We start from the raw sequence: 56,996 nt of genomic DNA on the forward strand, positions 1-56,996 counted from the left end.
ACAATGGATTCCACCCGACTACTACGACCGGCACCGCCGCCCCCGCACCAACCAGTTCCACCACCCAGGTGAATACCTGACACCGAACGAGCCGCCGGGCTCGGCCTCGGATACGCCGCCATGACGAGTGGTCGCGACTCACGTGTGCGCCGCCGCAGACGAACTCCCCGACCAGCCAGGCCTCATCACGCCCCAGACGGCCAACGAACGCTCACTGGGACTCGCGATCCGCCTAGGATTCCAGCCGGTCAGCAACTTCGAATGGTTCGACGCCCAGCAGACCCTGTGCCTGGCTGGCCTGCATTCGTTCAACACCTGAACGACAGGTGATGCGGTCACCGAGACCCTGGATGGCGCCTTCGCCCGCGAGTTCGGCTCCGCAGGAGAATAATCGCCCTGTGGGACAGGCCCCTCGTGAACTCGATCCACGAACGTCCGCCGCAGCGGCCTTCGGTGCCGAATTGCGCGATCGGCGCGTTCAGTCGAATCGATCATTGCGAGAACTCGGACAGCTTGTCCTTGTCAGCGGCGATCTGCTCGGAAAGATCGAGAAGGGGCAACGTCGACCTCACTCGGACCTGGTGGAACGTCTCGACGCCGTTCTCGAGACTCGGGGCGAATTGAAACGCCTCGCGGCGTTGTTCGTCGACTTCCGAGTCACCAAAAGTCTGGTGGCGGTACCCCTCTCGCCAGACGCAGCTGTGGAGCAGATACGGAATCTGATCATGGAGGTCCGCGCTGCTGACCACGGCATGACAGCGGATCGCCTACGTGAAGTTGTCGGTCATGCCGAAGCCGCCGAGGCGGTCGTATCGAAAGTAGCTCCGGCTCAACGGAAACCGCTATTGCGGATTGTGGCGGAGGCGTATCAGCTCGCGGGTTGGATGCTGTTCGACCAGGGTCACGTGGCCGGTGCAGAGCGCACGTTCAGTAGGGCAAAGTCCGCCGCCGAACGCGCGGGCGCTCTGGATCTTGTTGCCTATATCGGAGGCCCGAACGCGGGGTTCATGAGCACCTGGGGCGGTGATCCCACATTGGGCGCGGAGCGGGCGTATGGCTCGCTGGCCTGGGCGAAGCGCAGTAGCAACCGACGCCTGACGGCTTTTGTCGCGACTATCGCTGCCCGCGCACATGCGCGGATGGGCGAGGCAGAGCTGTGTGTGCAGATGCTAGCCGACGCGGAGACCGAGCTCGAACGCCATCGGGCCGAGGAGCCGGACCCGAATTGGCTGGCGGTATTCGACGAGGCGGCCTTGGCCGGGCATCGGGGTTCGTGTTGGCTCGATCTGGGAAACCCCCGCCAGGCTGCGGAGTTATTGCGGGAACAGGAGTCCACAAGCCCAATCATGTTCGTACGCAACAAGATTATCTGGCAGCTCGAGTACGCAGAAGCGAAATTCCGACTGGGCGACATCGAAGCTGCGGTCGTCAGCCTCGAGCAAACGCTCGATTATGCGGAACCGGGGCCGATCACTCCTCGGGTGATTCGGATGTTCCGTTCAATCGATATGAAGATGCGGGCGGAGGCTCGCGACGTCGCTGTCACGGCCACTCGAGAGCGGCTCCACGAGTTCATCGCGGGGCGCGCGTGAGTGGGTAAGTTGCCCACCGCAATTCGATGCCGTCCGTGGAGCTGGTGAGAATCAGCGACTCTCCCTGCAGACGGCCAGCGACCGCCCGGAAGCGTCCAGGTGCTTCCACGCTGAACCGTGTATCGCTGGTCGCGGGATTGGAGGCGAGGCAGGCGTGCAGACCATCACGGCGCCACTGGAGCACTGTTTCGTCGGATTCGGACCACCAGCTGCCAAGGATCGCTCGCACGTCATCCGGGCACGGCAGCGCGGGCTCCCAGGCTGGCTCGGTGGGCACGGATCGAGCAGCGATCGCTTCCACGGCTATCCGAGTGGTGAGCTCATTGAGCGCGATGCCACGTGTCGCGTTGGTGAGGGCGACCACAGCGGTACCGCTGTCTCTGTCGATGCTCAGGGCGGATTGGAAGCCCGGCATAGCGCCGGTGTGACCAGCTAGGACACGGTCGGCGCGCTGTTCGAGGATCAGCCCCAAGCCCCAGCCTCGTTTCCATGTGCGGGTATCGACCATGACCTGCAAGGTATGCATTGCGTTGATCACCTCGGGCGGCACAATGTCCGGTTCGCCACCGCACAGAGTGTGCCCCCAGCGCAGTAAATCTCCTGGCGTGGACCATAATTGGCCACCCATACCGACTGCGCCTTGATCCATGACGGGCTCGCGATGGACAGCGTCAGCGTACGGATCGAGGCGATACCCGACGACGGCATTTCGGGGTGTACCCCAGCTCGTGCGGGTCAATTCCAAAGGCGCGAGCAGCATCTGGTCGATCGCGGTTTCGCAGGGTTGTCCGGTGACATGTTCGATGATCTGTCCGATGACGGCATAACCCAGGTTGGAGTAGTGCCATCTCTGCCCCGGTGCGGCGACTGTTTCCACACGATCGAAAGCGTCCAGAAGCTCGGTGACCGACGGTCCCTGCATGCTCTCCCACATGTCGACGGGGGCTTCCCGTTGCAGACCGCTGGTGTGCGAGAGCAACATTCGGAGCGGGAGGTGTCCGAATGATGTGCCGGTCAGGTATCGGCCGATCGGGGCTTCGAGATCCAGATCGCCACGTGCGCACAACAACAAAGTCAGCGCTGCGGTAAAGGTCTTGGTAATCGAGCCGATCCGGTAGCTGTTCTCGCCGCTGGCGTGCACACGGTTCTCGATATCAGCGAAGCCCGCCGACGCCTCCGCGAGCAGTACGCCACCCACACCGACCGCGACAGTCAGACTGGGCAATCGCCCGACGCCCTGTTCACGGGCTACATAAGCCGCCACCGTCGACTGGAGGTCGGTGTCCATAGGCCCCTCTCCGTCCCTGATCTCAGCATCCCATACAGCGTTGATCGGCCTGATGCAGACAAATTCTTTGTCCGCATCATTCCCCTTCCCGCGAATGTCCCTCCCGGACACGCTGGACACAACGCCCGATGAGATTCCGGGGACTGGCTGTGTAGCAGCGAGAGGAAACATCAACATGACGAGACCGCGCGCGGTCGGATATCTGCGCCGCGACATCTCCGGTGTTCGTAAGGACTGGGATGAGAATCAAGTGCGCAGCCTTGCAGCCAAGTTCGGATATGACCTGTGCAAGATTTTCGTGTTCGGATCGAACACCGACCAACCGCTACATCGACTGCGGATCGCCGTAGAGCGCACACATGCCGACGCGGTGGTCGTGCCCAGCGTGGACCACTTCGCCGGCGGCCAGATCCCGACAGAGCTGCAAGCCGTCGCCACCATCATCACTGTTTCGCCGGAGCAGTCACTTCCCCGCAGCACCGCGCGTTGGGAGCTGAAACCTTGAACAGCTACATCAGTCACGATGCGCCCTGCTACCCGGTGAAAAACCTAGAGCAAGCGAGGCGGGGCAGATACCTGCACGAGGAGTGTCCCGACGCCTGCGACGCGAAGCACTACTACACAGCCCTGGTTCCGCAGCTGGAACGCCGCTCGGACAGAGCTGGATGGAATATTTGGACCACTCGGCAATGAATAAACTTCCTCTCGGACCTCGCGATCGGGCTAGATCAAGTTCGGGTAGTTGAGTTATCGACGCCGCGACCATGCTAACGCCGGCATCAGTCCATCTTCGTTCCCTGGATCACCCGCCTCGCCGAGCCTGCGTCGTCCTGGGTTACCGGCGAGATAATCGTCATCGACGGCGGCAGCGTGCTGATTCTGATACGCACCGCGCGTCGCCCCCGGCCTTCTTCGGTAGAGCTACAGATGCAGTCGTAGGTGCGGAGGGCGATCTTCGTCCGGCCGAGCTTATGGCCTTGTCACGTACGGTGTGATGTTGTGACGGAGGACGAGTCCGGTGAGCGGTGACCGTTTCACGTCGCGGGGTGGGTTCATCCGGCGAGTGCTGTTGCCACCAGACGGCCTGTCCGACCACTACCCGTTCACCCTGCCCGCTGTGCGGTACCTGGCCGACTCTGGTGGCATGGTGCTTCCGCCCGGAGTCACATTCCTGGTGGGAGAGAACGGCTCCGGTAAGTCGACCCTGCTCGAGGCGATCGCGGTCGCGGCGGGATTCAATCCGGAGGGCGGCAGCCGCAATTTCCGATTCGCCACCCGCGCCAGCGAGTCGTCACTGGGTGATCATCTGGTCCTGCACCGGAGTACCAGCAAGCCGCGCTCCGGATTCTTCCTGCGCGCCGAGTCGTACTACAACGTGGCGTCGGAGATCGAACGACTCGACCGGGCGGGCGGTCCGCCGCTATTACCCGCCTACGGCGGCGTCTCGCCGCACGAACGCTCCCACGGTGAATCATTCGTCGACCTGCTGACCCATCGCTTCGGGCCGCGGGGCCTGTATCTGCTGGACGAGCCGGAGGCAGCGCTGTCGGTTCGTGGATGCATGGCCGTGCTCGCGCGCTTGGCCGAACTCACCGACCAGGGATGCCAGATCATTGTGGCCACCCATTCCCCGATCCTGCTCGCGCTGCCGGGTGCGGCCATCCTCGAGATCGCCGACGACGGCAGCATCGGCGCGGTGAACTACGACCAGGCACTGCCGGTCCGGCTCACTCGCGACTTCCTCGCCGCCCCCGACAAGTTCCTGCGGTACCTGTTGAGCGACGATGATGACGAGCCCGGCGCGCGCTGACACGCACATCCGACCGCACAGCACCGACGGGGCTATCGGCTATCTGCCGGGCCGACGGCCCAGGTAGGCGGCCAGCCGGATGTAGGCGTCGGCGTCGGCGGACACCGCGATGGCCGGACCGAATGGCCCCTGTCCGCTGCGTGTTTCCGGCGGGGCGAACTTCGGGAACGCATCCAACGCCCGTACGGCAAGGTCCGGGTCCAGTTCGCTGAGCCGTCCGGTGGCATGGGCGAGGTCCCAGGCATGCGCCGTGAACTCATGGGTGTACGCGTCCAGGGCGACGCGGCCGGGCAGGGTTGCCCACGGCAGGGTGACCATGCGGTCGAGCATCTCGTCGGCGGCCCAGACTCGCTCGACGTCGCTGCGCGCCTTGGTGAATGCGTCGGCCCAGTCGGTGTCGGCGATGCCGTCGATCACGTCGGCGATCTCCCGTGCGTCCCCTCCGGCCCCGACCCTGGCAATCTTGTACAGCACCGAGATCATGTGTCCGAGCAGCGCGCGTACGTCGTAGTCGGCGCAGGGTGTGCTGTTGCCGAGTTCGTCGGGACGCACCGCTTCGACCTGCTTCTCGGCTTGATCCACCGCCCGGGCGAAGACTGGGCGCGGATCGTCAACTGGCGGTGTGGTCGTCATGATGGCGACCTTAGAAGGGTGCACCGACACCGGAACCACCCGCGAGCACGGCTGGGGAGCATGGAGCCCTACCTCGATTCGGCGTACCCGCTCGGGCGTCATGGTTTGCCTGTTCGTGTCTGTAAAATGTACGCAGCCAAGCATTTTCGGGGGTGAATAATGCACGCAGGCTTTCAGGCCATCCTTGCGATCGCCGTCGGACTGGTGATACTCACAGGGGTGGTGCGCGAGGTGACCGCCTGGTTGCGGATGCGGCGACGGCTGCGTCGCACCACGGCGGTGGTAGTCGGGACACAGCAGTGGGGAGCGGCGGATCCCGGAGTGACGGCCCGGTCGGGTGTTTTCGAGTTCGTCACCGACCGTGGTGAGCGGGTGCGGGCGAGCAGTTCGTTCTACGCGGGACGCGGGCCGCGGGTAGGCCGGACGCTCGGGATCGTTTACGACCCGGAGAATCCGTGGGGATACGCCGAACGCACCGGCGTGCACGGCGCGAAACTCGCTCTCGCACCAGCACTTACGGTGCTCGGAGTTTTCATTCTGACCGAGGGAGTACGCTACCTACTCTGAATTGCGAACCGGCTATGGCCACCGGCAGCTTCAACGCCTCGCGTTGTGGGATCGGCGATTTCAGCCTGAGCTGCATGATGGGCTGGTCCGAATCGTCACCAGGGCAGTGGGCCGTCCTCGCTGAAGAATCCACCGGTCGGTCCGTCCGCGCCGACAGTCGCCAGCCGCACCAGGACCGCGGCGCCCTGCGCGATCGTCAGGAATCCGGTGTGATTGTTGCTGTCGGTGTCGACGTAGCCGGGGGCTACGGCATTGACAAGGATGCTCTCCTTGCGTAATTCGTTGGCGTACTGCACGGTCAGCGCGGTGAGCGCGGCTTTGGACGGGGTGTATGCAGCCGAGGGCAGCAGCCCGGCGAAGGGGCCGTTCGGATCGCTGACGAGGGTCACCGACGCGGCGTGGCTGGCGACATTGACGATGCGCGGCGACGGTGACCGCACCAGCAGCGGTAGCAGGGCATTGGATGGAAGTTGAACGATCGCTAGACGCCTCGAGCGCCCCCCCTGTGACAGCACGGCACTGTGACACATGCCACTGATCAGCGGCGTCGCAAGACGGTCGGACAGCGCGCCCAGCCCTGAGCAGATACCGCGTGCGGTAGCAAGCCCGGCAGTGCCGAATCGGATACAGTGACACTAGGAGCATCGAAATCAGCTGTGGCACAATCGATCCAGACTTTTCTAGCCGGGGGATCGCCGCTTTGACCGGCGCGCTATGCTGCGGTCGTGGGAATGGTTCCGAATACCGACGGCTGGCTGGAAGACACGCGGGCGTCGTACAACACCGTCGCGGCCAGTTACGCAGAACTGACGCGTCACCTCCTGGATGAATCGCCCGAAGAGCGTGCTGCCCTATCGCTATTCGCCGATCTGGTGCGTGTCCAGGGCGGCGGGCCGGTCGCGGACGTGGGATGTGGGACGGGCAGGATCACGGCTCACCTGAGTCGACTGGGCGTGGACGTGTTCGGAATCGACCTGTCGCCCAGCATGATCGAGGTAGCTCGGCGTGATTTCCCCGATCTCCGATTCGACCTCGGATCCATGACGAACCTCGCGCTAGCGGACGCCTCGATGTCGGGACTGGTCGCGTGGTACTCGCTGATCCACATCCCGGATGATGAGATCGGTTCGGTGCTCGCGCATTTCCAGCGAGTGCTTCGCCCCGGCGGGCCACTGTTGGTCGGCTTCCACGTCGGAGACGAGTCGCACTTGATGACGCGGGGCTACGGCGGGCATGCAATGAACCTCTACGTCCATCGTCGCCAGCTCAGCCATATGTGTGCGTGGCTCGAGGCATCCGGCTTCGCCATCGAGGCATCCAGAACTCTCACCTCAGCCGAAAGCCAGCTGGGGGGAATCATTCTCGCGCGCCGTCAGGTCGGCGATCCCGAAAGCTGATCTCGCCGTACACGACACTCATGCCCGGCTGTTCAGTTCCCGTAGGTCTCGCATGGCTCGGGCCCTCAGCACGTCGACCTCACAGCCCGGCGAGGTCGGGTCGAAGCCGTGCTCGACCAACCAGCGGACCCCCAGCAGGCTGCGCAGTGACCACCAGGCGCGGATCACGTCGAGGTCGACGTCGGTGCCGTAGCCCGCGATAACGTCGCCGAGACGCTCCTGATGTCCGAGCGTCAAGGTGGCGAGGTCGAACAGGGCATCGCCCGGGGCCGCCTCGGACCAGTCGATCACGCCGGTGATCTCGTCACCGTCGACGAACACATGGGAGAGTTGCAGGTCACCGTGCGTGAACACCGGTTGCCACGGCCGGAGCGCGGCCTCGGCAACCCGGCGGTTGTGCATGACCACCTCGGGAGGAAGCACGCCGTTCGTGACGAGCCACGCGCATTCGCTGTCGAGCTGGGATGTCGTCTCGTCAAGGCTGCGGCCAGACCACGGCGGCAGTGGCGCGTCGTGCAGCACCCGTAGGGCGGCACCCGCCGCGACCCACGCCCCCGCCGATGCGGTCGACGGTTCGCCGAGGCGGCCGAGTGCCGTCCCGGGTAGCGCGGCGAGCGCGACCACGGGCGGCTTGCGCCACAGCACCTCCGGAGTCGGGATCGGCGCCCTGGCCATCGCCTCGACCTCGATGTCGGTGCGCGCCTGATCAGCGTCGATCTTTAGAAATACGTCACCGACGCGCAAGGTCGCGCGCTCGTGATGGGCGACGACAACCTCGACTTCCTCCACGTCGGTCATTATCGCGAGGATGAGCGCCAACGTCGCCGGGATTGATCGCGGGCAAATGTCCGGTGGGGCTCCGCGAATCCGCGAGTTCTTGCGCGATCCAGGCCGGACGGTGTCGACCGCCACGACCTCACCGCGAACTCTGCTGGCCGACCGACACCGCGACCGAGTGACACGCGGATGGTGCGGGTGCGGTAATCAGTGATTCGCGGCTACGTTGGCCGTTGTGTCCGAGCGAGAAGGTGTGGCCGAGCAAGAGGATCGTGAATCCGAGCGGGAAGACCGGTCCGATCGAGGTTCCGGCTCGGCCATGGTGCCGAGCTGGTTGCCGCGTGCCTATTTACTGGCGGCGGTGACGGTTGGCGGGTTGTTCCTCGCCTTCTGGACGCTGACGGAGCTGAAGGGGCTGCTAACAATACTGGTGGTCTCGCTGTTTCTGGCGTTCGCCATCGAACCGGCGGTGAACTGGCTGGCGGCGCGGGGGTGGCGGCGCGGGCCCGCTACCGGGGTGGTGTTTCTGGGCATTGTCGTAGTGGCGGTCAGCTTCATCTGGACGCTCGGTGAGCTGGTGGTGGATCAGGTTTCGGCGCTGGTGGACAATGCGCCGCGGTATGCCGATGATGTTGTGAGCTGGATCAATTCGACGTTCGACACCGACTATTCGGGCACCGATATCCAGAACAAGGCCGCCGAGATGAGCTCCTCGTTGGAGGGGTACGTCGTTGGGCTCGCGGGTGATGTGTGGGGTATCGGCACCACCGCGCTCGGGGTGCTCTTCCAGGCGCTGGGTGTGCTGCTGTTCACCTACTACTTCGCCGCCGACGGTCCGCGTTTCCGTCATGCGGTCTGCTCACTGCTGCCGCCGCACCGTCAGAAGCATGTATTGCGGGCCTGGGATATCGCCGTCGAGAAGACCGGCGGATACCTGTATTCCCGTGCACTGCTTGCCCTCTGCGCGACAATCGCGCACTACGCGGCCATGCGGGTGCTCGATCTGCCGTCGGCGTTCGCGTTGGCACTGTTCGTGGGTGTGGTGTCGCAGTTCATTCCGACGGTCGGCACCTATATCGCGGGCGCGCTGCCGGTGATCGTGGCGCTCGGCCAGAGCCCGCGCACCGCGCTGTGGATACTGCTGTTCATCGTGCTCTACCAGCAGTTCGAAAACTATGTGCTGCAACCACGTATCACCGCCTCGACGCTGGATATGCATCCCGCCGTGGCCTTCGGTGCGGTACTGGCGGGCGCGGCGCTATTCGGCGCGACCGGTGCGCTCTTGGCAATACCGGTGACGGCGACAGGGCAGGCATTCATCGGGGCCTACATCCGCCGCTACGAGGTGCACGAGCCAACCATATCCACGAACCCCGCTCGTCCACAGCGCAAGCCGTTGCGCGAGCTCTTCATGAAGAAGCGGCAAAAGTAGCAATACCCGGTCCAGAAGTGTCGGCGCGGATACACAACGGCTGTGCACGCGCCGACAGACCGGAGCGCCCCGAGACCGGAACATTGTGTGCACCGACGGAGCCACCACCGGAACCGTCACCGAAGAGATCGGAGCACCAATGTCCCTCCTCGCCAAACGAATCACCATTGCTCTCGCCGCGGCCGCCCTCACCTCCGGGATGGGTGTCGCCACCGCCGGTGTCGCCGCCGCCGACAATGGCCGCGGCTACGAGTACTACTGCGACAAGAACAGCCACGGCTACGACTGGAACTACTGCTGGAAGCACTACAGCGACCGCTGGAACCGGGATCACAAGAACAACAACCGGAACCATGACAACAACCGCAGCGGCAAACACGGCAGCAATAGCCACGGCGGCAGCAAGCACGGCGGCGGAAAACACGGCGGCAACCACGGCAGCGGTAACCACGGCAACCGCGGCTGGTAGCCCGCCCAGCAGACCACGGCCGTGACCCCACGGACGGCCGAGCCTATGAATCCGAAGCCGGCTCAGCCGAGAACCATAGAGACGTCCCCGCCGACGAACCTGACGACGGCCGCGTCAACCGTGTCGACCAGGGGCCGAACCGGTGCCGTCACCGCCGACGGCACCACGAACAGCGGTGTGGCAGTAGCGAAGCCGACGGCAGCGTAGCCGTCGGTCGCCCAATGATTGTGCCTCGACGCTACTGCCTACCCGACTCGCGCAAGGCTTTCTTGGCCGCATCCTGCACCTTGTCGACATGTTCGGCGTACTTACCCGCCGTCTTCTGGTCGACCATATCCCCGACCTTGTCCACCGCCGGCTCCAACTTGTCGGCATGCTGCGCCGCCAGATCAGCAGCCTTCCCCGCCGCATTCTTCACATTGTCGAACAAACCCACAGCCGACCTCCTGAACTCGAATCACTTGCGCGGTCAGGCTAACCCGGCAGCCCCAGCACACTGCGGACCACCCACGGCCCGTCGACCTGTGACAAGATCGACTTGACCTCGAGTTACATCGAGGTTCTAGATTCGCGATATGACCGCCGAACCCCTGCACCTGTTGGCACAGTACGAAAACGCGTTCAACACCAATGACGCCGACGCCATGAACGCTCTCTTCTGGGACGACTGCACCTTCGTCAACTTCAGCGGCGCACTGGTCACCGACCGCTCCGAACTACTTGCCAAGCAGCGCTTCGTCTTCGCCGCAGGCGGGCCCCTGCACAACATCAGCGTCCGATACGGCCATGAGGCGACCGTCCCACTCGCCCCCACGGTGGTACAGATAGTGGCGCGGCAGCGCACCCGAGACGGCATCGATCCGATGCACGGAGTCCTCATCCTGACCGCCGAGAAACGCAATACCGAATGGCGAATCCGCCTCGGCCAAAACACCCCGGTCAGCACCGGCTAACGAGTTTCTCCACGCGATGTCGCCTGCCGCCCCCGCCATGACGAGAGAGTGGGCGACAGCACGGGCTCGAGCTCAGTAGGACCGAACAAAGCAAGCGGCGCACGGACTCGAAAGTCCGTGCGCCGACCAGCTTTACGCGCGACGGGCTACGTACTCTTCTCCGCGGCTTCCGCGCGACGACGCACGCGGCGGGCCGCGGCGACCATATTGCGCAGCGACGGGTCGAGCTGCCAGTGGTGGCGGGTCTTCAAACCACCGTCCGGGTTGGCCCAAAGGCGCTGTGGCGTAACGGCTTCCGCCGCTGCGGTCAGCAGTTTATCCAGTTCGTCGATATCCGGGATGCGGGCGGAACGACTTTCGTACACGCCGGGGCCGACACCGTGTGAGAGGCCGACGCCTTCGGCGCAGTCGTCCTTGAGGGAGTTGAGCACCCATTCGATGGAACGGGTGGCGACGATGGCGGTGACGTCGGCGTCGAGTTCCTCGATGGCCTTCACCACGTCCTCGCGGCTGGAATAGCCGATGTGCGTGTGGATTTGAGTGTCGGCCTTGACTCCGGAGGTGGCCAGCTTGAAGGCGCCGACCGCCCAGCGCAGGTATTCGGGGCGGCCCTTCGGGCGCAGGGGCAGCAGTTCGCGGATGGACGGCTCGTCCACCTGGATGATGGCGATGCCCGCCTTCTCCAGATCCACCACTTCGTCCCGAATGGCGAGCGCCACTTGGTCGGCCGTATCGAACAGCGGCTGGTCCTGGCGCACGAACGAACGCGCCAGCATGGTGACGGGGCCGGTGACAATGCCCTTGACCGGCTTATCGGTCAGTGACTGCGCGTAGGTGGCCCACTCCACCGACATCGCCTTCGGCCGCTCCACATCGCCGTACAGGATCGGCGGTCGCACGCAACGGGATCCGTACACCTGCACCCAACCGAAGTGGGTGGTCGCGAAGCCATCGAGGAGCTCCGCGAAGTACTGGATCATGTCGTTGCGCTCGTGCTCACCGTGCACCAGCACATCGAGGCCGATGTCCTCCTGCAGGCGGATGGTGGACTCGATCTCGGCTTCGATGCGCTTGCGGTACTCCTCGTAGGACAGTCGTCCCTGGCTGAGGTCGTAACGCGCCTGGCGAATCGCGGTGGTCTGCGGGAAGGAACCGAGCGTGGTGGCGGGCACCAGCGGCAGATTCAGTCGCTCCTGCTGCGCGACCTTGCGCACCTCGTACGGTTCGCGTTCGCGCATCTGGTCGGTGATGTTGTACACCCGGTGCCGCACGGCGTGCTTCTGCTTGAAGTGCACCGACGTCGGCCGCTTGCGCCACTTCTCCGAGGGACCCTCGGTGAGCGCCTTGGCCAGCGAAACCACCTCCAGGACCTTCTGTTTCGCGAAGGCGAGGCGGTCGGCGACATGCTCTTCGAGGTCGTATTCGACCAGGAGGTCCTGGGGCACGTGCAGCAGCGTGGTGCCGGTGGAGACGACCAGATCGGGGCAGACCTTCGACAGCGCGTTCAGGTAGTCGAGGGTGAAATGGCGGTCCGCGCGCCACACATTGGTGCCGCTGATGACCCCGGCGTAGAGCCGCTTGCGGCCGATGCCCGGAATCTGCGCCAGCTCATCCGGATGGATCCGGTGATTGGCCAGGTCGAGACCGATGGCCTCCACCTTGGTGCGGGCCAGAATCTCCAGCGCCTCACCGAAGTCGCCGTACTGTCCGGTGACGAGCAGTCGCGGACGCATCGCGGAGGTGGACAACCGCTGGTAGGTCTTCTCGAACAGTTCCAGCGTCGACGGCGAGCGCTCACTGGTGAAGCACGGCTCATCCAACTGCACGCAGGTCGCCCCGCGCTTGGCCAGCGCCTCGAACAGTTCCTCGTAGACCGGCAGCAGCTTGTCGAGCAGCACCAGCTTGTCGAATTCGGTCTCACCGGGCACATGTCCGGTCTTCGACAGCAGCAGCAGCGACAGCGGGCCGAGGACGACGGGCCGCAGTTCGATGCCTTCGGCCTTGGCGCGATCGAATTCGTCGAGCAGCGCCTCGGGGTGCAGTGAGAATTCGGTGTCGGCGTCCAGTTCGGGCTGCCGGTAGTGATACGGGGTATTGAACAGCCGCACCAGTTCCAGCGGCGGCAGATCGGGCCGCCCACGCGCCATGAGGAAGTAGAAGTCGAGCGGATGCAGACCCTCGCGCTCCGCCTCGAACCGCTTCGGCACCGCGCCGAACAGCAGCGCGTTGTCGAGAATGTGGTCGTAGAAGGAGAAGGTGTTTCCGGGCACCTGGGTGAGCCCGGTAGCGGCCAACTCGAGGTATTGGGATTCCTGGATCTCCCGGCCGACTGCGATCAGTTCATCGCGAGACAGCGTGCCGTGCCAGTAGGACTCCAAGGCGCGCTTGAGCTCCCGGTGCGGACCGATGCGGGGATAACCAAGGATGCTCGATCCGAAGCCGTCGGCAACGTTGACCATGAGCGGGACACTCCTTCCGAGCTGCGGACTCCCCCGCCTCTCCGCGTATTCAGCGCCCAGCTTAGAGCCGTCGTCAGTTATGCACGCGTGCCGGCGGTCGAGTTCGAACCCTATTTTGGGCGTACCCGGCGAGTTACCCAGCCCTTACGAGATCAGTTGTCGCCTTTTCGCGACCAAGATCCAGACTGCGCGACTGCGCCGAGTTGCCCGGGATGTTTCAAGGACCTCAGCGGTTTACTGGCAGAAATCGGTGCCCGACCCTGTCCGCCGGCACACGTGCACGACGGCTCCAGCCGTGCGCTAATTACGCGGAGCGGCGGAAGAGTACTGGTAGAAGCCCGTTCCGGCCTTCTTGCCCAGCAGACCCGCCTCGACCATGCGCATGAGCAGCGGCGGCGCGCTGTACAGCGGCTCCTTGAACTCGGCGTACATGGAGTCGGCGATGGACTTCACCGTGTCGAGGCCGACCAGGTCGGTCAGGGCGAGCGGGCCCATCGGGTGGGCACAGCCCAGCACCATGGCCTTGTCGACATCTTCCTTGGTGGCGAAACCGGATTCGACCATGCGAATGGCCGAGAGCAGGTACGGCACCAGCAGCGCGTTGACCACGAAGCCGGAGCGGTCGGCGGAGCGCACGACCTGCTTGCCCAGCACATCGGAGGCGAAGGCCTCGGCGCGCTTGGAGACCGATTCGCTGGTCTTCAGGGTGGTGACCAGCTCGACGAGCGGCAGCACCGGCACCGGGTTGAAGAAGTGCATGCCCACGACCCGCTCGGGGTTATTGGTGGCCACCGCGATCTTCATGATCGGAATGGAGGAGGTGTTGGAGGCCAGCACCGCATTCGGGTCGGTGACGACCTTGTCGAGCTCGGAGAAGATGGCGGTCTTCACATCTTCGTTCTCCAGCACGGCCTCGACGACCAGTTGACGGTCGGCGAAGTCGGCGAGGTCGGAGGTGAAGCGCAGTCGCCAGGCGGTCTGTTCACGCTCGCGCTCGGTGATCTTGCCGCTGGACACGGCGCGATCGAGGGACCGCAGGATGCGGGCACGGCCGGCGGCGGCCAATTCCCGGGTCTGTTCGAACACGAGCACATCGACATGCGCCCGGGCGCAAACCTCTGCGATGCCCGCGCCCATCTGTCCGGCGCCGATAATTCCAACGCGCTGAATCTTTTCGCTGCTCACGGTCGCACTCCTGCTGTTGTTGGCCGTCGTGGCTATGGGTGAAGGCGCTGTGCCGCCTCTCCGAGTACTCAGCGCCCGGCTTAGAGCCGTTCACCGTCGTGCACGCGTGGCGGCGGTTGGGTACCGAACCAATTTTGGGCGTACCCGGGGAGTTACCCCGAACCTTCCGAAATCAGTTGCCACTTTCCGATTTAAAACTATATGAAACGGCCCTCCCCGCCGGGGCTGTCGACGGGAAGGGCTGGAGAACGTCCGTCGAGAGTCCTGCAAATCTCGACAGAGTTCCGAGGTCCCGGGGCGGCCGATGCTGTGATGCGACTGCCGCCCCGGGGAGCCCTCAGAATCTGTTGTCACCGAACGCGACAACTGATTTCGTGAGGACGGGGTAACTCCGGGGGTACGCCCAAAGTTGGTTCTGCACCTGACCGCACCACGCGTGCATGACTGAGAACGGATCTCAGCTGCGCGCTGAAGTCGCGGAGAGGCGGACTAGCTCAGTGGAACTGGCCCTCTTCGGTCGAGCCCTTCAGCGCAGCGGTGCTGGTGTTGGGGTCAACGGTGGTGGCGATGGTGTCGAAGTAGCCGGCGCCGACCTCACGCTGGTGCTTGACGGCGGTGAAGCCACGCTCGGCGGCGGCCTTGAACTCGCGCTCCTGCAGGTCGACGAAGGCGGTCATGCCCTCGCGGGCGTAGCCGTGCGCCAGGTCGAACATGCCGTAGTTGAGCGAGTGGAAGCCGGCCAGGGTGATGAACTGGAACTTGAAGCCCATCGCGCCGAGCTCACGCTGGAACTTCGCGATGGTCGCGTCGTCCAGGTGCGCCTTCCAGTTGAACGAAGGCGAGCAGTTGTAGGCCAGCAGCTGGTCCGGGAACTCGCTGCGGACGGCCTCGGCGAACTTGCGCGCGACCTCGAGGTCCGGCACGCCGGTCTCCATCCAGATGAGGTCGGAGTACGGGGCGTAGGCCTTGGCACGCGCGATGCAGGGCTCGATGCCGTTCTTCACGCCGAAGAAGCCCTCGGCGGTACGGGTGCCGTCCAGGAACTCGCGGTCGCGCTCGTCCACATCGGAGGTGATCAGGGTGGCGGCCTCGGCGTCGGTGCGCGCGATGATGACCGACGGGACACCGGCGACGTCGGCCGCGAGGCGAGCCGAGGTCAGGGTGCGGATGTGCTGCTGGGTCGGGATCAGCACCTTGCCACCGAGGTGGCCGCACTTCTTCTCCGAGGCGAGCTGGTCTTCCCAGTGCACGCCCGCGGCGCCGGCCGCGATCATGGCCTTCTGCAGCTCGTAGGCGTTCAGGGCGCCACCGAAACCGGCTTCGGCGTCGGCGACGATCGGGGCCAGCCAGTTGGCGACGGAGGTGTCACCCTCGACCTTGGCGATCTCGTCGGCGCGCAGCAGCGCGTTGTTGATGCGGCGAACCACGGACGGAACCGAGTTGGCCGGGTACAGCGACTGGTCCGGGTAGGTGTGGCCGGAGAGGTTCGCATCACCGGCGACCTGCCAACCGGACAGGTAGATGGCCTTCAGACCCGCGCGGACCTGCTGCACGGCCTGGTTGCCGGTGAGGGCGCCCAGGGAGTTGATGTAGTCCTCGTTGTTGACGAGATCCCACAGGATCTCGGCACCACGACGCGCGAGGGTGTGCTCCTCGACGACGTTGCCCTGCAGCTTCACAACCTGCTCGGCGGTGTAGCTGCGGGTGATGCCCTTCCAGCGCGGGTTGGTGTCCCAGTCGTTCTGGATCTCCGCGGCGGTCTTCGGGGTGCCGACAGTCGACATCTGTGACTCCACTTCCTGATTCGGTCTCGGGTGCCCCGGTGGTTCGAACGCTCGCGATGTTCGAACTCTGCTGGAGCGGCAATTTGCAGGCTTGCAAGGTCTGCTGTGGTTACTTCCACACGATGGCACAGGAAAAAATCGCCGTCTACCTGTTGCTAATGCGAATCTCAGCTAGCTTCCGATCACAGTTTGCTAACTCTGCAAAATTTGCGTGCGAATTGCCCGAGGGGAACCTACTTGCCAGTAGCGCTGACCTCGCGTTTTGCATAACGCTCGTACTGTTTGGGTGATCGCAGCCACCGCGAGCCGACACACCAGACCGGCCGACAGTGTGAGGACCTTCACAGGTGAAAACGATCGTCAGGGCTGTGGGGGCGGCCACCTTTTCGAGCGGCGAGGCCCAGCCCTAGGGTGGTCACACGTCCGACTGCGTGATGGAGGTTCCTGTGCGGAGACAGTGGATTGTCACCATGGTATCGACCGTGACTTCGGTCGCGTGCCTGGTGGGGGCACCAATCGCGATAGCCGCACCCGATCCTGGCGATATCGCCGTCGGCACCGTCACCGCCGTCGAACCGCTCGCGCCGGAAGCCGTCCTGCCGGGCTCGGAAAATTCCCAGCGGATCCTGTACCGCAGCACCACCGCCCGCGACGAGCCGACGATTACCAGTGCGGCCGTGTACTTCCCGCCCGGCGACGCACCCGCGGGCGGCTGGCCGGTGATCGCGTGGGCGCACGGCACCATCGGACTCGGCGACCAGAGCGCGTACAGCATCGCCGGACCCGGTGCCCGTGAACGGGACTGGGCCTACCTCGGGACCTGGCTGAAGCAGGGCTATGCCATTGTGGCCGCCGATTACGCCGGCCTCGGCACTCCGGGCGATCACCCGTATCTGAATGGAAAGGTCGAGGCGCACAATGTGGTGGACGCCGTAAAGGCCGCGACCAGGCAGTATTCCTCGCTGGCCAAGAAGTGGGCGGTGGTCGGCCAGTCCCAGGGCGGCGGGGCGGCGGTCACCACCGCGCGCTACGCCACCGAATTCGGTGGACCGGAACTCGATTATCGCGGTGCGGTCGGCACCGGCGTACCCGCGTATATCGAACACATTCTGTTGCCGCTCGGCCCGCATATGCCGCCGATCAAACTCGGCGCGCACACCACGGCATACGTCCTGTACATCCTCAATGGCTTGCGAACCACCTTCCCCGAGCTGAATATCGAGTCATATCTGAATGATTCGGGCCGTGATTGGCTGGCCCGCGCCAATACCTCCACGCTGGAACCGTTCGGCGACGAGTTGACGGCGAGCGGTGTGGTGCTCGGCGACCTGTTCGCGCGACCGCTGGCACAGATCCCGAACCTCCCCACCCTGCTCGCCGGCTACATGGGCATGCCCGAATCCGGCTACGACAAGCCGGTTTTCCTCGGCCACGGACTCCAGGACACCGATGTACTCACCCCACTGACGCTGACCTTCGCCGCGAAAATGCAGGCCACCGGCCAACCGGTGACGCTGCGGACCTACCCGACCGATCACAGCGGGGCGGTCAATGCGTCGCTGGTCGACTCGGTCCCATTCGTGCGCGACCTCTTCGACTGAGCCGAGCGGCCGGCGTTCAGCCCGGTAGCCCGGTACCCGTGGTCATTCCGCAGAACGGCTCGCACTTCGCCGTGACCTGCACGGCCTGCGAGGTCGCCGGGAACGGTTCGGTCGAGCTGGTGTCGCCGCACTTGGTGACGACGAGCAGCATGATCACGATGGCGAATCCCAGGACGGCGATGAGCAATCCGGCGAACCAGGCCGCATTCGTCCGTGGCAGCGGCAGGATTATCGGCCCGAATCCCATCAGCATCATCGGCTGACCTCGTTTCGCGAGGTGGTGTGGTGGCAGAACCGCGCGGCACCTCCGGATTCGCCGGAATCCGGCCGGGATCGGTTCGGCCGCAGGGAATCCGATTCCTGCCCGCTGGTGCGCAGAGCCAGGAGGCACATGGCGTCGGTAATGGTGAGGCCCAGGACACCGGCGTGTAGCGACGCGATCTCATTGTCGAATTCGCCGTCCGGCCGCAGCAATCCGATCAGGATCATCTCGGCCAGCACCACCCCGGCGATCGCCTGCTCCCGGGTCAGCCGGAGGGCGGTCGGCAGATAGGACAGCACCCACTTGCCGCGGTGCGGTTCGGGCACGTCGATACGGAATGCGGCCTCGTGAGCCACATCGCTGGTGATCAGCCAATCCGAAGCGATAATCGCCATTGATTCATCCTTTGCTCGTACTCGGACCTGTCCCCGATCCGGCCTGAGATCTTCAGATGAACCAATGGTCGCGAAACGACCGCGCGCGTTGAATCTCAGCCATTCGGCAAATTTCTTGGCAGACCGCATGCCCTTGACCAGGGGAAATTTCAGCGGTACCAAGGAAATATTCACAACGGCCGGAGCGGTTTCCGCGTCAGCGGCCACCTGGGGAGGCACGCCGTGTCACAGAACGGTGAAACCGACGACTACGGCGCGGAAACGCGAAAACGTCTGCGCCGCATTCTACTGGGGACCGGACTGGCCGAACACGAACTGGTGGAACCGCTGGCGGTGGAGTTGCAGCGCCACGGCTGTCGCCCGCGCAAAGCGTGGCGGCTGGCCAATGGGTTCACCCTGGATGTGGCTGCGGGCGAATACAACCGGGCCAATGGCGACGAGCGAGCCGCCATGACATCGGCGCGGATCTCGGAATTCGAATCCTGGCCGCGCACCCGCGGCAATGGTCGCGACCGTCCGCGGCCGACCGTGGATACGCTCAAAGTCCTCGCCACCATCTACCGCGCCAGCTGGGATCAGTTGCTGGACAGCGCGGATCTGACGAAGATGCCCGCCCGCGACCTGGCCGCGTACCGGGCCGCGGTGGCGCGCCGCTGCACCGCGTCCCCCGTGGTCGAGGGACGCGGATTACCCTGGGAAATAGCACCTTTCATCGGCCGTCACGACCAGCGGGTGGAATTGCATCGACGGGTGTCGGAGCATCTGAGCGGCCACCGGCCAGCGGTGCACGTCGTCAGCGGCCTCGCCGGGGTCGGAAAGACGGCATTGGCCCGGTATCTGGTCGGCGAGTACGGGACCAGCCGCTATGACGGCTTCATCTGGGAGGACCTGCGCGGCCATTCCGACGGGCGTACGCCGCGCACCCCCGCGGGCGTGCTGGAGCAGTTGCTGCTGCGGATCGGGGTGCCACCGGAAACCATCGAGAACGATGCCGGCCGCCGCGCCGACCGCTGGCGCACGGAAATGCGCGACCGGCGCATGCTCATAGTTTTCGACAATGCGTTGGACAGCAAGCAGGTTCGGGAGTTGCTGCCGCACGCACCCGGCTGCTTCGTCCTGATCACCAGCCGCCACAAACTCACCGGGCTGGCGGGCGCGGCGCCGATGCAACTCGATGCCATGACGACCGCCGAGGCGGAGGAACTACTGGTCAAGCTCAGCCACCTGCCACCCGGCTACGACGTGGGCGCGGTACGCCGAATTCTCGAGACGGCCGGTCGGTTGCCGTTGGCGATTCGCCTGGTCGCCGGGCAGATCGCGCATTACGGGCCGGATATGCTCGCCGCCGCCGATCGGGATTTCCAGCAGCTGATCGATCGGGTGCAGCACGCGCCGATCGGGACGCCATCGGAGGAGTCGCTGGCCGCGCCCATTCTCGACTTCTTCTCGGCGGAGGGGGAATCGCTGGGCGCCGCGTTCGAGTTGTCCTATCAGCGGCTGTCGGAGCCCGAATTACGCCGGGCAGTAAGGCTTCTCGGCCTCTTCCCCGGCTCGGAGATCACCGCCGAGACCTTGGCCCCCATGGCCGCTGTGACACCACTGGCCGCCAATGCCCTGATTCGCCGCATTTTCGAGGTCGGATTGCTGGATCCGGCGGTGAACGGGCCGTTCGGACAGCGGTATCGCATTCACGATGTGACCCGACTGTTCGCGCGCAAGCAGGCCGATCAGGAGGATCTGCCGAGCGAGCGGGCAGCGGCCATAGCCCGGCTGGTGCGCTTCTGCCTGACGATCGCGCGGCGGGTGGGCGCGCCACGGCCGTTCGACCTGGCGGGGAGTTTTCCGAATATGCCGGTCCCGGACCCGTCCGGAACGACCGAGCGGGCACGGGAATGGTTGACGCAGGAACGGGAGGTGCTGCTCGGCTGTATCCGGGTGGCGGGTTCCGGACCGGATACCGGTGAACTCGCCCGGCTCCTGGCCTCCCACCTCTCGGAGCTGGGTCACTGGTCGGACGCCCGGTGGTTATTCGTCCGCGGCCTCGATATCGCCCGCGGAATCGGTGATGCGACAGCGGAATGCGATGTGCTGTACGGCCTGGGTACGGTGCACCGGCTGGCATGCGACTACGAGACCGCCTCCAAATGCTTCGAAGAGGCGCACGGCATCGCCACCCGCACCGACGATCAATTGCGAATGGCGTCGGCCCTGTGGGGGTATGCCGAAGTGACCCGGCACATCGGCGATTACGGCTCGGCCCGGGACGCCTATGTCGATGTGCTCGGCATTGCCCGCAAGTTGCAGAATCTGAAGTTCGAGGGCGATTCGCTTCGCGGGCTGGGTCATATCGAGCGTATGGGGGGCGATCCGGCGACCGCGCGGCACTACTACGAGGCGGCTCTCGATATCGCCGAACAGATCGGCGACCGCTACAGTCTGGGCTGGTCGCTGTGGGGGCTCGCCAATATCACCCGCATGTCGGGCGACTTCACCGCCGCCCGTGCGCAATTCGAGGAATCCCGGGCCATGGGAACCGAACTCGGGGACCCACTGCTGCAGGTGGATGCGCTCCGCGGTCTCGGCCATATAGCGCGTGATTTGGGCGATCTCGATGCGGCACAAGGCGATTACTCCGATTCGCTGGATGTCGCCCGCCGCAATGGGGACCCGCACGGGGAGGCCGACGCCTGGCGGGCCCTGGCCGGTATCGCCGCCACCTCGGGTAGGCGCCACCGCCCTCGCGCCTGTGAGTTTCTGCGAAAGTCATTGGTGCTCTACGAGAGTATGGGCGTAAAGGGCCTGGCCGAGCAGGTGCGAATCGAGATGGAGCGGCTCGACTGCGACAGTTGGGAATGAGCGGCGTCAGCTGCCCCGATAGGTGGAGTACGCGAAGGGCGAGAGCAGGATCGGTACGTGGTAGTGCCGTGTCTCGGTAATGGTGAAGGCCACCGTCACCTCCGGGTAGAAGCTCTCCACGCCCTGCTTCTCGAAGTACTCCCCCGTCTCGAACCGCAGCCGGTACAGCCCGGCCGTCAATTCCCCGCCGAGGTCGCTGATCCGCCCGTCCGCATCGGTTACCGCCGAGGCCAATTCACCTCCCTCGGCGTCGAACAGTGTGACGGACACATCGACGGCGGGCGTGCCGCGCACCGCATCCAGGACATGGGTACTCAGGGTGCTCACCGCATCAGTCTTCACCAGGTGCCCCAGTCGAAGGTGATTGATCTCGGCGAGTTGCTCCCGCACGATGCGGCGTTCGGTGGCGGGGTCATTGCCGAGACGCTCGGTGAGGATCTCCAGCAGTTCGGCGGGGGTGCGGCCGCTGGCGCGCACCAGATAGACGTGCCCGAATTTCTCCTCGTAGGCGCGATTGCCATCGGCGATGGCGGTGCGAACCTCGTCATCGGCGCTGGTCATACCCGCCTGTTCGCGAGCCGAGGCGGCATTGTCGGGGCGGTCGCCGATGCGCGGGTGCCCGGTGAGCGCGCGGTCGATCTCCTCCTCCGGCAGTTCCGCCAGGACGTCGACGGCCGCGACGAACAGTGCGTCGATACTCGGGTAGGGCCGCCGCGCCGCTACCCCTCGGGCCCATGCGGGGGACGAGCAGCATGTCAGCAACAGTTCCACCGCCGCCTCATCGTCGAGGGCGGCGAATTCGTCGAGGGTGATCGCGTTATCGGTCATTGCCTCCAGCATCGACGATGATCATCCGGGCCGCCACTCGGGCAGCGCGCATCGCCGTACCGCGTTACCGTCTGCGGCATGACTCTGCGCGGATGCGACGGCATCCTGCTGGCAGCCGGTGCGGGTACCCGCTACGGCCATCCGAAAGTGCTGGCCGAAGGCGGAGACTGGCTGCGCTCGGCGGTTGGCGCGCTGCGCGACGGGGGGTGCGAGCGCGTGTACGTGGTGCTCGGCGCAACCGGGCCCGCCTATCGCCGCACTCCGGATTCCGACTCCGAATCGGCATCCGGCACCGGCCCCGAATGGCAGGTGTCGCAAACTCACAGCATTCTTATTCCCGCTGGTGTGCAACCGGTCTGGGCATCGGACTGGAAAACCGGAATGGGCGCCTCACTGCGTGCGGGGCTCGCCGCTGTCATCGGCGGACCGGCCATTCGTCGTGGGCGGGTTGCGGCAGACGGCATCGACGCGAGCCAGGGTTTACCGAAAAACCGGCCCCCTTCATGCGAATCAGCTATGACAGGCGGGAAGGGCGGGCTGCCGGAGTTCGTGGCGATCATGCCGGTGGATACGCCGGATGTGGATGCGCGGGTCGTGGCGCGCGTCTTGGCGGCGGCCCGCGAGACCGAAAGCGGTTTGGCACGGGCATTTTTCGACGATAAGCCCGGACATCCGGTGATGTTCGGACGGCAGCATTGGGCCGGGGTCTACGCGCATTTATCCGGAATGGAGGGAGCGGTCTCTTATTTGCGCGGACGAGCGGATATGGTGTGCGTCACGTGTGACGATGTGGCGACGGGGCAGGACCACGACTATCCCCGGCACTCGCACACGCCGAGTGGGAGCAAGTGATGCGGGATATCGTCGACGATCTATTGCGGGTGTGGCACAGCGGCCGCATCGCCGGACTGGCCACCCTGGTGCGCACCATGGGATCGACCCCATTGCCGATCGGTTCGGCCATGATGGTGGATGCCGAGGGACGAGCGTTCGGGTCGGTGTCGGCGGGTGGTGCCGAGGCGGCCGTGTACGACGCGGCAGCCGCGTCGGCGCAGACCGGTCGGCGCGCCATGCACCGCTTCGGACCGGATACCGGGCAGGGTGTCGGCACCATCGATGTCTTCACGGAACCGTTCTCGCGCAGCACTTTTCCCGAATTCCCGGCGGTCGCGGCGGATATCAAGCAGCAGCGGCAGGTCACCGTATTCACCGTGGTGTGGAATTCGGACCCGGATGTGATCGGCCAGCATCTGGTCACCGATCGCAAGCACGGCACCGAACTGGTTTCGCTGCCGGATTCCGATATCTTCGTCTCGTCGTTCGTCCGACCACCGCGCCTGATCATTGTGGGGGCCAACGCTTTCGCCTCCGCTCTCGCGATCCAAGCCCGCCTCATCGACTACCGCGTCACCGTCTGTGACGCCCGCCCGAGCTTCGCCAGTCCCGAGGCGTACCCGGGCTGCGAAGTGGTCGCCGACTGGCCGCACCGCTACCTCAATGTGCAATCGTCGGCAGGTGAGATCGACCGCAGCACAGCGATAGTCGTGCTGTCCCACGACGCCCAGTTCGAAATCCCGCTCCTCACGGTCGCGCTCCGACTACCCGAACTCGGATATCTGGCGGCGCTGGGTTCGCGGGTCACCCACTCCCGCCGCCTCGAAGCCCTCCAGGCGGGCGGTTTCGACGATGCCACCCTCTCCCGCCTGCATGCCCCCGCCGGCCTCGATCTCGGCGGCCGCACTCCCGCCGAAACGGCCCTCGCCATTACCGCCGAACTCCTGGCCGCCCGCACCAGCACGTCCGCGGAACCCCTCTCCTCCCGCACGGGGCCCATTCACCCCGCCTCGGTGCCCGTAGCCCGCTGAAGCGTTTACGACGAGATCTCACCAGGACGGTTCGAACCAGTCCCGGGCGTCGCGGCGAAACAGCAGCATGATCACCGCGAGCGACGCGATAATGCCCAACGGACCGGGTGGGCGGCCGTCGCTAATGGACGGCACGGTCCACAGCATATTCAGCGCTGCCACCAGAATCGCCGAAATCCGCACCGCCTGCCCCTCGGAATTGAAGATCAGCCCCACCAGCCCCAGCAGAAGTCCCGGCACGAACGGCACCGCGGTCATGAGCGCCGCATGCGTGCCGAGCAACCACCCCGACGAGGCGGTGCACACGATCCCGACCCCCGCGAACCCGAACACGATCACCTGCGCCGCGCGTACCGAGCGAGGCATGAGGTAGCAGTATTCGTCCGTCTCCGCCTGTTCCGGGGGAAACCAGTCGGACATCAGCTCTCCCGTCCCACAGGTGCGTACCGTGCCGATGGACCGCGAGCCGAACCGGCCGCTGGCACGGCGGTTCCGAGCCAGACTAGCGCGCCGACCGGCCGGTTCTGGGTAACCGAGGCCGGGGCGAGTCGCCCCGACCTCGGCCCGGCACCCCATCAGGCGGCATGGAGGGCTTCGGTGACTTTGCGAATCATCTCGGCCAGGATCGGGCTGGGCGCGCCCTGTGTCTGAGCGGTTTCCAATGCGACGAAGACGATGGTGCGAAAGTTGTCGGCCTCGGCCGGGGCCTGCTGCTCGAACAGGCTCACCGCCGCGGTCAGCGCCGGGAGTACCTGGTCGGCAAGGTCGGCGACCGTCTTGCCCTGCAATTTGATGTCCTTGGACTTCGCGGCGAGCACATGCCCGACCAGGCCGGTCGCGGAGTACAGAGCGGTGGTGCCCGCCGTGGCGACCTTGTGGGGCTTGGCGCTGGCGGCGGCCAGCAGCGAGACGGCGCCGTAGGCGGCGGTCCGCACGGTGGCCTTGTCCTGGTCGGAGAGGGTGATGGTGATCGACATGGCGTGCTCCTTCAAATTTGTTGTGTCCGTGTCGGCGTCGGTCCTGCTCGCCGAGCAACTCGATTACGGAAACAACAATCGCCTGCCGTCCTGACACCGGACAGCCACCGCCCTGACACGGCCGCTGACACGAGTGGGCAGGGGGCGGTTCAGGAGCGGGCCCGTACGACTTCCAGCTCAGTGACTCGCACGGTCGGGGCCAGTCGGTCGCGCAGGCCACGGTCGATCTCACCGGCCACCGGGATCACCACGGCTGCTGCCGAAATGGCGATGGCGTCCGCCAGCAGGGTCGGCCAGTCCGGTTCGCGGGTAACGGCGAGGGACGCGATAACGGCGGCTGCGGCGGCGTCGCCGGCTCCGGTGGGGTTGCCTGCGAGGGGTTCCGGGAGGGCGGCGGACCAGGCTCGGTCGGGGGTTATCGCGACCATACCCAGGCCGCCTCGGGTGACGATTACCGCGCCTACTCCGTTGGCGATGAGGGGGTCGACCGCGGCGAGTATGTCGGGGATGGTGCGGGTGGGGCGGCCGGTGAGACGTTCCAGCTCATGGGTGTTGGGCATGAGGATTACGCCGGGGACTCCGGCCGCCAGTTCCAGGGCGGCGCCGTCGACATCGCAGATGGTCGGGACTCCGGCAGCTACGGCGAGGCGGGCCAGCTCGGCGGGCAGGCTCACGTCTACCCCGCCGGGGAGGGAGCCGGCGATAACCAGGCCGCCGGTATCGGAGAGCAGGCCGCTCACCCGCACCCGCAGCTGGTCGACGGCGTGCGGATCGGAGATGCGGGCACCGGGTTCCCAGAGTGCGGTGGCGGTGCCGTCGTCGGACTCGCTGATCACGACCGTGCGGCGGACCCAGGGCAAGGCGTGGACGAAGTCGACCGGCATTTCGAGTTCCGCTGCCGCCGCGAAGGAGTGGTCGGAGAAGCCGGTGGCGCGGGCGTAGCGGCCCAGTTGATTGAGTACCCGGGTGACATTGATGCCGCGTCCGCCGATGCGCTGGTCGACCGACCGCACCCGATGTGGTCGCCCCCGCTCGAAATGCTCCACCCGGTAGGTCATGTCGTACGCGGGGTTCATTGTCACGGTGAGGATCACCATGACCACTCTGCCTGTCTTGTCCGCAGAAGCAAGCCCTGAATCAGCAGGCCAGGACGCGCAGGTGGTGTTCGACATCGCGTTGGACGCCGATCCGGCCCGGTTCCAGGTATTTTCGCGGGTCCGATGCGGTGGGGGTCGCGGCCAGCGCCGTACGCACGGCGTCGGTGAGGGCGATATTGAGCCGGGTACCGATATTGATCTTGACCATGCCGTGTGCGACGGCCGATCGCAGGCCCTCGTCGGGAACGCCGGAGGAGCCGTGCAGCACCAGGGGAACGGACAGTTCCGCTGCCAGTCGGGCAATGAGTACGTCGTCGAGGACAGCGGCGCGGGTGGCCATGGTGTGGGAGGAGCCGACCGCCACCGCCAGTGCGTCCACACCGGTGGCCGAAACGAATTCGGCAGCCTCGCGCGGGTCAGTGCGGACCCCCGGTGCGTGCGCACCGTCCTTTCCGCCGACCGCACCGAGTTCGGCCTCCACGAACACCGCTCGCGCATGACACCAGCGGGTGATATCGGCGGTGGAGGCGACATTTTCGGCATAGGCGAGGGCGGAACCGTCGTACATGACCGATTCGATACCGAATTCCACCGCATCCCGGATCAATTCGAGCTCCGTCGCATGGTCCAAATGCACCGCGAGCGATGCCGCACTGTCCTCGGCAATGGCCAGGCAGGCGCGTGCGAGCGGCTTCAATCCACCGTGATAACGCACCGTGTTCTGCGAAATCTGGAGTATCGCTGGCCTTTTCGTGGCTTCGGCGGCGGCAGCGATGGCCTCGGCATGCTCCAGCGTGATGACATTGAAGGCCCCGAGTCCGCCGGGACGCGCGGCCGTCATGAGTTCGGGCACCGGGGTCAGGGTCATGGCTTCTCCTCGCGTTCCGGTCCGGGTACGCGCCGCACCGGAACGGTCGGGAGCAGTCGTTCACGCAGCCGGTGGTCTATCTCGCCCGCCAGTGGCGCGGCCACCGACGCTGCCGAGGTCGCCACGGCAGCGGCGAGCAGAGCGGGCACCTCGGGCATCCGGTCGGCGGCGAGTCCGGTGATCACCGCGGCGGCCGCCGCATCGCCCGCGCCGGTGGTATTGCCGGTAATCGGCTGTGACACAACGGCCGACCAGGAGCCAGTACCGGTAGCGGCGACCATGCCGTCCGCGCCGCGGGTGGCGATCACCGCGCCCACTCCGGCATCGAGCAGCGGTTGCGCCGCGGCCACTACCTCGGCAGGGCTATGCGGTGCGGTTCCGGTCAGCTCGGACAGTTCGTCGGCATTGGGCATGAGAACCACGCCCGGCACCCGTGCGGCATGCCGGAGCGCGGCTCCGCTGACATCGCAAATGGTCGGGATTCCGGCGCCGACCGCCATTCGGGCCAGTAGGGCGGGAAGCTCCGAATCCACGTGCGGTGGTAGCGAACCCGAGATAACCAGGCCCCGGGTCCGCCCGAGTAGACCGCGCACCCGAGTGCTGAGCCGGTCGACGGCACTCGCATCCGGGGTCGCCCCCGGCTCCCACAAGCCGGTGGTGGCGTGGCCGTCCCCGGTTTCCTGGATGACTATGGTCCGTCGCACCCACGGCAATCCGAGTACGAAATCGGCGGGCAACTCGTGTTCGGCTTCGACGGCGAATTCCGTTGAGGCCAAACCTGTTGCCAATACCGACACTCCGAGGCTGTGCAACACCCGAGCGACATTGACCCCCTTACCGCCCACGCGCTGCCGCACGGATGCGACCCGATGGACGGTTCCGGGCTTCAACCGGTCGATGCCATAGGTGATGTCGTAGGCGGGATTCAGTGTCACGGTGAGGATCACGCCAGCCACCCACCTCGGCGCAGCACCCGCCGCAACCGTAGGTCGTCATCCACCACAATCAGATCCGCGTAGCACCCGACAGCCAGATCCCCGATCTCTTCGAGACCTGCTGTGCGCGCGGGCGTCAGGGTCGCGGCGCGCACCGCGTCCTCGAGCCGAACCCCGCATTCGCGCACCGCCCAGGCAACGCACTGGAGCAAATGCGAGGTGCCGCCAGCAATGGAACCACTCGCCACCCGGGCCACGCCCGCACTGACCAGCACCTCCTGTGGCCCCAACCGATAGACGCCATCCGGCATCCCCGCCGCCTGCATGGCATCGGTAATCAGTGCCACCCGCTCGGCTGCGATCGCGAAAACCAGTGCACCGAAGCCGGGATCGACATGTATGCCGTCACCGATCAACTCCACGGTCACCTGCCCGCGCGCGGCGGCGGTCAAGGCGGCACCCACCGGACCGGGATCGCGATGATGCAGTGGCGGCATGCCATTCGCCAGATGGGTTACCGACGTGGCGAACCCCTTGGGGCGCAGAGCATCCAGGAACGTCGGGTAATCAGCATCGCTGTGCCCGAGCGACACCGTCACCCCGTGCTCGGTCAAAAGCCTTGCCACCTTGTCGAACCCGGGTAGTTCCGGCGCGAGCGTCATGATTCGCAGCTGTCCGCCAGCTGTATCGATGAACCGCCGAGTCAGCTCCGGATCGGGATGTAGGAGGTAGCGCGGGTCCTGCGCCCCGCACCGCACACCCGAGAGAAAGGGACCCTCGATATGAATCCCGCCGATCACCCCGGTCTCGGCCAGCTCCCGCAGTGCCCCCACCTGCGCCACCATCGTCTCCGGGGCGGCCGTGACGATACTCGCGAGCACCGTCGTACTACCTCGGGATCGGTGGTACTCCACGGCCGCGACAGTGTCGGCCGCCTCGGTGGTATCGCACCGAAACCCGGCCCCGCCGTGATTATGGATGTCTACCAACCCGGGCAACACCGTGCCACCGGATAACGGCGTCGGCGCATCCGGATGCGCCGACCGCCATTGCGCGAATCCGCGCACGGCGATAATCCGCTCTCCGCCGACCGACACCACGCCATCGTCGAAACTGTGTGCGGGCGAGACGATCCGCCCGCGAATGTGTAGCTCAGGACTCATTGTGCCGCCGCGTCACCCACCGACCACCCTGCCGTTGACCACACTCGTCATCCCGGCAGGCAGTTGATCGCGATTCACATCGGTTGCACCCCGGGCAATTTCGGTGGATTGCGGCCATGAGCACGCCGGTGTGACACGGCGGGAGAGCAACCGAAGGAGCGGGGTGCCAGCCACCCGAACGGACAGGGAACCACCCACCCGAATGAGCAGGTTGCCGACCACCCGCGTGGCGGGGTGACCTGTCACGCGAAAGACGGGGTGACCGACAACCGGAATGGCGGAGACGTGACTCATACGAGCGCCCCGTAACGAGCGAACAGGGCCGCCCCTGCCAGTCCGGCGCGCGCGCCGAATCGACCGATGGTCACCTCGGGTGCGGGCACCACCCGCAGCCGCTCCCGGAGCGCCCGGTGCAGTCGCTCAGACAGTGTTGGACCGGCTCCCGCCAAACCGCCGCCCACGACGATCAGCTCAGGGCTCACCGCGTGGATCACGCCCAGCAGCCCGTCCGCCAGAGCCGCGACCGCATCCGACACCACGGCTTTCGCATCGACGTCGCTGTCCATCCGGCCGAAAATTTCCGCCGCGCCGATATTCTCGTGCCCGGTCCGCCGCCGGTAGGCGCGGGCGATGCCGTTCGCGGACGCTACCGTCTCCACACATCCGGTATTGCCGCAGGGGCACGGGAGTCCATCGTCGCGCCGCACCGCGATATGCCCGTACTCGCCCGCCTGCCCGATACCGCCGCGCACGAGTCGTCCACCAACGGACAGCGTCCCGCTGATCCCGGTCCCGATGATCACCACGCATACGGTGTCTCGACCCTGCCCCGCCCCGAACCGCCATTCGGCCCATCCGGCCACGGCCACATCGTGTTCGATCAGCACCGGCATCGACCATCGTCGGCTGAATCGCGTCCCCACCTCGACATCTCGCCAGCCGACATTGGCGCTGAACACCGCGATCGAGCGAACCGGGTCGACAATGCCGGGCAATAACACCGCGGCCCGCGCCACCCGGCCGCGGTCCGCGGCCGACAACCCGCTCAGCAGCACATCGCCCAGCTCGCCCATCGCATCGAACGCCGCCTCGCCCTGCGGAGTCGCCACCGCGTCCGCCACCAGCACTTCACCTGCGGCGTCGGCGATCTCGGCCTTGATCGTGGTGCCGCCGACATCCATGGCGAGGACCAGCGCCTGCTCCCCCAGTTCGGCGTGCGGGTGCGTCACACCCGCGGGCGCACTCACCACCGCCCGCACTCCGGGCACGACCTGCGAGCTCACGGTGTCTCCCTTACGAATCCAGAACCACGGAGCGACTCAGGCTGCGCGGATGGTCGGGATCCAAACCCAGATCCGCCGCCCGGAGCAGGCAAAGCCGGTGCACCCGAACCAGATCCGCCATCGGGTCGATCGCGCGGTGCTCCAAATGCGCACCGGTCGCGGCCACCTCCTCGGCAAAGCCCGGCAGTAGCGGCCCGAATGCCCATACCGCGCGTCCCGGCGCGGCAATACTGATCGGCCCGTGCCGGTATTCGGTGGCCAGATACGCCTCGGTCCAGGACTGGCATGCCTCGCGAAGTTTCAATCCCGCCTCCTCGGCCAGCGCGGCGGCGAAACCCATTCCGACGAAACTGATCTGGTCGGCGTAGCGCACCGCCCCCAGGGCGGTCGCGGCATCCTCGGCCAGTACCGCCCGCGCCTGCGCGATCACCGGCGTCAAATCTTCGCCGAGATGCCAGCGCAGTATCGCGGAAGTGGTGGTGGCGAACCGTGTCTGCACCACCGACCGCTCATCCACCTGATCGACCAGGATGGCGTCACCGAGTTCGAGTACCGGTGTTCCCGGGCTCGAGCAGATGACGGTACGCGGCACCCGTGCGGGCAGACCGCGCATGGCCTCGATGACCTCGGTCGTGGTGCCGGAGCGGCAGATCACCAGATAGCGGTCGTACTCGCGCCCGGTGGGTGGCTGCCCGGCGGGCCAGGCGTCGGTCAATCCCTGTCCGGCGGCCTCGCGCCGGGATGCGAAAGCGCGTGCCATGAACAACGAAGTGCCACAACCGATCGCGGCGACGCGTTCACCGGGTTGCGGCAGTACGTCACGGTGCGCGGCGGCGATCGCCGCGGCGGCGGCCCAGTCGTCGGGCTGGGTAGCGATCTCGGCGGCGAGATGGGGCGCGGGGATTGGTTCGACGGATTTCGTCACCAGATCAGCGTGCTCCGCGTGATCGTTCATGTCAAATTTACGGCCAAACTTGTCACAAACGATCACGGCTGGACTAAATTACTCAGCACCTCCCGATCGGTTTCATCATCCCGCGCTCGAGCCGGGTGTGTGCAGCGAAAGGTTCGACTCGTGAAAATTTCACTCCATCGCGTACTGACGGGGGTCGCCATGCTCACCGCCGCAGCGCTGACAACCGCGTCCTGCGGCTTCGGCGGCGACGACGATTCCAGCAACGACCCGAATGTGATCAACCTGCTCGTCCCCAGCTACAGCGATGGCGCGAACGGCACGAAAGCACTGTGGGACGGCATCATTGCCGACTTCCAGCAGGCCAACTCCGACATCACGGTGAAGTTGCAGGTCGAATCCTGGGACACCATCAACGATGTGGTGCGCACCAAGCTGCAATCGGAGTCCACCACACCCGACATCCTGAATATCGACGCCTACGCCGAATTCGCCGGTGACGGCCAGCTGTACCCGGCCGAGGACATTGTCTCGGCCGAGGTCCTCGCCGATATCCAGCCCAGCTTCGCCGAGAACGCCAGCATCGACGGAACCCAGTGGGCGCTACCGCTGTTCGCCTCCACCCGCACCCTCTTCTACAACACCGAACTCTTCGAGCGCGCCGGTGTGGCCGCCCCGCCGAAGACCTGGACCGAACTCACCGACGCGGCCCGGAAGATTCAGGCCCTCGGCGACGGCATCTCCGGCTACGGCCTGCCGCTGGGTAGCGAGGAAGCTCAAGCCGAAACCTCCATCTGGACCTTCGGCGCGGGCGGATCCTGGTCCGACGGCGATACCCTCACCATCGATACGCCCGCCAACCTGGAGGGTGTGCGCGCCATGCGCGCGATCATCGATGCCGGTGTGACACAACCCAACCCGGGCGCGACCGACCGCGCCGACGTGATCAATGCCTTCATCCAGGGCAAGATCGGCATGATCGAGGGCCTACCGCCCACCATCGGCCAGATCGCGGAGAAGAACCCCAGCCTGAAGTACGCCACCGCGCCGACGCCGACCAAGACCGGTGCACCGGTGACCCTCGGCGTGGCCGACCACCTGATGGCGTTCAAGAAGGACGGCGGCAAGCAGGCCGCCATCGAGAAGTTCCTGAGCTTCTTCTACGCGCCCGCCTCCTACGCCAAATTCGTCAGCAACGAGAACTTCATTCCGATCACCGTCAGCGGTGCGGAGGCGCTCGCCGACGATCCGGTGGCCGAGGCGTTCTCCGCCACCCTGCCCACCGCCGAGTTCTACCCCAGCAACAATCCGAAATGGGCTGCGGCCCAAGGCACGATGCAGCAGCAGATGGGCACCATCGCCCAGGGCGCCGATCCGGCCGAGGTACTGCGGAAGATCCAACAGGCGGCGAGTTGAGCCGCGGCAAGACACGATTCACGGCGGGGCTGGCCGCCCTACCGTGGATCGGCCCGGTCCTGGTCCTGATCGCGGCCATCGTCGCCTTTCCGGCCGGGTACATGGTGTGGACCAGCACCCGCGACCTGAACAGCTACGGCCAGGATCGCGGTTCGGCCGGACTGGCCAATTACCGCACCCTGTTTCGGATTCCGGAGCTCGCCTCGGTGCTGCTGCACACGGTGATCTGGGTGGTGGCGGTCGTACTCATCACCCTGCTGCTGTCGGCGGCGCTGGCGCAATTCCTGAACAAGGACTTCCCGGGCCGTACCGCGGTGCGGTTGGCGGTGCTGGTGCCCTGGGCGGCATCGGTGGTCATGACGACGACGATCTTCTACTACATGCTGGATCCGGACGTCGGCATCGCCAATCGGTTCCTGGTCGATATCGGGCTGCTGGAGCGCGGGTTCGGCTTCACCAAACAGCCCACCGAGGCGTTCATGGTCGCCATCGGGGTGGCGGTCTTCGTCTCCATACCGTTCACCACGTACACGATTCTCGCTGGGCTGCATTCGATTCCGGCCGAACTCGGGGAGGCGGGGCGGGTCGACGGCGCGAGCGCGTGGCAGCGCTACCGCTATCTCACCCTGCCGCAGCTGCGGCCCGCGATCGCCGTGGCCACCATTATCAACATCATCAATGTCTTCAATTCGCTGCCGATTCTGCAGGTGCTGACCGGCAGTATCGCCGGATTCTCCGCCGACACCACGACCACCCTGACCTTCAAACTGATCCGGCAGAACCAGCAGATCGATACCGCGGCGGCAATGAGCGTGCTGAATTTCGGGCTCATCGTGGTGATTATCGCGATCTACGTGAAGGTGGTCCGCCCGACGCGCGGGGTGGACGAATGACAGCCACCCCCACCCCCACGCCCGGGGTCGAAAGCTTGGAGATCATTGCGCCACCGAGGACGCGACGCCGCTGGGGGCTGACCGCCATCGGTGTGCTGATCGCCGCGATCTTCCTGGTGCCCTACCTCGTCATGGTGCTGGGTTCGCTCAAATCCCGGGCCGAGATCCTGCGCATCCCACCCACCTATCTGCCGGAGCAGTGGCATCCGGGCAATTACGCCACCATGTGGGACACCCCGGAGACCCCCCTGCCGTTCAATCTGGCGAGCACCGTCATCATCTCGACGTTCGCGACAGCGCTGGTGTTGATTGTCGCCATCCCGGCCGCCTACTACAGTGCGCGACGGCGCTTCCCGGGCCGCGCCATCTTCCTCGGCCTGGTGCTCATTACCCAGATGCTGCAGCCGACGGTCCTGGTCACCGGGTTGATTCGCGAATTCTTTGCCCTCGGCATCAATGACACCTGGCTGGCCATGATCCTGGTGAACGCCGCCTTCAACCTGTCGTTCGCGGTGTGGATTCTGCACAGCTTCTTCGCCTCGATACCGGCGGAGATCGAGGAGGCCGCCCAATTGGACGGTCTCAGCCGCGCGCAGACCCTGTTCCGGGTGAGCCTGCCGCTGGTCTGGCCGGGCATTGTCACCGCGACCATCTTCGTGGTGGTGTCGTGCTGGAACGAATTCGCCGCCAGCCTGGTCATTCTGACCACCGCCGAGAATCAGCCACTATCGGTGGCGCTGACGAAATTCATCGGTCAGTACGACACGGCTTGGCAATATGTGTTCGCTATATCTACGGTCGGCATCGTGCCTGTTGTCATTCTCTTCGCGCTCATCGAGAAGCGCCTGGTCGCCGGTCTCACGGCTGGCAGTGTGAAGTGACCGCTCCGAACGATCGCCCGCAGCGCTGGAACCGGCTGCTGGAGTTGCTCTCCGATACCGGACGGTTGTCGGTGGAGGAGGCGTCCGAGCGGCTCGGTGTCTCCGCGGCCACGGTGCGTCGCGATTTCACCGCGCTGGCCGAACAGCAGCTGGCGACCCGGACACACGGCGGGATCGTGGCCACCTCGGTGGCCTACGACCTGCCCGCCCGCTACCGGCACGGTGACGAAGCCAAGGCCCGTATTGCCGAACACGCCGCGGGACTGCTGCCGCCGACCGCGGTGGTGGGGCTCAATGGCGGCACCACCACCAGCGCGGTGGCGCGGGCGTTGGCCGGACGTTCGGATCTGTCCGCCACCGAGGACGATCAGCTGACCATTGTCACCAATGCCCTCAATATCGCGACCGAGATGGTGTTGCGGCCACATCTGCGCACCATCTGCCTGGGTGGGATCGCCCGGCGGGAATCGTATGAGCTGCACGGGCCGCTGACCGAGCGGGCGCTGGCCGAATTGCGTTTGGATGCGGCGGTGTTGGGCGTGAACGGCATTTCGGCAAACGGTGGGGCGCAGTGCCGTCATCTGGATGAGGCCGGGGTCAGCGCCGCGATGGTGCGCCAGTCCGCGGAGGTCATCGTGGTGACCCCGTCGGACAAGCTGCTGCGCACCGCGTTGGCCCGGATCTGCGCCATCGAGCAGGTACACGTGCTGGTCACCGATACCGATGCCGACGCCGGGGTGGTGGCCGATATTCGCGCGGCCGGGGTCCGCGTGGACCTGGTCTGACCTGAGGAATCGCAGGAGCGGAGCCGTTCGGCCACTGTGGCCGAACGGCCCTTCGCCGTGCCCGAACTCCGGCGGCCCATTGATTGCAATGATTGTTAATGATTGTTTTCAATCTAGACAGAGCATAAATACGCATTTACGCTACTGGCAACGCCTGTCGAACTAGGACTGCCGATGCACGAACTCCCCGCACCCGATCTGGTCGGCACAATCGTCGGCTACCTGCTCATGTCCCCGATGTCATTGCTGCACAACCTCGGTCAGCTCATCACGACCCTGCGCTGACGCGAGACCCCCATGCCGACTCGACTGTTCGGAGCCGTGGCCGCGGCGGTCCTCATTACCGCCGCGTCGGCGCTAAGCGCCGCACCCGCGACGGCCGCGCCCATCCCCGGCGGACAGATCACCACCCTCTTCATACCGGGCGCGGACGGGGTCCGGCTCAATGCCATCATCACGGCGCCGCCGGATATCGGCACACACAAGGTTCCGCTGGTGCTCCAGCCCTCCGGATGGGGTATGCCCGCCATGGGCAGTATCGGGTCGGCGTACAAGCTCTCCAGCGGGGCGGACTTCGTCTCGATCGAATACACCGCGCGCGGTATGTACCTATCCGAGGGTGAGGTCGACATGCTCGGCCGCAAGGATGCCGAGGACGCGTCCGCGCTCATCGACTGGGCCATCGCGAATCTGAATGTCGATCCGGAACGCATTGCGGTGGCGGGTGGTTCGTACGGCGCGGGTATGGCCCTCATTGCCGCGGCACACGATCCGCGCGTGCGGGCAGTGGTCTCCGATTCCCCACCCGGCGATGTGGCCGAGGCCCTCGCGCCGAACGGAACGCCGAAGACCGGTGGGCCCATCGCGCTCGCCGCGGCCGGCGCGGCAACCAATCGGTTCAGCGCGGAGCTGGTCGAACGCGGTCTGCGCGCGATTATGGGCAATGACGCCACCGCGTTCGCGCTCCCGCACGGCAAGCTGCTCGCCGATGCCATTCCGAAACTGAATGCCAATGGCACCGCGGTATTCCTTGCCCACGACTGGCAGGACAGCCTGCTGCCGTCGGGACCGGTCTACACCATGTTCGACCAGTTGACCGGGCCCAGAATGCTGTACATGCGGCCGGGCGACCACTCCACCGGCGGAGGCGGCGGCCAGGTAGCCGGATTGCCGAATCCCATCTGGGACGCCGGGATTCGCTGGCTCGACCACTTCGTCAACGGTGCCGACAATGGCATCGACCGGGAGCCGGTGGTGAATATCGTGGCCGCGAATGGCGGGCTCACCGGACCGCACGTGCACTACCCATCGGTGGCTGCCGCGCTGGCCGAACCCACATCGTTCGCGCTCTCCACACCCGCGGCAGGCGTGCTGGGAGCGAATCCGGCCGAATCCTGGGTGCAGCCCCTGGTTTCCGGACCCACCATCGCCGTATCGGCGGTGCCCTATGTCAGTGGCGTGCTGGCGCAACTGGGAGTGACGCCGCCGACTCCGCTCGGTGCCGTCGACCGCAATCTGGCGGGTGTCTGGCGCACCGCGCCGTTCGCGACCGGAGGCCTGGTATCGGGCGCACCGAAACTGAACCTCACTGTGCTGCCGCCGAGTTCGGACCTGACATTGATCGGCATACTGTGGGACGAAGCGCCGGACGGCGCCGGAACCCCGATCACCTATTGGCCGCTCACCCGGCACGGCCTGATTCCGGGCGCGTCGACCAGCATGGAATGGCAACTCGCGCCGACGTATTGGAACCTCGCACCCGGACATCGACTGACCCTCACCGTCACCTCACAGGATCCGGTACCGTTCACCAGCGCGACGCCGATGGGCAGCATTGTCACCTTCGCCGCGCCATCGACGGTGGATATCCCGGTGCACGCGCCGTGACGTATGCGCCGCGTGCTGTCGGAGTCGTCCTGGCGGTCGGGCTGTTTCTGGCCGCCCTATTCGCTCTGCCGTTCCGGTCCGCACCTACGGCGCGGGCGGAATCCACACCGGTACTGCCGATATCGGTACCGAGTGTGCGCGAATGGCAGCCCGGCACCGGCCGCTTCGAGCTCCCCGACACCGTCCGCGTTGTGGCCGGAGCGGGAGCGGGAGCGGTTGCCGGGCGGTTCGCCGAGGATCTGCACCGCGCCGGACACGCCACCACGGTGACATCCGGCGTTGCCCGACCGGGTGATGTGGTGCTGCGCGTGGATGATTCGGGGCCCGCGCAGGCGGAGGCGTATCGCATCGATATCGCGGCTACCGTGACGGTGTCGGCCCGTACCCGCGCGGGCGTAATGCACGGTGCACAAACACTGCTGCAATGGTTTTCGCAGCGCCGAGCCCTGCCGGGCGGTACCGTCTCCGATCGGCCGGATTATGTCGAGCGTGGGCTCTCGCTCGATCTCGGCCGTCAATTCCTCAGCGTCGACTGGATCAAACAGCGCATTCGCGAGATGGCGTACTACCGGATGAACGTGCTGCATATGCACCTGTCCGACCGGTACGGCTTCCGGCTGGAGAGCAAGAGCCATCCCGAGATCACCTCGCCGGAGCACTACAGTCCGGCGAATATTTCCGAGATCATCTCGTATGCGGCCGAATACGGTATCGACGTGGTTCCGGAGATCGGCTTCCCGAGCCATATGAACGCGATCCTCGAACCGCATCCGGAGCTGATCCTGCATCCGGCGTTCACCTCCCCCGTCGACTCCGTCACCGACAGCCTGCTCGCGGGCACGGCGGAAGGTCGAATCGATCTCTCGAATCCCCGTGCCCGTCCACTGATCGAGGATCTGCTGCGCGAATTCGTGCCGCAGTTCCCCAGCCACTACTTCCATATCGGTGGTGACGAATACGCCAGCGACTACAGCCGCTATCCACAGCTCGACGCGGCGGCCCGCACCACCCTCGGCCCGCGGTTCGGTGCGCCGGATCTGATCGCGGACTTCTTCAATTGGGCCGGTGCGATCGTGCGGTCCTACGGCAAGACACCGCGCATGTGGAACGACGGAATCCCGCACGGCGGGAGTATTTCCATCGACACCTCGATCATTGTCGATCACTGGACCGCCGGAAACGGTCTACTCCCCTGGGTCGGCAACGACAACGGTCCGGAACAACTGGCGGACCAGGGTCGCACCCTCAGCAATGCGGCCTTCACCCCCACCTACTGGGCCACCGGCGGGTACGCGGCTCCCCTGAACGCTCCACCCGAGCTGCTCTACGCCTGGGATCCGGGGTTGTTCGTCAACGGCACCCGGCTGCGCCCGGATCAGCGGTCGCAGCTGCTCGGCTCGAAACTCTACGTCTGGTGCGATGATCCGACCGCCATGACCGAACAGCAGATGGTCGGCCCGATCCAGGCCCGGCTGCCTATCATGGCGCAACAGCTGTGGTCGGGCACCGGTGGCGTCGGCTACGACGAATTCACCGATCGTGTTCGAGCCGTGGGGAGCCCCGCACCATGACAGGGAAAAGCCAAGCGCCAGTGGGACGGATCGGTCGCACCGGCGGGTGCTCAGCGATAGTGGCGGCCGCCATCCTGGCGCTCGCCGCACCAACCGTCGCCGCACCAGCCATCGACCGGCAGGCCCCGGCCGTCGTAGCTGTCGCGAACCCCGGTGGCGAAGTGCTGCCCTGCCGACCAGCGGCCGACCGCCCCCGACCGGTCGTGCTGATTCACGGCACGATGGACGACGCCACGGCGTGGGATGTGTTGTATCCCAAGCTGATCGCGGCAGGATATTGCGCATATGCCCTGACCTACGGCGCGGGAGGGGGCTTTCTCCCGCTCGGGGGCGTTGCCCCCGTAGACCGCTCCGCCACTGAAATCGCGGCCTTCATCGACCAGGTCCTGGCGGTGACCGGTGCGGACCGGGTCGAACTCGTCGGCCACTCGCAGGGCGGTCTGATCGCCGAGTACTACGCCAAGAATCTGGGCGGGGCCGCGAAGGTGCACTCCGAGATCCTGTTGGCTCCCACCACTCACGGCACCGACCTGCTCGGCCTGGTCGGCCTGCTGGATGGTGTGCCCGCGGTGCGCGATGTCATCGACACCGCTGTGCTGCCCACATTCTGCGCGGCCTGCGCCGACCAGGAGGTGGGCTCGAATTTCATCCGCGCCTTGAACTCCGGTCCCATCGCGCAACCGAATGTGCGCTACGCCGTCCTCGCCACTCGCGACGATATGACGAACACGCCCGCCGGTGCGGCTTCCTTCATCGAGGAGCCCGGTGTGGTCAACCAGTTCGTCCAGGACCTACGGCCGGGCTATGTCACGCACAAGGACATGCCGCGTGATCCGGTGGTGAACCAGTGGATTCTCGAACAATTGGGGTCGGCCTAGACGGATGATCATGAAGCGCGAGGTACGGCAAGATCGACTCGCAGCGGCTCCGACCCACCGCGCGAGTGGCGAATTTCGTTGCCAATCGGAGATATTCGCGTAGCAGGATGGCCGCCGTGCACCCGCTCCCACCCAAACACCTGTTACTGCGGGCCTGCCGCGGCCTGCCCCCTGGCGATCATCCGGTGCTGCACTACGCCGGACTACTCGCGGACCTGCACGAGCGACGGCTCACCGCCCAACCCGGAGCCACCTTCGCCATCGACCACCACCGTGCCCGCCTGGTGCACGATATCGACCGCTGGGTTGCCACCGAATCCCCCAGAGCCGACCGCGACGCACGCCTGCACACCGAAACCGTGGGCACGGTCGTCGACCGCCTCGCCCAATTCTCGACGCTCGCCTACCTGACCCTCTCCAGCTGCCCCGACGAGGCCGTCCATGACGCCGCCACCCGCCTCACCGAATTGGCCACCGCCTATGAGGATCTGGCCACCGATATAGCCACCGGCGCCCGCCGCCTGCCCAATCTCCTGGTCCACCGCGAATACGAGTACTGAGCACCGTCGGCGACGCCCCGAGGGGTGGGCGTCGCCGACAGCACACGCCGGATGGGTCGAGGCATGGGCGACCGATCCGATCGGCGGGCCGACCACGGCGGGTCCGCTGGAAAAGCAGCGGGTGGGAGGCACCCTCCGTGTCTTGCGGCTGGCGGTATCGGACCGCCGATATCTGAGACTCTGTACGGCGAACCTCAGGCAAACCGAAGGGTGGGCTGTGAATCCGCTGTGATCCGGGCACGGACCGGGGTCACCGCATTCAGGTCTGCCAGGTAGGGACGGTCCAGCAGCGTGCCGGGGCTACGCCTCCAGTACCTCGTCGGCGACAGCCGAGCCGCCGGGAAGCAGCGCGCGAATCGTGTCGATGGTGTCGGCCTGGCCTGGTTCCTTATCGGGGCGGTAGCGCACCACCCGGGCGAAGCGCAGCGCTACGCCGCCGGAATAGCGGCTACTCGTCTGCACGCCGTCGATGGCGATTTCGACCACCAGCACCGGGCGCAAGAACACCGTATTGCCGTCGCGGAGGCGTTCGTGGCGGGGGAATTCGGCTGTCTGCCAATGCAGGAGGGCGTCGGTCAGACCCTTGAAGGTTTTGCCGACCATGATCGGATCGCCGCCGTTCGGATCGCGCGCGCCGAGGTGGAGGTTGGAGAGATACCCGGTGCGGCGGCCGTACCCCCATTCCGCGCCGAGGACGACCAGGTCCAGGGTGTGGGTGGGTTTGATCTTCTGCCAGGCGCGACCCCGGCGGCCCGCGGCGTAGGGCGAGTCGAGGGATTTGATCATGATGCCCTCGTGCCCGGCGGCGAGCCCACCGTCGAAGTATTCCGCGGCCGCTTCCAGGCCGGGGGCGATAAGCGCCGGAATACTCTGTCCGGGAGCGACTTTCGTCAACGCCGCACGACGCTCACGAAGCGGTGCGTCGAGTAGATCCTGACCATCCAGGTGCAAGCAGTCGAAGAAATATGGATGCAGCAGCAAATCGCGAGTCGAATTCGCCTGCACCACAGCCGGATCGGCCACGGCTGGGTCGGAGGCGAATCGGCTCATGGTCTCCTGAAACGGCCGGGGCCGACCGGAGTCGTTCAGCGCAAGGGTTTCTCCATCCAGCACCACACTCGTACAGTCCAAATCCCGCACCAGACCGACCAACTCGGGTACCCCGGCGGTGATATCGCGCAGCGTGCGGGTGAACACCCACACCCGATCCCCGTCCCGGTGCACCTGAATCCGCGCCCCATCCATCTTGTGTTCGACGCTCACCGCACCGCCGAACTCCGCCATGACCTCGTCCAGCGCGGCTCCCGGCGAGGCCAGCATGGGCTGAATCGGCCGCCCCACCTGCAACCGGAATGCCGTCAGCGCCTCGGCTCCGCCGGTCCTGGCCGCCACCGCCGTGACCGGCAGCCGCCCGGACAGCATGTGTGCCCGCCGCACCGATTCCAGCGGCACCCGCGCCGACGCGGCCACCGCCTCGGCCACCACCGCGGTCAGCGCCCCCTGCCGCAGCTCCCCCATGAGCAATCGCAGGAGGAATTCGCGTTCATCGACGGTGGCCGCGGCCAGCAGCCCGACCAATAGTTCACGCCGCCGCGCGGTCGATCCGGTGCCGGAGGTCGAAGCGAGCTCGCTGAGCACCCGATCGACGTCGGTGACGGTCAGCGTCGCCTCCGACGCCGGTGCCACCTCGACAGCGGTCAGGGTCCGCCACCCGGCCCCCACCCGCCCCTGGAGCAGCTCGCCGGAAACCCACGCCACCACCTGCGCGAGTTCATCGGTCCCCACCTGCGCCAGGAGCGCGGCGAGGGTGGCGATCTTGGTTTTGCGCGAAGTGGTCGCGCGGACCGACGCCGACGCCTGGACGACTTGCGACAACAGCACGAACTCGACGGTAGCCCGCCGGTGTGACATATCGCTCGCGAGTTCTGCTAATTGCCCATTGGCAGCCCTGCGAATCCGTCCTAACCTGGACATATGGCCAAGACTTACGTCGGGGCGCGCCTACGTCAGTTGCGCACCGAACGCGGGCTGAGCCAGGTCTCTCTCGCCAAGAAGCTGGAGATCTCGGCGAGCTACCTCAATCAGATCGAACACGACGTGCGTCCGCTCACCGTACCGGTGCTGCTGCGGATCAGCGAGGTATTCGGTGTCGACGCGAGCTTCTTCTCCTCCCAAGACGACACGCGTCTCATCGCCGAACTCCAAGAAGTGGTGATGGACCAGGAGCTCGGTATCGAGGCCGATGCCGCCGAGATCGCCGATATGGTTTCCGCGCACCCGGGTTTGGCACGCGCCATGGTGAATATGCATCGCCGCTTCCGCAATACGACCGCGCAGCTGGCTGCCGCGACCGAGGACCGCTTCTCCGACGGCAGCGGTTCCGGAGCGATCTCGAGGCCGCACGAGGAGGTCCGCGACTTCTTCTACCAGCGGCAGAACTACATTCACGAATTGGATACCGCCGCAGAGGAACTCGCCACCCGAATGCGCTTCCACGGCGGTGATCTCAAGCGGGAGATCGCGCGCCGCCTCACCACCGCGCACGGTGTGCAAATTGTCGAACGCATCGACCTCGGCGAAGGTGTACTACACAGATTCGATTCCGAGGCACGCCGTCTGGAAATCGCCCCGCACCTGTCCGGTGGACAGCGCGTCTTCAAACTCGCTGCCGAACTGGCCTATCTGGAATGCGGCGACCTCATCGAAAAGCTGGTCGAGGAAGGAAATTTCGCCAACGAGGACACTCGGACCCTGGCGAAACTCGGCTTCGCGAACTATTTCGCCGCGGCCACCGTGTTGCCCTACACCCACTTCCTCGAGGTAGCGGAGGACTTCCGCTACGACATCGAGCGCCTCTCGGCCTTCTTCACTCAGAGCTACGAGACCATCTGCCACCGGCTCTCCACCCTGCAACGCCCGAAACTTCGTGGCGTCCCGTTCTCCTTCGTCCGGGTGGACCGCGCGGGAAATATGTCGAAACGACAGTCCGCCACCGGCTTTCACTTCTCCTCCAGCGGCGGCACCTGTCCGCTCTGGAATGTCTACGAAACCTTCGCCTACCCCGGCAAGATCATGACCCAGATCGCCCAGATGCCCGACGGCCGCAAGTACCTGTGGGTGGCCAGAACCGTGGAACGCCGCGCCACCCGCTACAGCGAACCCAGCAAGACCTTCGCCATCGGACTGGGGTGCGAACTGCGACACGCCAACCGCGTCGTATACGCCGACGGCCTCGACCTCAACGACCCGCAGGTAACCCCCATCGGTGCGGGCTGCCGAGTGTGTGAACGCTCCAACTGCCCGCAGCGCGCGTTTCCCCCGCTCGGCAAGTCCCTCGATATCAGCGAGCATCGCAGCTCGATCTCCCCGTACGTGATTCGGTGAATCCGTTAACCATCCTCACGCGGCGAATCGGGCCGTTGCCAGCATCCGCTGACATCGACTCACTCAATTAAAAGCCGCTCACCAGCACAAACAGCAGTTCTCGCAGTGTGAAACCTGCTGCGGTGAGCGCAAATTCACCTCGACGCAACACTGGCAATCGGACCGTCACCGAGAGACATTCGGGCGCAATACTTCCCGTTTACCTTTCACCTCACGAATACAGCCGCTGTATACGCGGTCTGTGTTCGCCGCGGCGCACAGCGCGCCGCCGAACACCGTGATGTGAGAAGGATCCGCCCCATGCAAGATTCTCGAGACCTCAGCCGAGCACCGTCTCGGCGCCTGATGAAGGCGATCGCCGTACCGACCGCGGTGGCGCTGTCCGCGCTGCTGCTGACCGGATGTGGCTCCCGGGACAGTGACTCGGCATCGGGTTCCAATGCCAAATCCTGCGTCGATACCAGTCGCGACACCATCAAGATCGGGTCCCTGCACTCGCTGACCGGCACCATGGCCATCAGTGAGGTCACGGTCGCCAATTCCACCAAGCTGGCGGTGGATCAGATCAATGCCGCCGGTGGTGTGCTGGGCAAACAGGTCGAGCTCGTCCTCGAGGACGGCGCGTCCGACCCCAAGACCTTCGCCGAGAAGGCGGAGAAGCTGATCAGCTCCGACTGTGTGGCCGCGGTATTCGGCGGGTGGACCTCGTCGAGCCGCAAGGCCATGAAGCCGAAGTTCGAATCGCTGAATTCGCTGCTCTACTACCCCGTTCAATACGAGGGCCTGGAGGACAGCAAGAACATTTTCTACACCGGCGCCACCACCAACCAGCAGATCATCCCGGGGCTGGAGTACCTGAAGCAGCAGGGCATCACATCGGTCTACCTGGTCGGTAGCGACTACGTATTCCCGCAGACCGCCAACCGTGAGATCAAGGCGTGGGCCGAGGCCAACGGTATGGAGGTCAAGGGCGAGGATTACGCGCCGCTGGGCTCCACCGATTTCTCCACAATCGTCAACAAGGTCCGCACTGCCAAGGCGGGCGCGGTATTCAACACCCTCAACGGTGACTCCAATGTCGCCTTCTTCCGGGAGTACGCCAACGCGGGCCTGAACGTGCAGACCATGCCGGTGGTCTCGGTGTCGATCGCGGAGGAAGAGATCGCGGGTATCGGTGTACAGAACATCCTCGGTCAGCTGACCGCGTGGAACTACTACCAGACCGTCGATTCGCCCGCCAACAAGGCCTTTGTCGAGGCCTACAAGGCCGCGTTCGGCGCGAACAAGCCCACCTCGGACCCGATGGAGGCCGCCTACACCTCGGTCTACCTGTGGAAGAACACCGTCGAGAAGGCGAAATCCTTCGCGGTGGCCGATATTCAGGCCGCGGCCGACGGAGTCAGTTTCGACGCCCCGGAGGGCACCGTCACCATCGACGGCTCCAACCACCACATCACCAAGACCGCCCGCGTCGGTGAAATCCGGGCCGACGGCCTGATCTACACCGTCTGGGATTCCGGCGAGCCGATCGTGCCGGACCCATACCTGAAGTCCTACGAGTGGGCCAAGGGCCTGAAGTAGTACCCGGCCTTTCGATGAGGGGCGGCCGGGCGCGCGGTAGTGCGCGTCCGGCCGAAAAGGCTACCGCAGCACCGCTTCCGTACGCGGCGCGAAGGAAATCGAGGTTAGAGCATATGGAAGTGGCTGTCGGACAGCTATTCACGGGATTGAGCCTGGGCTCCATCCTGCTGCTCGCGGCGCTGGGCCTGTCATTGACCTTCGGTCAGATGGGCGTGATCAATATGGCGCACGGCGAGTTCATCATGGCCGGTTGCTACACCACATTCGTGGTGCAACAGGTCGTTTCGTCGACGGGCGTGGCGTTGATCGTCTCGCTGTTCGTCGGCTTCCTGGTCGGCGGGCTTCTGGGCGCGGCCCTGGAAATGGGCCTGATCCGGTGGATGTACGACCGGCCGTTGGACACCCTGCTGGTCACCTTCGGCGTCGGCCTGGTGTTGCAGCAGGCTACCCGCAATATCTTCGGCGCACAGGCCAAGAACGTGGATATCCCGGAGTGGCTGACCGGCGGTATCAGCATTGCCGGGACGGTGGTGCCCAAGACCCGCATCTTCATCCTGGTGTTGGCCGTGAGCGCGGTGATCGCACTGGCCATCGCTTTGAAGGCGACGCCCATGGGCCGACGTATCCGGGCGGTGGTACAGAACCGCAGCCTCGCCGAAACCTCCGGTATCTCCAGCCGTTTCACCGATATCAGCACCTTCTTCATCGGCTCCGGCCTGGCCGCCGTCGCCGGTGTCGCGCTCACCCTGATCGGTTCGACCAGCCCCACCATCGGACAGAGCTACCTGGTGGACGCGTTCCTGGTGGTGGTCATCGGCGGACTCGGGCAGATCAAGGGAACGGTGATCGCCGCCTTCGGTATGGGCCTGCTCAACTCGTTCATCGAATACTCGACCACCGCCTCGGTCGCCAAGGTGATCGTCTTCGTGGTCATTGTGATTTTCCTGCAGGTGCGCCCGCAGGGGCTGTTCACCGTCCGCACCAGGAGCCTGGCGTGAGTGGGTCAGGCCCGGAGGCGGCAGCTTGCGTAACCACGCAGGGTCCCCACTCAGGCCCGAAAGGCACAGCATGAATGTTGTCCAGCGTCTCAGCGCGAATTCTTCCACTCGGGCACTCGGCGGTTTCGCCATCGCCGCGGTCCTGCTGTTCGGCGTTGCTCCGGTGGCGCTCAGTGACTTTCGATTGAGCTTGCTGGCGAAGTTTCTGTGCTTCGCCATTGTGGCCGTCGGAATCGGCCTGGCCTGGGGCCGGGGCGGCATGCTCACCCTCGGGCAGGGCGTGTTCTTCGGTATCGGCGCGTACATCATGGCCATGCATATGCAGATCGCCGATGCCGCCAGACAGGGCGAAGATGTGCCGGAATTCATGGTCATCGCCGGAATCCCCGAGCTGCCCTCGTACTGGCAGCCTTTCGCTTCGGCTCCGGTGGCCGTCCTCGGCATTCTGATCCTGCCCGCACTGATGGCCGCCGTACTCGGCTTCGGCGTTTTCAAGCGCCGGGTCAAGGGCGCGTACTTCGCCATCCTGAGCCAGGCGCTCGCCGCCGCCATGGCCATTCTGCTCATCGGGCAGCAGACCATTGGCGGATTCACCGGACTCAGCGACTTCCGGTCCTTCTTCGGATTCCGCCTGGACGATCCGGTGAACCGGCGAATGCTGTTCTTCATCGCGGCCGGCACGCTGCTCGTGGTAGTCGCCATCGCGCGCCAGCTCATGCACAGCCGGTACGGGGAATTGCTGGTCGCGGTGCGCGATCAGGAGGAGCGGGTGCGCTTCCTCGGCTATGACCCCGCCAATATCAAGATCGTGGCGTATGTGGTGGCGGCCTTCTTCGCCGGTATCGCGGGTGCGCTGTTCACCCCGATCGTGGGGATCATCTCGCCCGCGGATATCGGTGTGGTGCCATCCATCGCCTTCCTCATCGGTGTCGCCATCGGCGGTCGCACCACACTCCTGGGCCCGGTGCTGGGCGCGATCGGCGTGGCCTGGGCACAGACCACCTTCTCCGAACAGTTCCCCTCCGGATGGATCTACCTCCAGGGCATCTTGTTCATCGTGGTGGTCGGCTTCCTGCCCGCCGGTCTGGCCGGATTCGGGCCGCTGGCAAAACAATTCACGGCACGCTTCCGTCCGGCGAAGGGCGGTGCGAACGCCTCGGGGGCGAATGTCGCCTCGGTGCTGTCCGCCGGAGCACCGGTCGACGGTGCGGAAAAGTCGGCCGATGACGACAAGGTGGAGGCACGATGACCACGCCAGCCCACGAACCCAAAGCCGGTGGCAATGCCGGAATGGATAGCGAGTATCTCGAAATCCGCGGTCTCTGTGTCAGTTTCGACGGGTTCAAAGCCGTGACCGATGTGGATCTGACCGTATTGCAGGGGGATCTGCGATTCCTCATCGGCCCCAATGGCGCGGGTAAGACCACGCTCATCGACGCCATTACCGGACTGGTCCCGGCCACCGGTTCGGCACAGAAGTCCGGTTCGGAGCTGATCGGCCGCAAGGTGCATCAGATCGCTCGGCTCGGGGTGGGGCGTACCTTCCAGACGGCGAGCGTATTCGAACAGCTCACGGTGCTACAGAACCTCGATATCGCGGCGGGGTCGGGGCGTTCCGCGCTGACACTGCTGCGCAGGCGCAAATCGGCGCTTCCCGCCATCGAGGAGGCCCTGGAGACAACGGGTTTGACCGCGCTGCGCGATAAGCCCGCCGGCGTGCTGGCCCACGGCCAGAAGCAGTGGCTGGAAATCGGCATGCTGCTGGTGCAGAACGCCTCGGTGCTACTGCTGGACGAACCCGTCGCGGGGATGAGCCACGAGGAGCGCGAGGAAACCGGAAACCTGCTGCGCCGCATCGGCGGCGATCGCGTGGTCATTGTCGTCGAGCACGATATGGACTTCATGCGCGCCTTCGCCACCTCGGTGACGGTACTGGCCGGTGGGCGTGTACTCAGCGAGGGCACCGTGGAGGAGGTCCAGGCCGATCCCAAGGTGCAGGCGGTGTACCTCGGCACGGCGGCGGCCGGTGACCTGCCGCCCGTCGACGCCGACGCTATCGCCGAGGCCACCGAGGCCGTCTCGACGACCGATTTGGAAGAGGCACGCTGATGCTGGAAATCGTCGATATCCATACCGGTTACGGACGCACCGAGGTCATCCACGGCGTCTCGCTGACCGTCCCGGACGACGGCGTGGTCGCCATTATGGGCCACAACGGCGCCGGGAAGACCTCGCTGCTGCGTGCCGCCGTCGGTCTACTGCCCACCAAGTCGGGCCGAATCACCTTCGACGGCAAGGACATCACCAAGGCCGCACCGTCCAAGCGGGTGCGGCACGGCATCGCCTACGTTCCGCAGGGGCAGCAGTCCTTCCCACAGCTGTCCACCATGGAGAACCTGCAGGTGGTGGCGGATGGGCGCAAACGTGGCAAGGAATTGGTCGCCGAAGCCCTCGACCTCTTCCCGGCCCTGCGGGAACTGCTGTCCCGCAAGGCCGGTCTGCTCTCCGGCGGCCAACGTCAGCAGCTCGCCATTGCACGCGCCCTCATTACCGAGCCGAAACTGCTCATCCTCGATGAACCCACCGAGGGCATTCAGCCGTCGGTGGTCGCCGAGATCGAGCGCACCATTATCGATCTCACCAATCGCGGCGGGTTGAGCGTGCTACTGGTCGAACAGCACATCGGTTTCGCCCTGCAGGCCGCCCAGCAGTACTACGTTCTGCAATCCGGCCGCGTCACCTCCGCCGGGACCGGTGGCGCGAGCGCGGAAGCCGACGTCCGTACGGCCATGGCGATCTGATCGGACCATCCGAGATGGCGCGCAGGGGGCGTATCCCGTTGTCGGAGCGGGTATATCGGTCACTTCAACGTGACCTCGCGGAAGGGGTGCTGATACCGACCGAACGGCTGGGCGAAGAACGCCTGGCCGAAATCTACGGTGTCTCCCGCACCCCCGTCCGCGAAGCCCTCGCGCGCCTACAGTCCGACGGGCTCATCGAACGCCACCCCGACGGCCTCTATCCCTACCGCCCTCGGCTCGACGAACTCGCGGACCTCTACGAACTGCGAATCCTGCTGGAATCACACGGAATTCACCGGCAACGCACAGGCGACGGCGCGGCTACGGCCCCGCTCACTCGTGTGCACGATGCGGCGACCGTCGGCGGCGAGCTGGAGATCTGGCTGCACCTGCGGTCCTGTCCACCCCACCCCGGTGCCGAACTCATCGCGGCCGATGAGCGATTCCACTCCAGACTGTTGGCGGCCTCCGGCAATGCGGCCCTGACCGACGCCCTGGAAACCGTGTACGCCCGCGTCCGCCCGGTGCGCGCCCTCGATATGCCCACGCCCGACCGCATCGCCACCATGACCACCGACCACATCGCCATAGCCGAACAACTGCTGGCAGGCGACCTGGACAAGGCGATGAACACCCTGGTCACCCACATCACCACCTCCCGTGATCACGTCCTGGGCCGGGCCGGACACGCCCTCCGACTCACCAAACTTGCCCGCGCTCTGCGTGATTGAAGGTCGGTCAGCGCGATGGTGGCGAGGGGCGAAGCTGGAGCGGCTGCTGGAGAAGATCTCCTGCGCCCGCAGCCCCATCAACGGTGCATTTGATGGCGGTGCGCAGTGCCGGTTTGGGCTGCTGGCAGGAAGGCCAGTCCGGCGGCGGCGCCGAGGAGCGGGACGATGGCTCGCGGCATACGCATACCCACCAACCTCTTCACCCCGACACACCCAAACCCCGTCATCCCGGCACGCACACCAACCCGTCATCCCGGCATGCATTTGGCCGGGATCCGCTGTCGGCCAGAAGTGGATTCCGGCCAAAAGCACGCCGGAATGACGAGAGTCGCTCACCCGGAATGACGCGGATCGCTGAGGACGTCACGGCGTCGATCTCAGTGAGCGCACCGTTGTGGCGTCGAACGCTACCGATCGGTATCCGCTGGCTGGGACGGTTTGTTAGCGTGAGGCATGGTGTCGAATGAGCCGCGTATCGCCCCCGGTCGTTTCCGGGAGCTGGGACCCGTCAATTGGCTTGTGTGGCAGGTTCTCTCGCGTGCCGCGGGCACCGATGACGCGCATTTGTTCAGTACCCTGGGCCAGGCCAAGGGCCTGTTCCGCGGGTGGCTGCACTACTCCGGCCGACTCATGCCCGGTGGCAAACTCCCCCGCTACGAAACCGAACTCGCTATTCTGCGGGTCGCTCACCTGCGCGATTGCGAATACGAGACCGACCATCACATTCGCCTCGGCAAACGCGCCGGAATCACGCCGGAAATCCTCGACCGGCTTCGCCAGGGCCCGACGGCCGAAGGCTGGTCCGCCAAGGAGCGTGCCCTCCTCATTGCCGTCGATCAGCTGGTCACGACCCGCGACGTCGACAATGCCGCATGGAATGCGCTCGCGGCCCACTACGCCGAGCCGAAGCTCATCGAGATCGTGCTGCTGATCAACCAGTACGAGGGTTTGGCCAGCACTATCACCGCGCTGCGCATCCAGCCCGACCACTGATCCGGCGGACTTCGCCCTAGTGGGCGCTGAGGAAGTCGTCAGCGGCCCGGAACGTGGCCGCGGGGGCTTCGAGTTGGGGCCAGTGGCCGATGCCGTCCAGGCTCACGACATCGGGATCGGGCACGAGTTCGCGGTAGCGCGCCGCCATATGGGCCCCGGAATTCGGGTCCAGCGGGCCATTGATCAGGCGCAGCGGGACAAGGGGTTTCAACAGCGGTGCCACCCAACGGTCGCGAAACTCCTCGCGTTCCTTCGTGAATCGACCGACCTTGTGGTTCACCAGGCGGCCCCGGTTGTATTCGATAATGTCGACGAAATCGCGCATATCGGTATCGCTGGGTTTGGTGTCGGGGCCGAAGACCTCGCGGACGGCGGCCTTCAACAGCGGCGCGGGCAGGAGCGGGCCGACCACCTCACCGAAGGGCGAGGACAGTATCCGCTGGACGAAGCGCGGGCGGTAGACCTCCGGGAACAGGCCACCATTGAGGAAGGCCACGGCCCGGATGCGCGGCAGTGTCTGGTCGGTCATACGGCGGGCCAGCATTTCCTGGACCACGCTGACACCGAGGTCGTGGGCGATCACCAGCACCTCGTCGAGCCCGAGCGACCGGAGTAGCGCCTCGTGCAGATCGGCCTGCTCCATCACGCTGTAGTGATGACGAACCGGCTTGTCGGAGAAGCCCATTCCGAACATGTCGGGCGCGATGACCTCGTAGTGTTCGGTGGCCTCGAACCAAATCCGGTGCCAGTCGAAGGAATTGAACGGGTACCCGTGTACCAGCAGTAGCGCCGGACCGGTGCCCGACCTCCGATAGAACGCGCGATACCCGGCGAACGGGAAGAAACTTCCCGCAGCCAGCCAATTTTCGAGTTCGGCCCGCATGACACCTCCGATCGGAGCTACCCACCCGATCGTATTGCACCGCATCGTGTCACGCGTACGTTCCGCCCATCGAGACAGCCGCCGACCTGCGATGATCTTGGTCGCCGACGGAATCCTCATCCGTGCGAGTGAAATTCGATTCAGACCGAGCGAGAGGCGATACGGCGCTCCAATCCGTCGAGCACGAGGACCAGGCCGAAGTCGTACGCGTGGTCGGCACTGTAGGCGCTGTCGTGGGCCCGGCCCGCGGCCTCGCCCACCCGGGCGGCGAGCGGGTATCGGGCGGGGTCGAAGACGCGGGCCAGCACCGGAGCGGTGCGTTCCCACCATTCGTGGTCGGTCATACCGCTGTCGACGGAGGCCCGGCGAGTGTCGATGGCTATGCGGGCCACCGAGGTCACGAAGCCGAGGACGTGGGTGAGGGCGGCGTCCATTTCCAGGTCGGTGAGGCCGAGGCCGTCGAAGGCACCGAGTTCGTGGTCGTATTTTGCCGCCAGACCGGGCCCCAGCGGTGGGCGGGTCGTCGGCACATAGGCGACCCAGGGGTGCCCGGCCAGTAGCTCGCGGTTCTCGGCGGCAATCGCGGAAACCCGTTCCTTCCAGGGCATTCCACTGAGATCGGCGCGCGGCATCTGCTGGTAGACGGTATCCAGCATCAGATCCAACAACTCGGCTTTGCCAGGGACATAGGTGTAGGTGGCCATCGGCGTGACGCCCAGCTTCGCCGCCACCGAACGCATGGTCAGCGCCGCCAACCCCTCCGTATCGGCGATCTCGATGGCGGCCGCGACGACCGCGTCCACGGTGGTGCGCTGCTTCGGTCCGCGCGCGGAACCACCCTGTCCCGGGGAGCGCCACAGCAGTTCCAGCGTCCGCGCGGGATCGCCCGCGCTGCTGCGCTCACCCCCGCGTGCCTTCTTCTCCATGCCGTGACCTGCCCCTTCGCTTATACCGATCACACCTGAGCCCCTGATCGTATCGGCGTGACGCTCATCACGATGCGGCCCGTTCGGAATTTACGTACAAAGTACAGCGTACTTAGTATAGAGTTAAATGGCACACCGAGGAGGAACCTATGAAAATCACCGCTTCCGCTATCTCCCTGAACGTGCCCGATCCGCAGGCGTCGGCGAAGTTCCTCATCGACCACTTCGGTTTCGCCGAGGAGATGTCATCCGACGGCTTCGTATCGCTCGGCCGCCCCGATGCCGGGTTCAACATCATCTACCTGCGCACCGGACTGTCCACCTTCAAACCCGAACGCATTGCGAGTAATGCGGGGCAGGGGCTACTGGTGGCCTTCGTCGTCGAGGACATCGACAGCGAATACGAACGGGTGCGGGGCGAAGGGGTCCAGATCATCACCCCGATCGAGACGGAGCCGTGGGGCGAGCGCTACTTCCAGGCTCTCGATCCCAACGGCATTGTCATCCAACTCGTGCAGTGGGTTTGAGAACACTAGGAGCAATCATGACAACCATGCCCGTGAGCAGTGACTTCACACCCAGCTCAGCCGATGTGGCGGAGGTGCTCGCCTGGTTCGCCGACTATGACGCACTCGCAGTGGCCGGTGATGTCGAGGCCATGGCGGATACGGCGATGTACCCACTCAATGAGGTCACCGATGGCCTGGCGAAGTCCTTCAGTCGCGAACAGTACGTCGCACAACTGACCGAACAGCGCGGCGGGGGCGACGATTTCGCCATGGAGTCCACCCGTACACCGCATTTCATCAATGCGAACCTGGCATTCGTCATCACCGACGCCACCATCACCGTCGGCGGGGTCGGTCAGCGGGTCCGTTACGGCGACCTGCTGGTGAAGTGCGATGGGAGCTGGAAGTTCCAGACCATGGTGCAGGGTGGCTGGGGCGACTTCTGAATCCGAACTGCCCGTAAATGGCGAAGGGCGGCGGGATTTCGTGGAAATCCTGCCGCCCTTCGTGAGCATCGGCCCGACCGAGTATCAGCTCAGTGCAGCGCGGAACACGTCCGCCACCGGTGTCGCGGCCCGGCCCAGGAGCTTCTGTAGGTCTCCGCTGTCGACATCGAGAATTCCGGTGCTGATACCGGTATCCGCATCGGCCAGCGCCTGCGCGTACCCGGACGGCAACCCCGCGCCTTCGAGCGCGGCGGCGTAATCGACCTGCGCCAGGTTCTCGTAGCGCACCGGCTTACCGGATACCTGCGAAATCACCTGCGCGAGCTCTGAATACGTGAGCCGTTCATCGCCGCCCAGCTCGTACACCTGCCCGGCGTGCCCGTCGGTGGTGAGCACCTGTGCGGCCGCCTCGGCGTAATCCGCGCGAGCTGCGGCCGCCACCCGCCCCTCCCCTGCGGCACCGTGCAGCACACCGGATTCGACGGCCTGGGCGAGTCCCCCGGTGTAGTTCTCCCAGTACCAACCATTGCGCAGCAAGACATTCGGCACGGTCGATGCCGCCAGCACCGCCTCGGTTCCGCGATGCTCCTGCGCCAGAATCAGCTCATTGCGCTCCGCGTGCGGAATGCTCGTATAGGCCAGCAGCTCCACCCCCGCACGCTCGGCCGCGCGAATCACATTGGTGTGCTGCGCTACTCGCGCACCGAACTCGTTACCCGAGACCAGCAGCACCCTATCCACTCCCACCAGCGCGCGGTCGAGCGCGGCCGGATCGTCGTACGACGCCTGCCGCACCTGCGCCCCGAGCTCGGCCAGATCGGCAACCTTCGCCGGATCCCGCACGATGGCGACCGGCGTGACGCCCTTCCGCAACAATGCCTCGACCACGAGACGACCCAGCTGACCACTGGCTCCGGTGACTGCGACGGTCATAGCTACCTCCAGATATACGGGAATGAACTGCCCTATCGGGTTGTACTAACTATTAGTTAGTACATGCTATTCCCGCACCACTGAAGTTGGGGGCAGGATGAGTAATCTCGACATCATGACCACGCGGCACCCGGATACGGCGGACACCACCGACCCCACCCTGGAAGCCGACGTCTTCGCCCGGAACTGCGCCTCCCGCCCGGTCCTGCAGAACGTAGCCAGCCGCTGGGGTGTCCTGGCCCTGGCCGCCCTGCGCGAAGGCCCCTACCGCTTCAGCGCCCTACGCCGCCGCGTCGACGGCATCAGCGAACGCATGCTCTCGCAAACCCTGCAAAACCTCGAACGCGACGGCATGATCCACCGCGAGGTCCAGCAGTCCATCCCGCCGCATGTCGAATACACCCTCACCGACCTCGGCGCACAGGTCGCCGACCAGATCGTGGGTCTGATCCACGTGCTCGAATCGAATATCGACCGGATCCGCGCCGCCCAGGACGCCTATCACCGGGATTGAGGGGTGCCGACGCTCGGGACTCCCCGGGGCCTCGCCTCCGAACCCGAAGGAGGCTGGGCCCGAGTCCGAGCGCGAACAGCAGACCGACGCGCCCCCTGTGGCGTCAACGCCCGAACATGAACGCGTCTGCCGGAACGAATATTTCGTGACCGGATTCGAATCGAACCCGCACCCCGTCGGGGCGCCAGTCAGCATCCCGAATCACCGGCCGCTCCGAACCGGTCCAGTCGAACGATACGAAGTGGCCGTACCCCATCTCGGGATAGCGCCCGGTATAGATCTCGTACTCGTTGTGCCGCCGCAACACCCAACTCCGGCGCTCCAGCAGCCCCACGTAATGCGTCGACCGGTCGGCGTAGGTGACCTCGCCCGGTTGCTCGAACCGTTGCAGCTTGTCGGTCCGAGCGAGCTGGGAATCCGCCAGGACGAGCGCCGTGCCGATGATCAACACAGCGACCAGGCCGATCCACCGCACCAAAGACCGCGAAAACGGCCCGGAGCCAGGCGGTTTCGCTGACTTCGAGCCGTTCACACCGGTGACGGTATCAGAAAACGAAAGCGCCCCACGGCTCGAAAGCCGTGGGGCGCCTCGCGATTCGAGCGCAGATCAGAAGTTGATCATGTGCCCCGCGAGGCCGTGAATGGCCTCCTGCAAGGCCTCGCTCATGGTCGGGTGCGTGTGCACATTACGTGCCAACTCATTAACCGTGAGGTCCCACTTCTGGGCCAGGGTCAGTTCCGGCAGCAGTTCGGAGACGTCGTGGCCGATGAGGTGGCCGCCGAGGAGTTCGCCGTACTTGGCGTCGGCGATGAGCTTGACGAAACCGGTGGGGTCGCCGAGGCCGTGTGCCTTGCCGTTCGCCTGGAACGGGAAGGTGGCGACCTTGACGTCATAGCCCTCGTCCTTGGCCTGCTGCTCGGTCAGGCCGAAGCTGGCGACCTGCGGCTGACAGAACGTGGCGCGCGGCATCATGCGGTAGTCGCCCAGGATCTGGGTCTCGGCACCGCCGATGGTCTCGGCGGCCACCACACCCTGTGCCTCCGCGACATGCGCGAGCTGCAGCTTGGCGGTGACGTCACCGATGGCGTAGATATGCGGCACATTGGTGCGCATGTGGTCGTCGATCGCGATGGCGCCGCGGTCGGTCAGCTCGACGCCGGTGGTCTCCAGGCCGTAGCCCTTGACCCGCGGGGCGAAACCAACGGCCTGCAGCACCTTGTCCACGGTGACGGTCTCGACCTTCTCGGACTTGTTGTCCTTGATCGAAACGGTGACCTTGGAACCGTCGTCCTCAATGGACTGCACCGACGCACCGGTGGTGATGGTGACGCCGAGCTTCTTGTACGCCTTGGTGATCTCCTTGGAGACATCGGCGTCCTCATTGGGCAGCGCACGGTCGAGGAATTCGACAATGCGCACATCCACGCCGTAGTTCTTGAGGACGTAGGCGAACTCCATACCGATCGCGCCCGCGCCGACAATGAGGATCGAGCCCGGCAGATCGCGGGTGAGGATCTGCTCCTCGTAGGTGACCACATTCGCCGACAGCGAGGTGCCCGGCAGCAGCTTGGTCTCGGTGCCGGTCGCGATGATCGCGTTATCGAAGGTGATGGTCTCGGAGCCCCCCTTGGTGAGGGCGACGTCGAGGGAGTTGGGGCCGGTGAACGAACCGAGGCCGTCGAACTCGTCGATCTTGTTCTTCTTCATCAGGAAGTGGACGCCCTTGACGCGGCCGTCCGCGACCTTGCGGCTGCGATCGAAGGCGGCGCCGAAATCGAAGCTCGCCTCCCCGCTGATGCCGAAGGTCTTGGCTTCCTTCGTGAAGATATGAGCAAGCTCCGCGTTACGCAGCAGTGCCTTGGACGGGATGCAGCCCACGTTCAGGCACACGCCACCCCAGTATTTCTGCTCGACAATCGCTGTTCGCAGGCCGAGTTGAGCGGCGCGAATCGCGGCGACGTATCCGCCGGGGCCCGCGCCGAGAACGACGACATCGTAGTGGGAAGTCACGGCCCCGAGCCTAACTCCGTTGTCCA

Annotated in this window: 56 protein-coding genes; 31 read left to right on the forward strand and 25 right to left on the reverse strand. The window is 65.5% G+C overall.

Annotated elements, in window-relative coordinates:
- Positions 1–350 precede the first annotated feature (350 nt).
- Positions 351–1,592 (forward strand): helix-turn-helix domain-containing protein, encoded by a 1,242-nt coding sequence (locus tag NU1_RS44535; protein WP_503826559.1) that lies wholly within the window; start codon positions 351–353, stop codon positions 1,590–1,592.
- Here NU1_RS44535 and NU1_RS36260 read toward each other — a convergent pair.
- Positions 1,573–2,880: a serine hydrolase domain-containing protein gene (locus NU1_RS36260; protein WP_067528756.1), complete on the reverse strand. Its 1,308-nt coding sequence runs from the start codon at positions 2,878–2,880 to the stop codon at positions 1,573–1,575. The two genes, NU1_RS44535 and NU1_RS36260, sit on opposite strands and share 20 nt — an antisense overlap.
- 40 nt (positions 2,881–2,920) lie before the next feature.
- Here NU1_RS36260 and NU1_RS36265 point away from each other — a divergent pair, with 40 nt between their 5' ends.
- Positions 2,921–3,385, forward strand: a complete 465-nt coding sequence (locus NU1_RS36265; RefSeq protein WP_245720473.1) for a recombinase family protein — start codon at positions 2,921–2,923, stop codon at positions 3,383–3,385.
- Between the two features lie 513 nt (positions 3,386–3,898).
- Positions 3,899–4,690 carry an AAA family ATPase gene (locus tag NU1_RS36270; protein WP_067528760.1) on the forward strand — a complete coding sequence of 264 codons (792 nt, stop codon included), beginning with the start codon at positions 3,899–3,901 and terminating at the stop codon, positions 4,688–4,690.
- A gap of 39 nt (positions 4,691–4,729) precedes the next feature.
- On the opposite strand, the gene NU1_RS36275 is transcribed toward NU1_RS36270, so the two are convergent.
- Positions 4,730–5,323: a TIGR03086 family metal-binding protein gene (locus NU1_RS36275; protein ID WP_067528817.1), complete on the reverse strand. Its 594-nt coding sequence runs from the start codon at positions 5,321–5,323 to the stop codon at positions 4,730–4,732.
- 159 nt (positions 5,324–5,482) lie between these two features.
- Between NU1_RS36275 and NU1_RS36280 the strand changes: the two genes are divergently transcribed.
- Positions 5,483–5,890 carry a DUF3592 domain-containing protein gene (locus NU1_RS36280; RefSeq protein WP_067528762.1) on the forward strand — a complete coding sequence of 136 codons (408 nt, stop codon included), beginning with the start codon at positions 5,483–5,485 and terminating at the stop codon, positions 5,888–5,890.
- A gap of 95 nt (positions 5,891–5,985) precedes the next feature.
- Here NU1_RS36280 and NU1_RS36285 read toward each other — a convergent pair whose 3' ends face one another.
- A complete protein-coding gene (locus NU1_RS36285) occupies positions 5,986–6,420 on the reverse strand; it encodes an SDR family NAD(P)-dependent oxidoreductase (protein ID WP_249384965.1) in 435 nt (144 codons plus the stop codon).
- A gap of 201 nt (positions 6,421–6,621) precedes the next feature.
- Between NU1_RS36285 and NU1_RS36290 the strand changes: the two genes are divergently transcribed.
- Entirely contained in the window at positions 6,622–7,287 is a 666-nt protein-coding gene (locus tag NU1_RS36290; protein WP_067528763.1) for a class I SAM-dependent methyltransferase, read from the forward strand.
- Positions 7,288–7,305: 18 nt separating this feature from the next.
- On the opposite strand, the gene NU1_RS36295 is transcribed toward NU1_RS36290, so the two are convergent.
- Entirely contained in the window at positions 7,306–8,085 is a 780-nt protein-coding gene (locus tag NU1_RS36295; protein WP_170264336.1) for a phosphotransferase family protein, read from the reverse strand.
- A 214-nt stretch (positions 8,086–8,299) separates the two neighbouring features.
- Here NU1_RS36295 and NU1_RS36300 point away from each other — a divergent pair, with 214 nt between their 5' ends.
- Together NU1_RS36300 and NU1_RS36305 are read left to right on the forward strand one after the other, a co-directional pair.
- A complete protein-coding gene (locus tag NU1_RS36300; RefSeq protein ID WP_245720474.1) occupies positions 8,300–9,496 on the forward strand; it encodes an AI-2E family transporter in 1,197 nt (398 codons plus the stop codon).
- 139 nt (positions 9,497–9,635) lie between these two features.
- A complete protein-coding gene (locus NU1_RS36305; RefSeq protein WP_157553483.1) occupies positions 9,636–9,965 on the forward strand; it encodes a hypothetical protein in 330 nt (109 codons plus the stop codon).
- 238 nt (positions 9,966–10,203) lie between these two features.
- On the opposite strand, the gene NU1_RS36310 is transcribed toward NU1_RS36305, so the two are convergent.
- A complete protein-coding gene (locus tag NU1_RS36310) occupies positions 10,204–10,401 on the reverse strand; it encodes an antitoxin (RefSeq protein ID WP_067528765.1) in 198 nt (65 codons plus the stop codon).
- A gap of 139 nt (positions 10,402–10,540) precedes the next feature.
- Between NU1_RS36310 and NU1_RS36315 the strand changes: the two genes are divergently transcribed.
- The gene (locus NU1_RS36315; protein ID WP_067528766.1) at positions 10,541–10,918 is read left to right on the forward strand and encodes an SgcJ/EcaC family oxidoreductase; all 378 of its coding nucleotides are present in this window, start codon (positions 10,541–10,543) and stop codon (positions 10,916–10,918) included.
- Positions 10,919–11,064: 146 nt separating this feature from the next.
- Here NU1_RS36315 and metE read toward each other — a convergent pair whose 3' ends face one another.
- From metE to aceA, 3 genes are all read right to left on the reverse strand, one after another.
- Complete coding sequence (gene metE / locus NU1_RS36320; RefSeq protein WP_067528767.1) at positions 11,065–13,377, reverse strand: 5-methyltetrahydropteroyltriglutamate--homocysteine S-methyltransferase; 2,313 nt, start codon at positions 13,375–13,377, stop codon at positions 11,065–11,067.
- A 300-nt stretch (positions 13,378–13,677) separates the two neighbouring features.
- Complete coding sequence (locus NU1_RS36325; protein ID WP_067528768.1) at positions 13,678–14,562, reverse strand: 3-hydroxybutyryl-CoA dehydrogenase; 885 nt, start codon at positions 14,560–14,562, stop codon at positions 13,678–13,680.
- A 494-nt stretch (positions 14,563–15,056) separates the two neighbouring features.
- Complete coding sequence (aceA, locus tag NU1_RS36330; RefSeq protein WP_067528820.1) at positions 15,057–16,346, reverse strand: isocitrate lyase; 1,290 nt, start codon at positions 16,344–16,346, stop codon at positions 15,057–15,059.
- Between the two features lie 434 nt (positions 16,347–16,780).
- Between aceA and NU1_RS36340 the strand changes: the two genes are divergently transcribed.
- Positions 16,781–17,947, forward strand: a complete 1,167-nt coding sequence (locus NU1_RS36340; RefSeq protein WP_067528770.1) for an alpha/beta hydrolase family protein — start codon at positions 16,781–16,783, stop codon at positions 17,945–17,947.
- A gap of 16 nt (positions 17,948–17,963) precedes the next feature.
- On the opposite strand, the gene NU1_RS36345 is transcribed toward NU1_RS36340, so the two are convergent.
- Positions 17,964–18,203: a hypothetical protein gene (locus NU1_RS36345; RefSeq protein WP_157553485.1), complete on the reverse strand. Its 240-nt coding sequence runs from the start codon at positions 18,201–18,203 to the stop codon at positions 17,964–17,966.
- On the reverse strand, positions 18,200–18,604 hold the full coding sequence (locus NU1_RS36350; protein WP_157553487.1) for a hypothetical protein: 405 nt from the start codon (positions 18,602–18,604) through the stop codon (positions 18,200–18,202). The genes NU1_RS36345 and NU1_RS36350 overlap by 4 nt, the downstream gene beginning before the upstream one ends.
- A gap of 222 nt (positions 18,605–18,826) precedes the next feature.
- Here NU1_RS36350 and NU1_RS36355 point away from each other — a divergent pair, with 222 nt between their 5' ends.
- Positions 18,827–21,460, forward strand: a complete 2,634-nt coding sequence (locus NU1_RS36355) for a tetratricopeptide repeat protein (protein ID WP_067528773.1) — start codon at positions 18,827–18,829, stop codon at positions 21,458–21,460.
- Between the two features lie 6 nt (positions 21,461–21,466).
- On the opposite strand, the gene uraD is transcribed toward NU1_RS36355, so the two are convergent.
- Positions 21,467–22,300, reverse strand: a complete 834-nt coding sequence (gene uraD, locus NU1_RS44425) for a 2-oxo-4-hydroxy-4-carboxy-5-ureidoimidazoline decarboxylase (RefSeq protein ID WP_371859871.1) — start codon at positions 22,298–22,300, stop codon at positions 21,467–21,469.
- 66 nt (positions 22,301–22,366) lie between these two features.
- Here uraD and NU1_RS36365 point away from each other — a divergent pair, with 66 nt between their 5' ends.
- Together NU1_RS36365 and NU1_RS36370 are read left to right on the forward strand one after the other, a co-directional pair.
- Entirely contained in the window at positions 22,367–23,140 is a 774-nt protein-coding gene (locus NU1_RS36365; protein ID WP_067528775.1) for a nucleotidyltransferase family protein, read from the forward strand.
- Entirely contained in the window at positions 23,140–24,153 is a 1,014-nt protein-coding gene (locus NU1_RS36370) for an XdhC family protein (protein WP_067528776.1), read from the forward strand. Before NU1_RS36365 ends, NU1_RS36370 begins: the two co-directional genes overlap by 1 nt.
- Before the next feature lie 18 nt (positions 24,154–24,171).
- Here NU1_RS36370 and NU1_RS36375 read toward each other — a convergent pair whose 3' ends face one another.
- From NU1_RS36375 to NU1_RS36415, 8 genes are all read right to left on the reverse strand, one after another.
- Positions 24,172–24,573 carry a hypothetical protein gene (locus NU1_RS36375; RefSeq protein WP_067528777.1) on the reverse strand — a complete coding sequence of 134 codons (402 nt, stop codon included), beginning with the start codon at positions 24,571–24,573 and terminating at the stop codon, positions 24,172–24,174.
- 155 nt (positions 24,574–24,728) lie between these two features.
- Positions 24,729–25,130 (reverse strand): hypothetical protein, encoded by a 402-nt coding sequence (locus NU1_RS36380; RefSeq protein ID WP_084522136.1) that lies wholly within the window; start codon positions 25,128–25,130, stop codon positions 24,729–24,731.
- 149 nt (positions 25,131–25,279) lie between these two features.
- On the reverse strand, positions 25,280–26,227 hold the full coding sequence (locus NU1_RS36385) for a hexose kinase (RefSeq protein ID WP_245720476.1): 948 nt from the start codon (positions 26,225–26,227) through the stop codon (positions 25,280–25,282).
- A gap of 40 nt (positions 26,228–26,267) precedes the next feature.
- Complete coding sequence (locus tag NU1_RS36390; RefSeq protein ID WP_067528778.1) at positions 26,268–27,095, reverse strand: class II fructose-bisphosphate aldolase; 828 nt, start codon at positions 27,093–27,095, stop codon at positions 26,268–26,270.
- The gene (locus NU1_RS36395; RefSeq protein ID WP_067528779.1) at positions 27,092–28,042 is read right to left on the reverse strand and encodes a 1-phosphofructokinase family hexose kinase; all 951 of its coding nucleotides are present in this window, start codon (positions 28,040–28,042) and stop codon (positions 27,092–27,094) included. The genes NU1_RS36390 and NU1_RS36395 overlap by 4 nt, the downstream gene beginning before the upstream one ends.
- Entirely contained in the window at positions 28,039–29,193 is a 1,155-nt protein-coding gene (gene nagA, locus NU1_RS36400) for an N-acetylglucosamine-6-phosphate deacetylase (protein WP_067528780.1), read from the reverse strand. Before nagA ends, NU1_RS36395 begins: the two co-directional genes overlap by 4 nt.
- A gap of 290 nt (positions 29,194–29,483) precedes the next feature.
- Positions 29,484–30,476, reverse strand: a complete 993-nt coding sequence (locus tag NU1_RS36410) for an ROK family protein (RefSeq protein ID WP_245720477.1) — start codon at positions 30,474–30,476, stop codon at positions 29,484–29,486.
- Between the two features lie 10 nt (positions 30,477–30,486).
- Entirely contained in the window at positions 30,487–31,401 is a 915-nt protein-coding gene (locus NU1_RS36415) for an SIS domain-containing protein (RefSeq protein WP_067528824.1), read from the reverse strand.
- Positions 31,402–31,551: 150 nt separating this feature from the next.
- On the opposite strand from NU1_RS36415, the gene NU1_RS36420 reads away from it, so the two are divergent.
- The 8 genes from NU1_RS36420 (at position 31,552) to NU1_RS36455 (ending at position 40,260) form a co-directional block, all read left to right on the forward strand.
- Entirely contained in the window at positions 31,552–32,805 is a 1,254-nt protein-coding gene (locus NU1_RS36420; RefSeq protein ID WP_245720478.1) for an extracellular solute-binding protein, read from the forward strand.
- The gene (locus NU1_RS36425) at positions 32,802–33,698 is read left to right on the forward strand and encodes a carbohydrate ABC transporter permease (RefSeq protein WP_067528782.1); all 897 of its coding nucleotides are present in this window, start codon (positions 32,802–32,804) and stop codon (positions 33,696–33,698) included. Before NU1_RS36420 ends, NU1_RS36425 begins: the two co-directional genes overlap by 4 nt.
- On the forward strand, positions 33,695–34,579 hold the full coding sequence (locus tag NU1_RS36430) for a carbohydrate ABC transporter permease (RefSeq protein WP_084522139.1): 885 nt from the start codon (positions 33,695–33,697) through the stop codon (positions 34,577–34,579). Before NU1_RS36425 ends, NU1_RS36430 begins: the two co-directional genes overlap by 4 nt.
- Positions 34,576–35,364, forward strand: coding sequence for a DeoR/GlpR family DNA-binding transcription regulator (locus NU1_RS36435; RefSeq protein WP_067528783.1), 789 nt, complete (start codon positions 34,576–34,578; stop codon positions 35,362–35,364). The genes NU1_RS36430 and NU1_RS36435 overlap by 4 nt, the downstream gene beginning before the upstream one ends.
- A gap of 297 nt (positions 35,365–35,661) precedes the next feature.
- Positions 35,662–37,251 (forward strand): CocE/NonD family hydrolase, encoded by a 1,590-nt coding sequence (locus NU1_RS36440; protein ID WP_084522140.1) that lies wholly within the window; start codon positions 35,662–35,664, stop codon positions 37,249–37,251.
- Entirely contained in the window at positions 37,248–38,822 is a 1,575-nt protein-coding gene (locus NU1_RS36445) for a beta-N-acetylhexosaminidase (protein WP_067528785.1), read from the forward strand. The genes NU1_RS36440 and NU1_RS36445 overlap by 4 nt, the downstream gene beginning before the upstream one ends.
- Complete coding sequence (locus NU1_RS36450; protein ID WP_084522142.1) at positions 38,819–39,700, forward strand: esterase/lipase family protein; 882 nt, start codon at positions 38,819–38,821, stop codon at positions 39,698–39,700. Before NU1_RS36445 ends, NU1_RS36450 begins: the two co-directional genes overlap by 4 nt.
- A 107-nt stretch (positions 39,701–39,807) precedes the next feature.
- Positions 39,808–40,260, forward strand: coding sequence for a DUF4254 domain-containing protein (locus NU1_RS36455; RefSeq protein WP_067528787.1), 453 nt, complete (start codon positions 39,808–39,810; stop codon positions 40,258–40,260).
- A gap of 300 nt (positions 40,261–40,560) precedes the next feature.
- Here the strand turns inward: NU1_RS36455 and NU1_RS36460 are convergent, their stop codons facing one another.
- On the reverse strand, positions 40,561–42,141 hold the full coding sequence (locus tag NU1_RS36460) for an ATP-dependent DNA ligase (RefSeq protein ID WP_067528827.1): 1,581 nt from the start codon (positions 42,139–42,141) through the stop codon (positions 40,561–40,563).
- 93 nt (positions 42,142–42,234) lie between these two features.
- On the opposite strand from NU1_RS36460, the gene ramB reads away from it, so the two are divergent.
- From ramB to NU1_RS36500, 8 genes are all read left to right on the forward strand, one after another.
- Positions 42,235–43,644, forward strand: a complete 1,410-nt coding sequence (gene ramB / locus NU1_RS36465; RefSeq protein WP_067528788.1) for an acetate metabolism transcriptional regulator RamB — start codon at positions 42,235–42,237, stop codon at positions 43,642–43,644.
- Between the two features lie 345 nt (positions 43,645–43,989).
- A complete protein-coding gene (gene urtA, locus NU1_RS36470; protein WP_371859872.1) occupies positions 43,990–45,225 on the forward strand; it encodes an urea ABC transporter substrate-binding protein in 1,236 nt (411 codons plus the stop codon).
- 113 nt (positions 45,226–45,338) lie between these two features.
- Positions 45,339–46,223 (forward strand): urea ABC transporter permease subunit UrtB, encoded by an 885-nt coding sequence (urtB, locus tag NU1_RS36475; protein WP_067528790.1) that lies wholly within the window; start codon positions 45,339–45,341, stop codon positions 46,221–46,223.
- 70 nt (positions 46,224–46,293) lie between these two features.
- Positions 46,294–47,472 (forward strand): urea ABC transporter permease subunit UrtC, encoded by a 1,179-nt coding sequence (urtC, locus tag NU1_RS36480; RefSeq protein WP_067528791.1) that lies wholly within the window; start codon positions 46,294–46,296, stop codon positions 47,470–47,472.
- Complete coding sequence (gene urtD / locus NU1_RS36485; protein ID WP_067528792.1) at positions 47,469–48,332, forward strand: urea ABC transporter ATP-binding protein UrtD; 864 nt, start codon at positions 47,469–47,471, stop codon at positions 48,330–48,332. The genes urtC and urtD overlap by 4 nt, the downstream gene beginning before the upstream one ends.
- Positions 48,332–49,024: an urea ABC transporter ATP-binding subunit UrtE gene (urtE, locus tag NU1_RS36490; protein ID WP_067528793.1), complete on the forward strand. Its 693-nt coding sequence runs from the start codon at positions 48,332–48,334 to the stop codon at positions 49,022–49,024. Before urtD ends, urtE begins: the two co-directional genes overlap by 1 nt.
- A 14-nt stretch (positions 49,025–49,038) precedes the next feature.
- On the forward strand, positions 49,039–49,755 hold the full coding sequence (locus NU1_RS36495; RefSeq protein ID WP_067528794.1) for a GntR family transcriptional regulator: 717 nt from the start codon (positions 49,039–49,041) through the stop codon (positions 49,753–49,755).
- A 453-nt stretch (positions 49,756–50,208) separates the two neighbouring features.
- Positions 50,209–50,748, forward strand: a complete 540-nt coding sequence (locus NU1_RS36500; protein WP_067528795.1) for a carboxymuconolactone decarboxylase family protein — start codon at positions 50,209–50,211, stop codon at positions 50,746–50,748.
- A 16-nt stretch (positions 50,749–50,764) separates the two neighbouring features.
- Here NU1_RS36500 and NU1_RS36505 read toward each other — a convergent pair whose 3' ends face one another.
- Positions 50,765–51,631, reverse strand: a complete 867-nt coding sequence (locus tag NU1_RS36505; protein WP_067528828.1) for an alpha/beta fold hydrolase — start codon at positions 51,629–51,631, stop codon at positions 50,765–50,767.
- Between the two features lie 140 nt (positions 51,632–51,771).
- On the reverse strand, positions 51,772–52,557 hold the full coding sequence (locus tag NU1_RS36510; RefSeq protein WP_067528796.1) for a TetR/AcrR family transcriptional regulator: 786 nt from the start codon (positions 52,555–52,557) through the stop codon (positions 51,772–51,774).
- 149 nt (positions 52,558–52,706) lie between these two features.
- Between NU1_RS36510 and NU1_RS36515 the strand changes: the two genes are divergently transcribed.
- Complete coding sequence (locus NU1_RS36515) at positions 52,707–53,084, forward strand: VOC family protein (RefSeq protein WP_067528797.1); 378 nt, start codon at positions 52,707–52,709, stop codon at positions 53,082–53,084.
- 17 nt (positions 53,085–53,101) lie between these two features.
- Positions 53,102–53,512, forward strand: coding sequence for a Cif family virulence factor (locus NU1_RS36520; RefSeq protein ID WP_067528798.1), 411 nt, complete (start codon positions 53,102–53,104; stop codon positions 53,510–53,512).
- An 84-nt stretch (positions 53,513–53,596) separates the two neighbouring features.
- Here the strand turns inward: NU1_RS36520 and NU1_RS36525 are convergent, their stop codons facing one another.
- Entirely contained in the window at positions 53,597–54,445 is an 849-nt protein-coding gene (locus tag NU1_RS36525) for an SDR family oxidoreductase (protein ID WP_067528799.1), read from the reverse strand.
- A gap of 115 nt (positions 54,446–54,560) precedes the next feature.
- Between NU1_RS36525 and NU1_RS36530 the strand changes: the two genes are divergently transcribed.
- The gene (locus NU1_RS36530; protein WP_067528829.1) at positions 54,561–54,959 is read left to right on the forward strand and encodes a winged helix-turn-helix transcriptional regulator; all 399 of its coding nucleotides are present in this window, start codon (positions 54,561–54,563) and stop codon (positions 54,957–54,959) included.
- A 103-nt stretch (positions 54,960–55,062) separates the two neighbouring features.
- Here NU1_RS36530 and NU1_RS36535 read toward each other — a convergent pair whose 3' ends face one another.
- Together NU1_RS36535 and lpdA are read right to left on the reverse strand one after the other, a co-directional pair.
- Positions 55,063–55,491, reverse strand: coding sequence for a hypothetical protein (locus tag NU1_RS36535; RefSeq protein WP_157553489.1), 429 nt, complete (start codon positions 55,489–55,491; stop codon positions 55,063–55,065).
- A gap of 75 nt (positions 55,492–55,566) precedes the next feature.
- Positions 55,567–56,970: a dihydrolipoyl dehydrogenase gene (lpdA, locus tag NU1_RS36540; RefSeq protein ID WP_067528801.1), complete on the reverse strand. Its 1,404-nt coding sequence runs from the start codon at positions 56,968–56,970 to the stop codon at positions 55,567–55,569.
- Between the last annotated feature and the right edge of the window lie 26 nt (positions 56,971–56,996).

The sequence above is a fragment of the Nocardia uniformis NBRC 13702 genome (genome assembly GCF_001613345.1).
Lineage (GTDB): Bacteria > Actinomycetota > Actinomycetes > Mycobacteriales > Mycobacteriaceae > Nocardia > Nocardia uniformis.

Excerpts from the sequence above, each read along its gene's own strand:
- NU1_RS44535 (WP_503826559.1), top strand. The coding sequence starts at position 351 with ATGGCGCCTTCGCCCGCGAGTTCGGCTCCGCAGGAGAATAATCGCCCT.
- NU1_RS36260 (WP_067528756.1), bottom strand. The coding sequence starts at position 2,880 with ATGGACACCGACCTCCAGTCGACGGTGGCGGCTTATGTAGCCCGTGAA.
- NU1_RS36275 (WP_067528817.1), bottom strand. The coding sequence starts at position 5,323 with ATGACGACCACACCGCCAGTTGACGATCCGCGCCCAGTCTTCGCCCGG.
- NU1_RS36280 (WP_067528762.1), top strand. The coding sequence starts at position 5,483 with ATGCACGCAGGCTTTCAGGCCATCCTTGCGATCGCCGTCGGACTGGTG.
- NU1_RS36285 (WP_249384965.1), bottom strand. The coding sequence starts at position 6,420 with ATGTGTCACAGTGCCGTGCTGTCACAGGGGGGGCGCTCGAGGCGTCTA.
- NU1_RS36290 (WP_067528763.1), top strand. The coding sequence starts at position 6,622 with ATGGTTCCGAATACCGACGGCTGGCTGGAAGACACGCGGGCGTCGTAC.
- NU1_RS36295 (WP_170264336.1), bottom strand. The coding sequence starts at position 8,085 with ATGACCGACGTGGAGGAAGTCGAGGTTGTCGTCGCCCATCACGAGCGC.
- NU1_RS36305 (WP_157553483.1), top strand. The coding sequence starts at position 9,636 with ATGTCCCTCCTCGCCAAACGAATCACCATTGCTCTCGCCGCGGCCGCC.
- NU1_RS36315 (WP_067528766.1), top strand. The coding sequence starts at position 10,541 with ATGACCGCCGAACCCCTGCACCTGTTGGCACAGTACGAAAACGCGTTC.
- metE (WP_067528767.1), bottom strand. The coding sequence starts at position 13,377 with ATGGTCAACGTTGCCGACGGCTTCGGATCGAGCATCCTTGGTTATCCC.
- aceA (WP_067528820.1), bottom strand. The coding sequence starts at position 16,346 with ATGTCGACTGTCGGCACCCCGAAGACCGCCGCGGAGATCCAGAACGAC.
- NU1_RS36340 (WP_067528770.1), top strand. The coding sequence starts at position 16,781 with ATGGAGGTTCCTGTGCGGAGACAGTGGATTGTCACCATGGTATCGACC.
- NU1_RS36345 (WP_157553485.1), bottom strand. The coding sequence starts at position 18,203 with ATGATGCTGATGGGATTCGGGCCGATAATCCTGCCGCTGCCACGGACG.
- NU1_RS36350 (WP_157553487.1), bottom strand. The coding sequence starts at position 18,604 with ATGGCGATTATCGCTTCGGATTGGCTGATCACCAGCGATGTGGCTCAC.
- uraD (WP_371859871.1), bottom strand. The coding sequence starts at position 22,300 with ATGCTGGAGGCAATGACCGATAACGCGATCACCCTCGACGAATTCGCC.
- NU1_RS36365 (WP_067528775.1), top strand. The coding sequence starts at position 22,367 with ATGACTCTGCGCGGATGCGACGGCATCCTGCTGGCAGCCGGTGCGGGT.
- NU1_RS36370 (WP_067528776.1), top strand. The coding sequence starts at position 23,140 with ATGCGGGATATCGTCGACGATCTATTGCGGGTGTGGCACAGCGGCCGC.
- NU1_RS36375 (WP_067528777.1), bottom strand. The coding sequence starts at position 24,573 with ATGTCCGACTGGTTTCCCCCGGAACAGGCGGAGACGGACGAATACTGC.
- NU1_RS36380 (WP_084522136.1), bottom strand. The coding sequence starts at position 25,130 with ATGTCGATCACCATCACCCTCTCCGACCAGGACAAGGCCACCGTGCGG.
- NU1_RS36385 (WP_245720476.1), bottom strand. The coding sequence starts at position 26,227 with ATGGTGATCCTCACCGTGACAATGAACCCCGCGTACGACATGACCTAC.
- NU1_RS36390 (WP_067528778.1), bottom strand. The coding sequence starts at position 27,095 with ATGACCCTGACCCCGGTGCCCGAACTCATGACGGCCGCGCGTCCCGGC.
- nagA (WP_067528780.1), bottom strand. The coding sequence starts at position 29,193 with ATGAGTCCTGAGCTACACATTCGCGGGCGGATCGTCTCGCCCGCACAC.
- NU1_RS36430 (WP_084522139.1), top strand. The coding sequence starts at position 33,695 with ATGACAGCCACCCCCACCCCCACGCCCGGGGTCGAAAGCTTGGAGATC.
- NU1_RS36440 (WP_084522140.1), top strand. The coding sequence starts at position 35,662 with ATGCCGACTCGACTGTTCGGAGCCGTGGCCGCGGCGGTCCTCATTACC.
- NU1_RS36450 (WP_084522142.1), top strand. The coding sequence starts at position 38,819 with ATGACAGGGAAAAGCCAAGCGCCAGTGGGACGGATCGGTCGCACCGGC.
- NU1_RS36455 (WP_067528787.1), top strand. The coding sequence starts at position 39,808 with ATGGCCGCCGTGCACCCGCTCCCACCCAAACACCTGTTACTGCGGGCC.
- ramB (WP_067528788.1), top strand. The coding sequence starts at position 42,235 with ATGGCCAAGACTTACGTCGGGGCGCGCCTACGTCAGTTGCGCACCGAA.
- urtA (WP_371859872.1), top strand. The coding sequence starts at position 43,990 with ATGAAGGCGATCGCCGTACCGACCGCGGTGGCGCTGTCCGCGCTGCTG.
- urtB (WP_067528790.1), top strand. The coding sequence starts at position 45,339 with ATGGAAGTGGCTGTCGGACAGCTATTCACGGGATTGAGCCTGGGCTCC.
- urtC (WP_067528791.1), top strand. The coding sequence starts at position 46,294 with ATGAATGTTGTCCAGCGTCTCAGCGCGAATTCTTCCACTCGGGCACTC.
- urtD (WP_067528792.1), top strand. The coding sequence starts at position 47,469 with ATGACCACGCCAGCCCACGAACCCAAAGCCGGTGGCAATGCCGGAATG.
- urtE (WP_067528793.1), top strand. The coding sequence starts at position 48,332 with ATGCTGGAAATCGTCGATATCCATACCGGTTACGGACGCACCGAGGTC.
- NU1_RS36495 (WP_067528794.1), top strand. The coding sequence starts at position 49,039 with ATGGCGCGCAGGGGGCGTATCCCGTTGTCGGAGCGGGTATATCGGTCA.
- NU1_RS36500 (WP_067528795.1), top strand. The coding sequence starts at position 50,209 with ATGGTGTCGAATGAGCCGCGTATCGCCCCCGGTCGTTTCCGGGAGCTG.
- NU1_RS36505 (WP_067528828.1), bottom strand. The coding sequence starts at position 51,631 with ATGCGGGCCGAACTCGAAAATTGGCTGGCTGCGGGAAGTTTCTTCCCG.
- NU1_RS36510 (WP_067528796.1), bottom strand. The coding sequence starts at position 52,557 with ATGGAGAAGAAGGCACGCGGGGGTGAGCGCAGCAGCGCGGGCGATCCC.
- NU1_RS36515 (WP_067528797.1), top strand. The coding sequence starts at position 52,707 with ATGAAAATCACCGCTTCCGCTATCTCCCTGAACGTGCCCGATCCGCAG.
- NU1_RS36520 (WP_067528798.1), top strand. The coding sequence starts at position 53,102 with ATGACAACCATGCCCGTGAGCAGTGACTTCACACCCAGCTCAGCCGAT.
- NU1_RS36525 (WP_067528799.1), bottom strand. The coding sequence starts at position 54,445 with ATGACCGTCGCAGTCACCGGAGCCAGTGGTCAGCTGGGTCGTCTCGTG.
- NU1_RS36530 (WP_067528829.1), top strand. The coding sequence starts at position 54,561 with ATGACCACGCGGCACCCGGATACGGCGGACACCACCGACCCCACCCTG.